Below are 43,710 nucleotides of genomic sequence, written 5' to 3'. Positions count from 1 at the left end.
GAGAGTGATTGCTTCTTGGCGCAACAAATGGCCGCTTTTGTCGGCGTATTTCCGTTATCCTGAAGCGATACGCAAACCGATTTACACCACCAATGCGGTGGAAGCGGTACACCGTCAATTCCGCAAGCTGACCAAAACCAAAGGTGCGTTTCCCAATGAGGACAGTCTGCTGAAGCTTTTGTATGTCGGCATCAATAAGGCATCAGAAAAATGGACGATGCCCATACAGAATTGGGGGCAGGCGGTCAGCCAACTTTCCATTTATTTCGAGGGAAGACTCGATGATATAATCAAACTGTAGGATTTAACACTGACACAGAATTTTGAACGCCCTCAAAAGCAACACAAAAAAATTTTCTAAAGAATTTATTTATCTTATTAAATAACCAATACCACACTAATAATTTTTATACTATAATATTTAAAGTATGTTGCTGAAATACAAATATTCAACAAACACGCTCACTTTTTTCTGTATAACACCCACTTTGAGGGGAATTTTCCCATGAAATACTATTTATCTTTGATTGCCGCTGCTGCTTTAACATTGTCTGCTTGTTCACAACAAGCAGCTGCTCCGGCTGAAGCCGTTGCTTCTGCTGCCAGCCAAGTGGCTTCTGCCGTTTCCGGCGCTGCTTCTGAAGTTGCCTCCGCTGTTGCCGGTGCTGCTTCTGAAGTAACTGCAGCAGTTACACCTGCTGCCGAAGGCTGCGAAACCACTGTTGAAGCCAACGATCAATTAAAATACAACGTCAGTCAAATTGACGTCAGCAAAAAATGTACTCAATTTACCATTCATTTGAAAAACGTGGGTACACAACCCAAAACAGCCATGGGTCATAACGTTGTCATCACCAAAGCTGACGACATGAATGCTGTTGCCATGGAAGGCGTTACTTTGGGTCTGGACAAAGAATACCTGAACACCACTGACCCGCGCGTTGTGGCTTACAGCCCGATGATCGGCGGCGGCGAAGAAACTTCTGTTACTTTTGACACCAGCAAAATTGCCAATGGTTCATATGCTTTCTTCTGCACTTTCCCCGGACACAGTGGTACAATGAAAGGCGAAATCAGCTTAGTTGATTAATTTGTGCCTATCTGATCAATAAATTAAATCAATTTATTTTTCAGTTAATACACATATAAGCAAACGATGAAAGGCTGCCTGAAGTTCAGGCAGCCTTTTATTATTTGAATTATCTAAATGTATATAAATCTGAAAATAAAATACAGCTGAATTTTTTTTAAAATGCTTTAAAAAACCCTTTACAAGTTCTGAAAAACCATTATAATAGTCGCTTCTTCACCAGCCCAGGTGGCGAAATTGGTAGACGCAGGGGACTCAAAATCCCCCGCCGCAAGGTGTGTCGGTTCGAGTCCGACCCTGGGCACCAAAGCACATAAAAAAGACATGCTTCAGCATGTTTTTTTATGCCTAAAATTATCTAATATCGTAAACCAAGTATTTAATTATCAATAACTAATCTAAAAATCCTTGCCTTTTTCTTCGCTTCATTTATTTAAAATCATCTAATTAAAACGCATTGTCTATTTTTTACGATACATCACGGTATCCCTGAAAGCTATCCTGTCTTAAGCTTTAAAAACCTGCGTGCCCGCTTTTACCCATGCCCATCCATATTCTATGGAATTCAAAAAGTCAGGGTTGTATGTAGGCAGCCAAAGTATGGTTATAGCCAAACTACTTTCTTTTCATCACGCAGCAATCCGAAACAATCAAGCCCTTACGGCAGAAATCGAAACAAAAAATCATATCCATGTGAAAAAAGTAATCGTTTAGCTATAAAACTATTTGTACGGATATTAAAGACTTGTTATCACTGAAGAAGCCATTGAAAAATGGGTTTCATGGACAAAATTCAGCCCTTCTCAGCCCAAAGGCAAAGGGCTTTCGTAATATTCACCATTTCATTGCCATCATTTATATGGAAATCGACGGATTTGATTTGGTATAACCCACTTGAAATAATAATGAAGAGACAAAAATAAGCGTGTTTTAAACAAACACGCTTATTGTTTATTGACTGAATTTTATTTAACGCTCTTGCTTCATAATGCGCTGTTTTTCCCGCGCCCAATCTTTTTCTTTACTGCTTTGGCGTTTATCGTGCAGTTTCTTACCCTTTGCCAAACCCATATCAATTTTCACGTAGCCGCGGCTGTAGTGCAAATTCAACGGCACCAAGGTGTAGCCGCTGCGTTCGACTTTACCGATGAGTCTGTTGATTTCCGCCTGTTTCAGCAATAATTTGCGCTGGCGGACGGGATCGGGTTTGACGTGAGTAGATGCTGTCGGCAAGGCGGTGATGTGGCTGCCAACCAAATAAAATGCACCGCGTTTCCAGTGAATATAGCCTTCTTTCAGCTGTACGCGTCCGGCACGAATCGCCTTGACTTCCCAGCCGTCCAATACCAAACCGGCTTCAATTTGCTCTTCGATAAAATAATCGTGAAAGGCTTTTCTATTGTTGATAATGCTCATGCTTGTTTTTATGCTTTCAAAATAACAATGTGTATCAGCTCAACAGTAAAATCAGACACACAACCACCGCCGCAACCGCTGCCGCGGCAATAAAAGGCTTGATACCCGCAAATCGCAGCGGTTTAACCTGTCCTTGTAAATATTTATAACCGCTGAGCATGGGGTGAACCAAATTGTGTTTTTTAACAAACAGATAAAACAATACAGACGCAATATGCACAACGATTAACAACAGCAAAATATTAAAAAATTGCACGTGAAAATTGCGGAAAATACTGCCAACATGCTCGCTGACCAAGGCATTCAGGTAGCCTGAATTGGTGAATGTATTTTCATCGGCGGCGAATAAGCCCGTGATTACTTGAACCAAAAGAGCGGCAAGCAAAGCCAATACCGACAATGCGCCTAAAGGATTATGCCCGGGCTGTTCATTTTCATTGAACTGCCCTTTAATGTATCGGGAAATGGCAGACGGACCGCGTACAAATTGACAGAACCGAGCCGTGTCGCTGCCCCAAAACCCCCAGCAAATACGAAACACCACCAAAGCAATCACAAACAAACCCACGCGCAAGTGCCAAGCCAGCCATGAACCGCCCGCTTCTGCACTGTACCACATGAAGGCAATTGCCAAAACCAATGTCCAGTGAAATATTCGTGTCGGCACGTCCCAAACTTTTATTTTTTGCATAATTTTTATCCTTTTTGGTAATGTGTTGTGGCACAATAGATTGTTTGTTTCCACTAAATTTTTAATTATATCTGCGTATTATGACTATGTCTGCGTATTATACCGTAAACCCTGATGAGTTAAAGCGTTGGCAGCAGTACGCCAGGGCAAACTTTCCGTCTCTGTGCCAGCCGCGTCAAAAAGAAAGCCATAAAGGCAGTTTCGGCACACTAGGCATTATCGGCGGTTCAATGGGCATGAGCGGAGCGATTGTGCTGGCGGGCAGTGCCGCTTTAAAAACAGGCTGCGGTAAAGTGTGGCTGGGGTTTCATCAGGATACATTACCCCTACCCTTACTGCTCAACCAACCCGAATTGATGTTAAGCGTTGCCCGTGATTTATTGGCACGCAAAGACATTGATGTTTGGGCTGTTGGCTGCGGCTTGGGTGTCAGTGAAAGTTCGCGTTTGCTGCTGAATGATTTATTGCCCATTCATCAACCAATGGTTTTGGACGCGGATGCATTAAATCTATTGGCAAAACACGCAAATTTAGCCGAAAAAATCCGCAGCCGAAAAGCACCGACTGTTATCACCCCGCATCCGGGAGAAGCGGCGCGATTATTGGATTGCCATGTATTTGATGTACAAGCCAATCGGCAAAGTGCGGTGTTTGAATTATCCAAACAATACAATGCTTGTGTGGTGTTAAAAGGAAGCAGCAGTCTTATCGCTTCACATGCAGAATTCATTGCTTCTCACACAGGCGGTGTCGCAAGAAACACCAGCGGTAATCCGGGCTTGGCAACCGCAGGCAGCGGCGATGTATTAACCGGCATCATCGGCAGTTTATTGACACAAATGCTGAATACACCGATGAGAAATACCCATTTCAGCCCATCGTGGGAGCATTGGTCTAAAGAAAAGCTGAGCGGCGCATATTTTAAAGAAGTCGTGGCAAGTGTATGGCTGCACGGTTTGGCTGCCGATGTTCTGGTAATGAATGGTGTGGGACCGGTTGGTTTAACCGCCGGTGAAATTGCCGATGCCGCCCGCTGGCTGCGCAATCGTTTGGCTGAACAATAAAAAAGGTTGAGTGCACAGAGCATTCAACCTTTTTATTATTTTGTTTTCAGGCAGCCTTTATTGGTTTTTGGCGGCTTCACGTTTTAAAATCACGTATATTTCATCTTTCAAACGCAGCTTTCCACGTTTTAATTCTTCTAATTCTTCCAAACCACTGGTAACCGGGTTGTTTTCCAAACCGCTTATTTTGTCGTCTAATTCATTGTGTTCATTAAACAAACGAGCAAAATGTGCGTCTTCTTGTTTCAGTTTACTGATTAAATCTCGATATTCTGGGAACATGTGTTTTTCCTTGTTTTGGGTTACGGTTGAAATCAAGTTTGAGCGAACCGCCAAGCGGTTCATTGAATAAAATTGTGGTCGCATTATAGCCCAAGCCAGCGGCTGTGCCACTTTAACTTTACCGTTTTTAATGCACAAACAAAACAGATTGCCTGAGAAATTTAACGAAATCAAATAAATCAATGCATCAGGCAATGTGTTTCTATGCTGATATGGGCTTAAATGGGTATAATGCGCAGCTATCTATCTTAAAACACCACCAATTGGGACGATAAAAATGGGTTTTTTACAAGGCAAAAAAATTCTGATTACGGGCATGATTTCCGAGCGTTCAATTGCTTACGGCATTGCCAAAGCGTGCCGTGAACAAGGTGCGGAATTGGCGTTTACGTATGTGGTTGATAAACTCGAAGAACGTGTGCGTAAAATGGCAGCGGCATTGGGTTCGGAGCTGGTATTTCGCTGCGATGTTCAAAATGATGATGAAATCAATCAAACTTTCATTGATTTAGGTAAACATTGGGACGGCTTAGACGGCTTGGTACACGCCATTGCCTTTGCCCCCAAAGAAGCCTTAGACGGCGATTTTCTTGACAGCATCAACCGCGAAGCATTCCGCATTGCACACGAAGTGTCTGCCTACAGCCTGCCCGCGCTGGCAAAAGCCGCCCGCCCAATGATGCAAGGGCGTCATGCGTCAATTTTGGCATTAACTTATCTGGGTGCAGTGCGTGCTATTCCAAATTACAACGTCATGGGTATGGCAAAAGCCAGCTTGGAAGCCGGTATTCGTTTCACTGCCGCTGCTTTGGGTAAAGAAAGCATTCGCTGCAACGGTATTTCTGCCGGTCCCATTAAAACTTTGGCGGCTTCGGGCATTGGCAATTTCGGCAAATTACTGGCACACGTGGCTTCACAAAACCCGATTCGCCGCAATGTCAATATTGATGAAGTTGGTACAGCCGCAGCATTTTTACTGTCGGACTTGGCAAGCGGCATCACCGGTGAAATCACCTATGTAGACGGCGGTTACAGCATCAACGCTTTGGGCGTACCTGAAGACATGGCATAAATCCCGCACAACCATTATTTAAAACCACATTCACCACAGAAAGCATTTTCAGGCAGCCTGAATCATTCAGGCTGCCTGAAAACATCATAAATGGACGCACATTTTATTTGGCTGCTGGGCATCGGTTTTGCCGCCGGTGTCATGGATGCCGCTGTTGGCGGCGGCGGATTATTACAATTACCGGGTTTATTCAATGCCCTGCCTAACGGCACAACCGTTCCTCAAATTATGGGCATCAATAAATTTGCCTCCATTAACGGAACATTAATGGCAGCAGCAACCTATGTCCGCAAAATTACCGTGCCGTGGAAAATGCTGTTGCCGGCAGCGATACTGGCATTTGTGTTTTCATACATCGGCGCAAAATTAGTAACTTATATCCCCACCGCCACAATGAAACCCGCTATTTTGGTATTGCTGGTTGTTATGGTGATTTATACCTTTTTTAAAAAAGATTTGGGGCAAACTGTGCGCACCAGCCGTTTAGTGCGTAAAGAGTATTATCTGGGTTTACTGTTCGGCGCACTCATCGGCTTCTACGACGGCATTTTCGGACCGGGAACAGGCAGCCTGTTGGCGTTTGTCTTTGTCCGTTTTTTTGCCTTTGATTTTTTAACCGCCACGGCATCGGCAAAAGTGATTAATCTCACCACCAATTCAGCCGCTTTATTGTTTTTTATTCCTGCCGGATTCGTTGTGTGGCATTGGGCATTGCCCTTGGCGGTTGCCAATTTAGGCGGCGGTTTTTTGGGTGCTCATTTGGCAATGAGAGGCGGTGCACGCTGGCTGCGCTACGGCTTTATGGCATTGCTGTGTGTGTTAATCGGGCGGTTTGGCTGGGAAATATTAACAGCATAAACCCATTTAATTGAACATTCCGCCGACTATCATAAACAGCGAATGGTTGCGCCAATAAAGAAAAAATGTTTTTTTACAGGCTGCCTGAAAAATAAACGGCATTATTTTACCATTCAGCCATTTTTAAAATTGAATAACCGAGCCACGCATATCAATATTCCACGCAACGCGCAAATGGATATTTAAACCCCCACCCTGTTGCCGAACATTAATACCTTATCCGTTATTGCCCATACGCTTATTGTAAAATAACGCCTTGCATAACCCACAAACTCAATCACAGCAACTAAGCATATGAAACTACATCAACGCATCACCGCCGAAATTGAAGCAGCGTTTACCCAAGCCGGTTTATCAGAGCACCCAATTATCCTTCAACCCGCTAAAAACACCGATTTTGGTGATTTTCAAATCAACGGCGTTATGGGTGCGGCGAAGAAACTCAAACAAAACCCACGTGAATTGGCACAAAAAGTAGCAGACACATTGGTAAACAACGCCATTATTACGCATGCCGAAGTGGCGGGTCCCGGTTTTATTAATTTGCGCTTATCACCTGAATTTTTGGCACAGCAGCTTCAGGCAGCCTTAAATCCTGATTTGAGCATTCAAAAAACCGAATCACCGCAAACAGTGGTAATCGATTATTCCTCACCAAATCTTGCCAAAGAAATGCACGTTGGGCATTTGCGCTCCAGCATTATCGGCGACAGCCTTAACCGTGTTTTGTCGTTTTTGGGGCATCGGGTGATTGCACAAAACCATGTCGGCGATTGGGGAACACAATTTGGTATGCTGGTGGCGTATTTGGTGGCGCAGCAGCAAGCGGGTAATGCCGATTTGGCATTGGCTGATTTGGAAATATTTTACCGTCAAGCCAAAGTGCGTTTTGACGAAGATCCCGCCTTTGCCGACACCGCCCGCGATTATGTTGTGAAGCTTCAAAGCGGCGATGAAACTGTGCTGGCACTGTGGCGGCGATTTGTGTCCGCGTCTTTGCAACATGCTCAAGCTGTCTATGCTGAATTAGGCTTATTGCTTACTGAACAAGATGTTATGGGTGAATCTACCTACAACAACCAGCTTCAGGAAACCGTGGACGAATTGCAAGCCAAAGGTTTGGCAGTGGACGACGATGGCGCGAAAGTGGTGTTTTTAGATGAATTCAAAAACCAAGAGGGTGAACCAGCGGCGTTTATTGTGCAAAAAAAAGGCGGCGGCTTTTTGTATTCCAGCACCGATTTGGCATGTATCCGTTATCGTGTGAATCAACTCAAAGCAAACCGCCTGTTGTATGTGGTGGATGCGCGCCAAAGCCTGCATTTTGCTGAATTATTTACCGTTGCCCGCAAAGCAGACTGGCTGCCTGAAAACATTGCCGCCGAACACATTCCGTTTGGCACCATGATGGGCAAAGACGGCAAACCATTCAAAACCCGCAGCGGCGACACAGTAAAACTCGTGGATTTATTAAACGAGGCGATTGAACGAGCCGCCGCCTTGGTGCGCAGTAAAAATCCAAATCTACCCGAAACAGACGCGCAGCACATTGGTAAAGTTGTGGGTATCGGCGCAATAAAATACGCTGATTTGAGCAAAAACCGAACCAGCGATTATGTATTCGACTGGGAACAAATGTTGTCATTCGAAGGCAATACCGCCCCTTATTTGCAATACGCCTACACCCGAGTACAAAGCGTGTTTCGCAAAGCAGAGACGTGGGATACCAATGCCGCTATCGTTTTAACCGAACCATTGGAAAAACAACTCGCCTTAGAATTGCTCCGATTTGAAGATGTTTTGCAAAACGTGGCAGACACCGCGTATCCGCATTATTTGGCAACCTATTTATACCAAGTGGCAACCTTATTCAGCCGCTTCTATGAAGTCTGCCCAATATTAAAAGCCGATACACAAGCCAAAAACAGCCGTTTACAATTGGCAAAAATAGCGGCGGCAACTCTAAAACAAGGCTTGGCATTGCTGGGAATTGAAACTTTAGAAGTGATGTGATTCGATTAAAGACTCTGGGTTTGGGGCAATTTTAACAAAAGGAATAATATTTATGCCAACAGCAAAAACCATTCAATTATTATTGGAAGACGGTGATTTATCCGGTTTGATGACAATTGAAGACAGCGCGTGGGATGGTATTATGTTTGTCAGCCCCAGAGTCAGAGTAGAAACTTTATTGAGCCAAGAAGAAACCAAGCATTATGGTGTGTATTTTTTATTGTCGGAAGAACAGGTTTATATCGGACAAGCCAGTGAATTGAGTAAGCGTATTAAACAGCATAATGCGGAAAACGGCAAGGAATGGTGGGGCAAATGTTGTTTACTGACCACTAAAGACGATTCATTTAATCGCAGTGCAATTGATTATATTGAATACCAATTAATTGAAAAAGCGAAGTCGGTTACCACTTTACATATAGACAATAAAAAATCAGGCAACCCGCCTAAAGTGAGCCGTTTTGAAAAAACAAAATACGAAAACTATATTGACAACACCTTGCTGTTGCTCGATTTAATTGGTATTGAAGTGTTTAAATCAAAAAAGGCTAAATCCAAAACATCGGCTAAACCATCAAAATCTCCGTCAATAACTCATGAGCCAAGTGAAGAATATAAAAATACAGTTTTTTATATTAAAAGCAAAAAAACAGGTGCAGACGCTTCTGCTGTTTTTCACCCCAACGACAACAGCATGACCTTACAAAAAGGAAGCCGCATTGCAGATGAAACCAAAGCAGATTTTTGTTATCATCAATATGATTTTGAATTTGAAAATAGAATTTTAATGCGGGATTTGCATATATCCAGTCCGTCAATGGCAGTTCGAATCATCTCACAAACCCGTAACGGCTCTAATGGCTGGCAAACATGGAAAGATGAAAACGGAAAAACTTTAGATGAACGTTATCGCAAAGACAATGCAAAATAATAAACGGATACACAACGCATAAGCTGGCACGCCCACGGGGATTCGAACCCCGGTTGCCGCCGTGAAAGGGCAGTGTCCTAGGCCTCTAGACGATGGGCGCGTTTAGAAGAGCGCGAATTCTAAGCGGGTAAATTGTATTTGTCAATGCAGTGCTTAACTTATATGCAAGAACAACCGAATAATATTTTTGCTGCGCCCAAAGCTGCTCCCTGAAAAATAAGGCAATCCAACAGCAATTCAGAAAAAACGAAAAACCAATATGATAATCAAACATTTAACCAATATTTAAATGCTCAGAAATTCAAAAAATAAAAATTTGATAATGTGTAAACAACACGGTAACCTTACAACCATATGTTTGTATTTCAACTATTATTCAAAGAGCCGTCTGAACAAATCAGGCGGTTCTTACTATATTGCTGCACTGCAATCACACTCGTCTGACTTCAATCACACCTTTCACATCATTCAAACTCGTCATGACTCTGGGTAATTCATTGATTTGCTTAATTTCCAAAGTAAAACGCATCATGGCTTCCAAATCTTTGGATTGGGTTTGAACCGCAGTAACATTCAGCTTATTGCGTGATAATGCATCAGATACATCGCGTAGCAACCCGTTGCGGTCTTGTGCACGGATTTCCAAATCAATGGCAAAAACCTGGTTGTCTGCTTGCCCCGCCCAAGAAACATTCATCACTTTTTCCGGCGCTTGTTTTGCCGACTGCAAAAAAGAAGGGCATGAATGGCGATGCACTGAAATGCCGCGCTCTCGGGTAACAAAGCCAACAATATCATCACCCGGCGCAGGTTTGCAGCATTTGGCTAAAGTAGTGAACAACCCACCTTCACCATCCACCAAAATCCCGTTTTTACGCTCTTTGATTTTACTGCGTTTCACGATGGATTCGGCATTCACGGGCGCGGGCGGCGGCTCATTCAGCGTACCGGCTGCTTTTTGTATGGCGCGCGAAGATACTTCCCCTTGACCCAAGGCAGTGTATAAATCATCAATTTTTCCAAAACCCAAAATTTCGGTGAGCTTATGCAAATTGGGTTTTGGCTGAATTTTAAGCAATTGTTTTTCTAATAAATGCCTTCCGCTTTCACGCACTGACTCAACATTTTGCTGGCGAATGAACGAGCGGATTTTGCCGATGGCTTTATGGCTTTTCACCCAGCCGTCATGCAGCCAATTGACTGAAGGTGCACCCTCTTTTGCCGCAATAATTTCCACACGCTGACCATTTTCCAATGGTGTGGACAACGGCACAATTTGCCCGTCCACCTTTGCGCCTCGGCAGCGATTGCCCAAATCGCTGTGCAACGCATAGGCAAAATCAATCGGCGTTGAGCCAATGGGCAAAGCAAATACTTTACCGTGCGGCGTTAATACATAAATAGTATCGTTGAATAATTCAGTTTGAAACGCGCCTGCCAAATCTTCGCGTTCGGATTCCGCCATGTTTTCACGCCAATCCAAAAGCTGCCGCAGCCACGCAATTTTTTGTTCATATGCACTATTGCCTTTGCCGCCCTCTTTGTAACGCCAGTGTGCCGCCACACCGAATTCGGCAAAACGATGCATATCAAAAGTGCGGATTTGAATTTCCACCCCCTTGTCTTCCGGACCAATCACCACAGTATGCAAACTTCGGTAATCATTGGCTTTTGGGTGCGCAATATAATCGTCAAATTCCCCGGGAACAGGCTGCCACAAATTATGCACAATCCCGAGTGTCGCATAACAATCGGCAACCGTATCGACCAAAACACGCACAGCACGAATATCGTACAAGCCGTCGAAATCCACCTTTTTCTTCACCATTTTTCGGTAAATAGAGTAGATGTGTTTGGGTCTGCCCGCCACATCACAATGCACATTCAGCTTTGCCAATTCATTTTTTACTGTTTGCACAAAATGCTCAATGTACTCCAGCCGCTCCACCCGTTTTTCGTCCAGCAAACAAGCGATACGTTTGTACTCTTCAGGATTCTGGTGGCGAAAGCCCAAATCTTCCAACTGCCATTTGAGCTGCCACACACCCAAGCGATTTGCCAAAGGCGCAAAAATATCTAAAGTTTCTTTGGCAATACTGCGTTTCAACTCATCGTTGTGAACATGCCCCAAATACACCATGGTACGCGTGCGTAGTGCCAATTTAATCAGTACCACACGAATATCAGACACCATTGCCAGCAGCATTTGCCGCATGGCTTCGGCTTGTTGTTTCCGCTCTTCGGGTGTTGCCAAAGCATCAACTCTGGCAAATTCAGTCAGCCGCTGTACTTGATCCAGACCACGCACCAATTGCACAACATTTTCACCGCAATTTTCGGTAACCACCGTTTGCCAATCAGGCAAACACTTGGGTAAATGTACCAGCAATACAGCAGCAACCGCGTCCGGCAGCAAATCCATATCCGCAACAATTTTGGCAGCGGCAGACACATTGTGCCAAACCGGCTCGCCCACTTGTGTGCGTATTTCATCGGTATAGTATTGCCGTGCCAAACGACCGGCTGCCTGAAGCTGCTCATACGCTTGCTCAGTGGAATGTTCAATATAAGCATGAAGCCAAGCATCAAAATCCCTGTCTTCCGCCACTGTTGTCGGTGTATCTGTGATGTGTGCCATAATTGATAATGAATCCATTGTTTTATACTGCCAAGCAATCGCTCAATCACACCAAAACGCTTTTGCTTTTTCAGGCAGCCTGTTGCAGAAAGATTGATTTTTCATGCAGCACCCCGCGTTATTTGAACCATCTGTACACCCCCAACCAACTGCGTCCAAATCTGCCTGAAATAAGCATTTAATGCTATCATGCGCCAATATTTTTGTCTTATTCAAATTAACGATAACTTTATTACTCCGAACAGCCAAAGGCACTTTTTTTATGTTCACACATCCCGAAGTCATGGGCGTTGAGGCACTTGCTGCCAAAATCCGTAAAATCCCGCATTGGCCGCAAAACGGCATTCTGTTTCACGACATCACCCCAATATTACAAAGCCCGCGGCATTTTCGTCTGCTGGTGGATTTATTGGTGTACCGCTACATGGGGCAAGAAATTGATGTTGTGGCGGGCTTAGATGCGCGCGGCTTTATTATCGGCGCAGCATTGGCGTATCAATTAAATGTTGGTTTTGTGCCGATACGCAAAAAAGGTAAACTCCCGTTCACCACCGTTTCGGAAAGTTATGCTTTGGAATACGGCGAAGCCACCATCGAAATACACACTGATGCCGTTAAAAAAGGAGCGCGCGTATTGCTGGTGGACGATTTGGTGGCTACCGGCGGCACAATGCTGGCAGGCATCAAGCTCATTCAACGTTTGGGTGCAACGGTTTTGGAAGCCGCTGCCATTTTAGAATTCACCGATTTACCCGGCGGTGAGAATATCCGTAAAGAAGGCGTATCGTTGTTTACTCTGTATCAAAACGACGGCAGCATTCACAGCGATGCTTGATTGATGTATTTACGTTCAGATTACCAAAAATTTAACCACTCTTTGGGTATTACAGAAATGAATTTTATTTTTTAGGCTGCCTGAAAGCATTTTTGTCTCTTTTTCAATTCTCAAAACCGAAAATAGAATAGGTACAGTAATCCGCCTGCTGACGAGACAGAACGAGAAACAACATCTTACTGATTTTTTGCTCGCAGCAGCCTTATTAAAAAAATACCAAAAACCAGACACCATTTTTTGTATTCAAAATCACAACCCAATATCAAACACATCATGACACCCGCCATTCAACTCATTGTCGGCTTAGGAAATCCCGGAGCCGAATATGCCGACACCCGCCACAACGTCGGCTTCTGGTTTATTGATGCCATTGCACAATCACACAAAGCCGTTTGGCGCGAAGAAAAGAAATTTTTCGGTGATGTTTCACGAACGCGCATCAATGGCAGCGATATTTACCTGCTTAAACCCAATACCTACATGAACCATTCCGGCAGAGCAGTACAAGCCTTGTCATCATTTTATAAAATCCCGCCGCATGCCATACTGGCGGTACACGATGAATTGGACATTCCCTGCGGACGGATACGCTTCAAAAAAGGCGGCGGCAACGGCGGACACAACGGTTTAAAAGACATTCAAGCGCAATTGGGAACACCTGATTTTTGCCGTTTGCGTTTTGGCATTGACCACCCGGGAGAAAAGCACTTGGTCGTAAACTATGTTTTGAATGCACCGCGCCAAGAAGAGCGTGAACGCATCAATAAAGCCATCATCACCGCCCAAGAAACCTTACCTTTATTAATTACGGGCGATTTCGCCGCCGCACAGCAGCAATTGCACAGTGATAAAAACGAGTAAATTATTGCTCAAAACGGACGAATGCAAAAAAGAACTTGTATCATTAAAAACACAATTTTCCGTTACTTTGACGCAACCAACATTAAAGATTGCCTGTGGCTTCATTCAAACTCTCTGATGTATTACAGCGTTGGCGGCAAAAAATGCCCACACAAGAAGCCATTTTCGCTTCTCGCTGGCTCAAACCGTTAGCCCCTTGGTTTGATAAACCTGAATTCTGGCATTTAAACCGCCGTAAAGCGGCTTCCTCCGTTGCCATCGGCTTGTTTTGCGGTCTTCTGCCCGCACCCACGCAAATGATCAGTGCCTTATTGGCAGCTTATGCGCGGCGCACCAACTTGCCTCTGGCAGTGCTGACCACACTCTACACCAACCCATTTACTTTTTTCCCTTTGTATTACGTTGCCTACCACATCGGACATTGGCTTTTGTATCAACAGCAACCTGATACCGCCTTGATTTTTCCCGATTGGCACAGCACACATTATTGGCAAGATGTTTGGTTGTGGTTGTTGCAATTCGGTAAACCCTTGCTGGTGGGCGTACCCATTTTGGGCGCGATTTTCGCACTCATCGGCTATACCGTTGTCTGGTGGTCATGGCGTTGGTACACACTGTGGAAACAACGAACCCGTGCGCATTTATCCTGAATAATGATAAAAAAAATCCACATTCGGGTTTATAATGCGCTGCCCATACAAAAATTTTAAGCAGCAGTTTAAATCCGTATTTGAAGATTACCAACCAACATTTCTGACAACCATTTCTGAGGTCCCTGCCATGTCTTCTTCCCCCGATGACAACACGATAACAAACGAAACCGACAAAATAAGCAGAAATAAAACAGGCATGAGTTTAATTGCCAAGATTTTTTTAGGTTTATTGATTTTATTGTTTGTTGTGGCAACTGGTTTTGTAATCAGTGCATGGCTTGCCTTAAGCCGGGTTGATGATACATTGAAGGCCTCAGATACCAGCTCGGCAAGTACCACAGTGGAAACACTCAAACCCGCCGGTGCCAACCAAGCCATACCGGTTTACACACCCGATTCACAGAATGCGGCAGCAAGCGGTACTTACAACACAGCCAAACCAACAGGAAACACCTCGCCGTCCACACCGGCAGGTACGCCCGTTTTACCGACCAACACCAAGCAAAACGCAGCGGCAAAACCCAAAGAAATACTGGATAATTTATTTTAAAGCCATTCAAAATAAAATCGGTTTTACAGCAAAGGGCTGAACAGGCGCACGATGTTTTCAGGCAGCCGCCACCATTTGGCACGCGCCTGCCATGCTTTCAGCTCAACACAATGACAATCTTGTAGATATTTATTCTGCAATGCTTTGATTTCACGGGTTATATTAGCATCATAAATCGCCAAACTGATTTCCAAATTCAGATAAAAACTGCGCATATCCATATTAACCGTGCCGAATAAAGTATATTTTTCATCAATGGTTAACGTTTTGGCATGCAGCAATCCGCCGTGAAACAAGGCAATTTTTACACCGGCTTTCAACAGGCGCGGATAGTAAGCACGTGAAGCATATTTCACCAATACAGAATCCACTGCTTTTGGCACAATTAAAGTAACCGCCACCCCGCGCTGTGCCGCTGTGGTTAAAGCCAGCAGCAATGTATTATCCGGCACAAAATACGGCGTGGTAATGGTGATGCTGTGTGCAGCAGCATAAACAGCGCAAATAATCGCGGTGTAAACCGCATCACCTTGACCGGGTCCTGACGGAATCACTTGTGTTGTGATATTGGATTGGCTTGTTTCTGACGCACACGGCAGTTTCAGGGAGCTTTTACCGTATTCAGCCAGCCAAAGCTGCACTTTTTTAAAATTTTCCTCGGTTTCCACCGCCATATCCACCGCAAATACCGCTGCCAAAGCATCAACCACGCTGCCTTCACAACGCATCATCACATCAACCCACTGCCCAACATTTGCTTTTTGTTTAAAATAACGGGCATCCACCAAATTAAAACTGCCAATATAAGCCACGCTTTTATCAATCACCATGATTTTTCGGTGATTACGCAAATCGGCGCGCACAAACAAACTGCGCCACAAGCGCACGGGCAACGCCTCGGTTAAAGTAACTCCCGCCATGCGCAATCGGCTTATCCACGCACTGCGCCAAAAAGCAGCACTGCCAACGGCATCAGCCACAATACTGCACACCACCCCACGCTGAGCCGCCTGAACCACCGCTTCCAACAAATCCTGCACTGCGCCTTGTGCATCAATAATGTAAAACGCCAATAAACAACTGTGTTTGGCTGCCTGAATATCCTGCTTCATGGCAGCGAGAATGGTTTCATCGGTATCCAGCAACACCATACTGTTATCGGCAGTCGGCATCAATCCGGTTGTCCCTGCGGCTGCAACACTCATGCCGCGATAATTTTCATCAAGTTTTTGTTCGATTTGCTGACCGCTTAACAGCAATTGGCGGCTGAATTCGCGGAAAAACTGCGTCATTTCTTCTTGCCGGTTCAGCCGTGTTTTACTCAGCCGCGGCTCACCCACCAGCAAATAAGCAATCACCCCAATTAAAGGAAAACTGAACAACACCACCAGCCACGCCACACTCACGCCAATATCACGCTGCCGATACAACACACGAATCGCCAATGCCAACACCAAAACAAAATGGGCAGCCAGCAGCACTTCTCCCCAAGCAACAGAAAACAACATAGTTATTTTTCCCAATCGAACATCAACAAAATTACTTTTTTCAGTCGGCGCGAATCGCATCAACTGCCTGCTGCAAAGATTCCACACCAACAATATTCAATTTCGGAAAATCACTTTTTTGGCGCGGTAAATTGGCTTTCGGCACAATGGCATGAGTAAATCCCAGTTTCTCCGCCTCGCGCAATCGCTCCTGCCCGCGCGCCACAGGGCGCACTTCACCGGACAAACCAACTTCGCCGAATGCCACCATTTTTTCCGGCAAAGGACGGTTGCGATAGCTGGAAAGCATTGCCAGAATCACCGCCAAATCAGCGGCGGGTTCACTGATTTTCACACCGCCCACCGCGTTTAAAAACACATCTTGATCAAAGCAGGCAATACCGGCATGACGGTTTAACACTGCCAACAGCATCGCCAAGCGTTCCTGCGCCAAACCCACCGTCAGCCGTTTTGGGGTAAACCCGTGTGCATCGTCCACCAAGGCTTGAATTTCCACCAGCAGCGGGCGAGATCCCTCTTGTGTTACCAACACGCAAGAACCCGGCACATCATCGCGGTAGCTTGACAAAAAAATCGCCGACGGATTGGAAACGCCTTTCAAGCCGCGCTCGGTCATCGCAAACAAACCCAACTCATTTGCCGCACCAAAACGGTTTTTAATGGCACGTATCATGCGGTAGCTGGAATGCGTATCACCTTCAAAATACAACACCGTATCCACCATGTGTTCCAATACACGAGGCCCCGCGATTGATCCGTCTTTGGTAACATGCCCCACCAAAATAATGGCAATGCCCATTTGTTTTGCCATGCGCGTTAATTGCGCCGCACACTCACGCACCTGCGACACCGAACCGGGCGCAGAAGTGATGTTGTCGGAATACAGCGTTTGAATGGAATCAATCACCGCCACTTTGGGCTGGTGCTGACGCAAAGCGGCAATAATCGCTTCCAAGCGAATTTCTGCCAGCAATTGCACCCCTTCCGCATCGACGTCTAAGCGTTGTACCCGCAATGCCACCTGCTGCGCCGACTCTTCACCCGACACATACAATACACGCATGGTTTTTGCCATTTTCGCAGCAGCTTGCAGCAATAAAGTCGATTTGCCGATACCGGGGTCGCCGCCCAACAGAATCACCGCACCGTCCACCAAACCGCCGCCCAATACCCGATCCAGCTCGCTCATGCCCACCGCACTGCGCGGCACTTCAACGGCAGTAACCTGTGCCAAATTTTGTACCTTGCCTTCTTCCGCCGCCCATGATTGAAAACGCTGATTACTCGGCGGAGGCAATACGCTGGTTTCTTCCAAAGTATTCCATTCGCCGCAATGCGGACACCGTCCCTGCCATTTCGGCGATGTACCGCCGCAAGCAGTGCATTGGTATTGGTTTTTTGCTTTTGCCATAATATAGATGATTGGAGGCTGAAAATGGATTCGATTATAACAGGCTGCCTGAAAGCCGTTATAATGCGATACCTTATCCCTCATAAAGGACAACAAAATGAAACGCTTATTCACTGTGAGCTTGGTGTTGGCTTTGGCCGCCTGCGCGGGCACGACTCAGCCTTTGGCTGAAGGTAAAGCAAACCAAATTAATAATGTATGTATTGTTAAAAATCCCAAGGTAATGGTATCGGGTTTTACCGATGTGTTGCAGCAACGTTTACAGTATCACGGCATTGCTTCCACATTGGTGGATAATGCCGATACGGCTGCCTGTCCTTATCAATTAACCTATACCGCCCGCCGTACATGGAATGGTCAAATGCGTATGGCGCGTGCCGAATTAAGGCTTTGGGAAAACCAACAGCAAATCGCTTTTGCTGAATACAAAAATCTTTCCAGATCCAGCAATGGCATTAACGATACGGTTGCCGAAAAAATGAATCCGATTATTGATGCCTTGCTGAATAAGAAAAAACGCGTTGGCTTGTAAGCAATTGTTTCAATCGGCAATGGCTGCCAGCCAATCATAAAATCAAACCATTTACCGTAAACATCAGTCAGCATTGGTTTTACAGGTAGCCTGAAACAATATTCAATATTAACCAAATAAGGGGCGGTGGTTACCGCCCATTGCGGTAACCATTTTCAATCATTCAGAAAGACACAAACCATGGCGATCCAATGGTATCCCGGTCATATGCACAAAGCCAAAAAAGCCATTACAGAACGGCTGAAAAGCGTGGATATGGTGGTTGAGGTATTGGATGCCCGTTTACCCGCTTCTTCTGCCAGCCCATTGCTGGCACAATTGGCAAAAGGCAAACCAACCTTAAAAATACTCAATAAACAAGATTTGGCAGACCCTGAACGGACAGCTGTTTGGCTGACGGATTATCAATCCCGCCCCAATACCCGTGCCTTGGCGGTTGATGCCACCGACAAACACGTAACCCAAAAGTTAATTGCCGCTTGCCGAGAATTACTGCCCCACCGACGAGGGCTGGATAAGCCGTTGCGTGTAATGATTTGCGGCATTCCCAACGTGGGCAAGTCCACATTAATTAACGGTATGTTGGGCAAAAAAAGCGCGAAAACCGGCAATGAACCTGGCATCACCAAGTCGGAACAACGCCTGTTTTTAGCCGACGATTTTTGGCTCTACGACACCCCCGGCATGTTATGGCCGAAAATCATTGTTGAAGAGGCGGGCTATAATCTGGCAGCAAGCGGCGCCGTTGGGCGCAATGCTTTGGACGAAGAAACCGTGGCATTGGCTTTACTTGATTATTTGCGCCGTCATTATTTACCTTTATTGCAAGCACGTTATCAAGCCGATTTAAGCAGCAGCCCGCATTGGCTTGACAGCGATTGGCTGGAGTGTGCCGGCAAAAAGCGCGGCGCATTGTTAAGCGGCGGACGCGTGGATTACCAAAAAGCAGCGGAGCGTGTATTAACCGATTTTCGCGATGGCTTAATCGGCCGCATCACTTTGGAAACACCCAATCAATGGGCTGTTTGGCTGAAACAAGCACAGCAGCGCGAAGCCGCACTCAAAGCCGAACGCCAAGCACGCCAAGCCTTGCGCAAAGGTCAAGTTTCATGAATATGACCGCACCGCATTCACCGCCTTGCGCCGAAGCCCTGATTGAAGCCGCACTGCTTACCCAAGCGGAAGCATTGAATGATAAACAATTGCGTCAATTATGCGAGCCGCCCTTATCACAAGACAAACTGATTGATGTTTTGGCAGCATTGCAGCAGCGTTGGCAAAACCGCGCCTTACAACTCACACAAACGGCAAACGGCTGGCGTTTTCAGGCAGCCCCTGCCGCATTTGAACAGCTGGGCAATTTGGCGGAGCAGCGCATTCCGCGTTATTCACGCGCCGTTATGGAAACTTTAGCGATTATCGCCTACCGCCAGCCGGTTACCCGCAGCGACATCGAAGCCATTCGCGGTGTGTCGGTTTCCACACAGGTGATGCAAACCTTACAAGATCGCGGCTGGATTGAAATCGTTGGGCGGCGCGATGTCTTAGGCCGCCCTGGTTTGTGGGGAACAACGCAGACGTTTTTAAGTGATTTTCAATTAAACCATTTAAACCAACTGCCGCCGCTGACGGAATTAGGTGAATTGGTGTTGCCGGAAGCATTGCCGCCCGTTGAATAAGCAATCAAATTAAGTGATGCCGCTACACCGACAATGCCATTTTTCGGCTGCCATATTGTGAACCGATATAAACGGCAACCAAAGTTAAACCACAGCCAAATACCATACGGTAAAAACATTCCCATAATGGTTGAGCCTCCAAACCCAACAATACAAAAATTGCACCACTAATCATCAGCAAATTCATATAAAAACTGCTGTTTTTTCGATAAAAATACCCAATCCTTTTTTGATCTAAAATTCCCGTAAAAAATTTTAAAATCTTTAAATATGATATTTATACTTAAATAAAATTAAATAAATACAATGTATTATACAAAATACCTATCCATACCCTTTCTACTGATAGTAGAATACCCAAAGTAAACTTTTCGTTTTTCATTAATTTTTTAAGCCCACCCTGCCGTCATTGTGCCGCAGAAGAATTCGTTTTCAACGAATTGGAGTCAAAGCATGAATAAAACCAAACCCTTAACCAAACGCCAACAGCGTGATGGCGTTGCCAAAAAACCGCGCCCAACAACGGCAAAGTCCACGGTTAAATCCAATACCAAACCGAATACAACGCATTCAGGCAGCCTGAAAAACACCAAAACTGCCAATACAACCGTTGCCGCACCCAAACAACGGGTCAGCCGTGCCAAAAAATTGGCAGTACGCAGCCCCAGTCAAGCCATTCAAGAACGTTCCCGAGATTTAAAAAAACAACGTTTCGATACCGATTCTTTGCCTCCCGAACGTTTGCAAAAAGCACTGGCGGCTTCCGGCGCAGGCTCTCGCCGTGAAATGGAAGAATGGATTGCGCAAGGACGCGTTCGCGTCAATGGCAAAACAGCACAGCTGGGCGACAAAATCAGCCCGCAAGATGAAGTAACCATAAACGGGCAAGCCATTAAAATCAAATGGCCGGATCGTTTGCCGCGCATCGTGCTGTATTACAAACAAGAAGGCGAGATTGTCAGCCGAGACGATCCGCAAGGCCGTGTCAGTGTATTTGACCGCTTGCCGCAAGCAGACAGCAGCCGTTGGGTCAGTATCGGCCGTTTGGACATCAATACCAGCGGCTTACTGATTTTGACCACTTCAGGCGATTTGGTAAACCGCTTCGCTCACCCCAGTTTTGAAGTGGAGCGTGAATACGCCGTGCGCGTATTGGGCAGTTTGAGTGATGAACAAAAACAGCTGTTATTGCAAGGTGTTATGCTGGAAGATGGTTTGGCAAAAGCAGATTCTTTGCGTGAAGAAGGCGGAGAAGGCGTAAACCGCTGGTACAACGTGATGATTAAAGAAGGGCGAAACCGCGAGATACGCCGCTTGTTTGAAAGTCAAGGATTGACTGTCAGCCGTTTGGTGCGCGTGCGTTTTGGCCCTATTGCCCTGCCCAACCGCCTGAAACGCGGACAATACTATGAGTTGAATCAATTTGAGGTTGCCAACATCATGCGCTGGGCAGATTTACCCGTACCCGGCAGCCGCCGCCGTTAAAGGCTGCCTGAATACTTGCCAAAGGCTGCCTGAATGCCTGCGGCAGAATTTATCTGAAAGGAATAATATCATGAATATCAAAACATACTGCCTGTTGGCTGTTTTGTTGGGTCTGTCTGCGTGCATGTATTATCCGTACTCAGAACGTTCTGCCGTCGTTTACCCCGATTATTCAGTAAACATCAGCGGCGGCAGCGGCAATGGCTATTGGCAAACGGATACCTATTATCCAACGTATATCCGCCCTGTCCGCCCGAATCGCCCGATTATCGTCCGCCCGCGCCCTGGCAATCACCACAACTTCCACCGCCCAAACCGTCCTAATATTGACCGTCCTAATATTGACCGTCCTAATATTGACCGTCCTAATATTGACCGTCCCAATATCGACCGTCCCAACATTGACCGTCCCAATATCGACCGTCCCAATATTGACCGTCCCAATATTGACCGTCCCAATATTGACCGTCCTAATATGAATACCAGACCCGGCAACAACCGCCCCTACTTCAAACAACCCAATCAACCGCCGCGCTTTTCTGCACCGAGACAGCCGCGCCGCAAATAAACCATCATAATAAATTAGATAAATTATCATGAATCTACGCACCCTGATTTTTTTGGCAATCATTGGCTTTTTGCTGTGGGATAAATTTGGCGACCAAATCAAAAGCCACCCAAAAGTCAATCAAACCATCAATGCCGTATTGCCCGATAAAACCGCAGCAAACACATCAAACAGCAGCAACAACGCTATTTATCAAGCCTTTACTCAACAGCGCAGCAATGTGCAAGTCTTGGGTAAAGGGCTTGTCAGCAAAACCCTGCCCGACGACAACAAAGGCTCACGCCATCAACGTTTCATTGTCAAATTAGACAACCAACAAACCGTCTTGATTGCCCACAACATTGACCTTGCGCCGCGTTTACCCAATCTGAAAAAAGGCGATGAAGTGGCATTTTTCGGTGAATACGAATACAGCCCGCAAGGCGGTGTGATTCATTGGACGCATCACGACCCCAATAACAGACACGAAGGCGGCTGGCTGGAATTTCGCGGACAGCGTTATCAATGATTTATAATGCGCCGCTTGGCAGTACCGTTTTAAATTAAAAATGGAACAATTAAACCCGTCCATGCTCACCGATACGGAAAAAAACGCGATACGCGAACATTATCAAACCATTGCCGGCAACTTGCCGAATTTCCGCCCGCGTACGGCACAGCGGCAAATGCTGGCGGCTGTGGCGAATGCGTTCTCACGCAGTAAAAATCGTCAAGAAGGTGAAGAAACTGTCGTACGCGACGGTGAGAGCATTGCCGTGATTGAAGGTCCCACAGGTGTGGGCAAAAGTTTGGCGTATTTGCTTGCCGGCGGCATCATGGCACAAACACGCGGCAAAAAATTGGTGGTCAGCAGTGCCACCGTTGCGCTGCAAGAACAGCTGGTGGGGCGTGATTTACCGTTTGTGGTACAACACAGCGGTTTACAGCTGAGCTTTGCACTGGCAAAAGGACGCGGGCGTTATTTGTGTCCTTACAAACTGTATCAGCTAACCCAAAGCCATGCCCAAGAAAGTTTAGCCGGTTTTGAAACACCGAGTGTACTGTGGGAAAGCAAGCCCAAACCCAACGAATTGGCACTGCTGCGCGATTTGGCAGACGCGTTTCATGAACGCCGTTTTAACGGCGACCGCGACACTTGGCAAGAAGCCATTGATGACACCGTGTGGTTTAAAATCACCAATGATCGGCACGGCTGCCTGAAAACCGCCTGTCCCAATCGCATAGAATGTCCGTTTTTTCTGGCACGGGAAACTTTGGAAAATGTTGATGTGGTGGTTGCCAATCACGATTTATTACTGGCAGACATCGGCATGGGCGGCGGCGTGATTTTACCTGCGCCAGCCAATGCGTTTTACTGCATTGACGAAGCACATCATCTGCCCAAAAAAGCCTTGAGCCAATTTGCCGCTGAACACAGTCTGAATCAAGCCTTATGGTTCAGCGAACGCATTGCTACCGTTACCAATAAAATTGCCGCCGTTACCGACAAAACCGAATTGGCAAATTTAGCCGATGAAGCCGCCTCATCGCTGTTGGAAAGTCTGCAAGAATGGCTGTTTTACTTGGCAGACACACCGGAACTGTCTGCACACGCCGATACCAATGAATCAACTTGGCTGTGGCAAGACGGCACTGTTCCCGAAAATTTAGCGGCATTGGTAAACAACACCCTGTTATCCGCACGTGCTTTACTGAAAAATCTCAACGGCTTAAATGATGCTTTATCCGCCGCACGGCGCGACAAAGGACAAGACAACCTGCTTCTTGACCGCCTTACCACCGAATTGGGATTAATGCTGGCACGTGCAGAGCAAGTTGAAGCGGTGTGGTCATTATTCGCCACCACCACTGCCGAAGATGAAGCACCGCTGGCAAAATGGGTTACACGCAAAACAACCGATAAGCCCGATTACATATTTCACGCATCGCCGGTGAGTGCCGCCGCATCTCTTGTTAATGGTTTGTGGCGGCAAGCCGCCGGAGCCGTATTAACCTCAGCGACATTACGCTCTTTGGGTAATTTTGATTTATTGCTCCGTCAAACCGGTTTATGCCTACTGCCTGAAACCGAAACATTGACGCTGGAAAGCCCGTTTGATTTTTCCAAACAGGGTGAATTGTATATTCCGCCGTTAATTGCCAGCCCAAAAGATGCCGCAGCGCACACCGCCGAAGTGGCACAATGGCTGCCTCAGTTAATTCATGCCGATGAAGCCATTGGCACATTGGTGCTGTTTTCCTCACGCAAACAAATGCAAGAGGTGGCACTCAAGCTGCCTGAAAGCCACTTGCCGCTGTTGCTGATACAAGGCGATTTACCCAAAAACCGCTTATTGACCCAACACCGCGAAGCCATTGCCGCCGGCCGTGCCAGTATTATTTTTGGTTTAGACAGCTTTGCCGAAGGGCTGGATTTGCCCGGTGATGCTTGTGTACAAGTTATTATTGCCAAACTGCCGTTTGCCATGCCCGATAACCCCATTGAAAAAACCCAAAGCCGCTGGATTGAGCAGCGCGGCGGCAACCCTTTTATCGAAATCACCGTTCCCGAAGCCAGCATCAAATTGGTGCAAGCCGTTGGCCGCTTAATCCGCACCGAATCGGATTACGGGCGCATCACCATTTTAGACAAACGCATTCTCACCGCCCGTTACGGCAAACAAATGCTTGCCTGTTTGCCCGCGTTTCGGCGCATTGGCTAACCCATATTTATTTGATTCAGCAAACCCTCCATGACAACAAACCACACCACACTCTCTATTTTACCGCCCGCCATGCTGGGTATTCTGGGCGGCGGACAATTGGGACGCATGTTCACCATTGCCGCCAAAACCTTGGGCTACCGCGTTACCGTACTGGACCCCGATCCAAACGCTCCTGCCGCAGAATTTGCCGACACCCATTTGTGTGCGCCGTTTGACGATGCCACGGCTTTGACGCAATTGGCAAAATGTGCCGCTGTTACCACCGAATTTGAAAATGTCAGTGCTGATGCCATGCGGCAGCTGGCATTGACAACACGGGTATCGCCCTCGGGAGATTGTGTTGCCATTGCGCAAGATCGTGAACAGGAAAAAGCATGGATACGCAAAGCAGGTTTACCCACCGCGCCTTATCGGGTAATTCGCTGCCTTGCCGACATCAATGATGATTGCACCGCTTTACTGCCGGGTATTTTGAAAACCGCCACTTTGGGCTATGACGGGAAAGGGCAAGCGCAAATCAATAGCCTGCCTGAATTAACCGAAGCCTTCACCAAAATGGGCTCAGTGCGCTGTGTATTGGAACAAAAGCTGGATTTGCACACTGAAATTTCGGTGGTGGTGTGCCGTTTAAACAGCGACAACATCGCGTGTTTTCCTTGCGCCGAAAATCAACACGAATGCGGCATTTTGGCTTATTCCACTGTCCCTGCGCGGCTGCCTGAAAACCTGCAGCAACAAGCACAGCAGCTGGCTTGCCGCTTGGCAGACACACTGGATTATGTGGGCGTGTTGGCAGTGGAAATGTTTGTTGTCGGCAAAGACGAAAATTTGGTTATCAACGAAATTGCACCGCGCCCGCACAATTCAGGGCATTACACCTTAGACGCTTGCAGCACCGACCAATTCCAGCAACAAGTACGGTTAATGTGCGGCTTGCCGCCCGCCGACACCCATTTATTATCGCCCTGCTGCATGGCAAATATTTTGGGTGATCTTTGGTATGAGAACAACGAACCCAATTGGCAAATTCTCTTGCAGCCAACAAATGTTTATTTGCATTTATACGGCAAAAAAACCGCGCGCGCAGGACGAAAAATGGGGCATTACACGGTATTGTCCGATAATGCCGGCTCGGCATATACATCAGCCAAAGAACTGCATCGCAAACTGGCTGAAAAACCGGAAAAACCAATCTGATTTTTCAACACACTATTGATGATGCAGTGTCATTCGCCAACATCAACACAATACACAACAATACAGGCTGCCTGAATGGTTTTTCAGGCAGCCTGTATTTATTGAACCACGATTGGTCAATGGCAAGACAGATGCTTACAACACATACCTCGCCAAATCTTCACTCTCGGCAATGTCTTGTAAACGCTCATTGACATATGCTGCATCAATGACTGTTTCACCCGCAGTGCTGTTAAATGATACATCTTCCAACAGTTTTTCCATAACCGTATGCAAACGGCGCGCACCGATATTTTCAGTCTTCTCGTTCACCCGATAGGCAATTTCTGCCAAGCGGGCAATGCCGTCGTCAGTGAAAGTCAGCTGCATATCATCAGTTGCCAGCAAGGCTTGGTATTGGCGGGTAAGGTTGGCATCTGTGCCGGTAAGAATGGCTTTAAAATCCTCTACATTTAAATTATCCAACTCCACACGAATCGGGAAACGCCCTTGTAACTCGGGAATCAAATCACTGGGTTTGCTCAAATGAAACGCGCCTGAGGCAATAAATAAAATATGATCGGTTTTAATCATGCCGTATTTGGTTTGAATGGTCGTCCCTTCCACCAAGGGCAGTAAATCGCGCTGCACACCTTGACGCGACACATCGCCGCCGCGCCGATCACTGTCGGCAGCGATTTTGTCGATTTCGTCCAAAAACACAATACCATTCTGCTCCACAGCGTCCACGGCTTGTTCTCGCAATTCGTCTTCATTCACGAGTTTTGCCGCTTCTTCGTCCACCAGCATCTTCATGGCAACGGAAATTTTCATTTTTTGGGTTTTGGTTTTGTGTTTGCCCATACCCGCAAGCATTTCCTGCAATTGCCCTGTGAACTCTTCCATGCCCGGCGGACCCATAATGGATAAGGAAGCGGAATGTGCGGCAACAATGTCAATATCAATTTCTTTTTCGTCTAACTCGCCTTTGCGCAACATTTGCCGAAATTTTTGGCGAGTATGACCATCTTCCGCAGGTTCTGCTGATTCTCCGGAAAAACCCACTTGGCGAGGCGGCGGCAGCAAAGCGTCCAATACACGATTTTCTGCCGCGTCTTGCGCACGGGCACGGTTTTTGGCGATTGCTTCTTGGCGTATATTTTTCAGGGCAATTTCAATCAAATCACGCACAATGCTGTCCACATCGCGCCCGACATAACCCACTTCCGTGAATTTAGTGGCTTCGATTTTGATAAACGGGGCATTTGCCAAACGTGCCAAACGGCGAGCGATTTCGGTTTTACCCACGCCGGTTGGTCCGATCATTAAAATATTTTTGGGTACAATTTCACTGCGTAGCGGCTCTGCAACACGGCTTCTGCGATAGCGATTGCGCAATGCCACAGCAACAGCGCGCTTGGCTTTGTTTTGCCCGATGATGTTTTTATCTAATTCATGCACAATTTCGTGCGGTGTCATAATGGCTGTAGTCATGAATGCGGTTTCTTTCACGAAAATTCTGGAAGGGTAAGCATACCGTAACAGGCTGTCTGAAAAGCCATGCTTATTCGTGCTTCAGGGTTTCAATGGTGTGGTTTTGGTTGGTGTAAATACAAATATCTCCGGCAATTTCTAAAGATTTTTTCACCACAATTTCAGGCGGCAATTCGGTATTTTCTACCAAGGCACGCGCTGCTGATTGTGCAAACGCACCGCCCGAACCAATCGCGGCAATGCCGTGTTCCGGTTCTAATACGTCGCCATTGCCGGTAATAACCAACGTATTGTGTTTGTCGGCAACAATCAGCATGGCTTCCAAGCGGCGCAAAGCGCGATCAGTGCGCCATTCTTTTGCCAATTCAATGGCAGACAGCATCAGTTTGCCTTGATGTTTTTGTAACTTGCTTTCAAACAATTCAATCAAGGTAAACGCATCGGCAGTGCCGCCGGCAAAACCTGCCAGCACTTTATTGTTGTAGAGTTTCCGCACTTTACGCGCACTGCCCTTGATGACAGTATTACCCAAAGTTACTTGACCATCGCCGCCAATCGCCACATCATCACCGCGGCGCACGGAGACAATGGTAGTGCCGTCAAATTGTTGCATCGGTTTCGTCCTTTCAGGTTTTTGCGTATGGTCTGCCAGATAAGGGCGTTGTTGGTGATTTCAAGAAGAACGTTCCGCTGCTCCCAAACAAAACCGACAACAGCGGCATCTATTCTCTGAAAAATAAACTTGACATAAAAAACACACTCTGTATAATGAGCAGTTCTTCAGACGCGGGGTAGAGCAGCATGGTAGCTCGTCGGGCTCATAACCCGAAGGTCGTAGGTTCAAATCCTGCCCCCGCAACCAATTCAGTGTTTTAAGGCATTTGTATCAGTCCTTAAAAATAAGAATCGCAAAGTTATTACTAACTTGCGGTTTTTTTCGTCCTTTGTTTTCTCTGTTTATACCGTAGAAGCCGAAGATAATGAGTTGTTGGTTTTTTCTTCGTACACTCATTTTGATTTTCTTATTTTCTTAACTGTAAGAATTTCCAGCGTTGTTTACCGTATTTATAGGAAAATACTGTCATGAACATCTACAAAAAACCCGTTTACTGCCGCATCAGCGTCAAGAAACAGGGCGGCTTTGCACAAAAAAATGTGTACATTTCTGATTTGGCGGCTGCCCATTGCGTCAGCAGCCCCACTCTGTATCAAGTCTTGAAAGAAAGCGTTTAAAGTATTTGCGCCCAAAAACAGTATCAACTCCTGCTTTAAACAAGCATATTACGGCATGAAATGTTTGGCAATTGCCACCATACAGCGGTTTACACTGTTCCCTGTGTTGCCGCTTCATGCGGATTGATACGCGCCTCGTCTTCCTGCCCCAAATCCACAAGCCGCCGCAAACGGGTGATGTAGGCATTAACATCTAAGCCTTGCCCGTAACGCTGTGCCTGCCAAATGGTTTCTGCCAATGCCTCCATCATCTCATGTTCAGCGGCAACCCAATCATCATTGTGCTTGGCACACAATTGCCGATGAATATCGGCAATACCGAAAGGTTGATCAATGGCGGCTTGTTCTTGTATCGATAAATGCAGCGACATATGCAAGAATGGATTGGTTTCACCTGCTTCCGGTGTCCATGTGTGATCCAAATAACGTTCCCAATGTGCCAAATAAGTATGGTATTCGGGGTGCGCCTGAATAATGCGCAAGGCTTTTTGCTGTAAGGCATCTAAAGTTTGCGGCTGCGGGCGTTGCTGCCAGACTTGTGCGAAAAATCGGCGAACATCGGTGGTGTTTACATCATACATAAAAAAACAGAATACGAATAAAAGAAGATTAACCAAAGTATGCCACAGTCAAGCAGCAATGTCGCATACGCTGTTAAAAACGGGTCTGTAAAGCGGCTTCAAATCTATTTTTTGATGCACACGTAAACAATGGGTTATTTCGTATTTTTCAATAACGCACCCTTACTCTTTCAGGCAGCCTGAGACAGTAAAGGTGCACATCTTTGCCATAACAAAGCATTAAAAACTGATTTGATAACGCATTTGTTTACGGTTTTATGCTTTCCCACAATACTCAAGCCATCAATTCAACAAAAAAAGAGTAAAACCGTTTCGTTCATTTGCTTGAACGCAGGTTTTACTCTTTAGTTTTAATCAAATCAATGATTGGTTTTTACTTAGCCGCTGAATTGGTGCTAAACCATTTGGTATAAATTTGGTCATAAGTACCGTCTGCTTTCACAGCGGCGATGCCTTCATTCAGTTTTTTCAGAAGATCATCGGGGCGGTCTTTCTTCACAGCGAAACCATAAGATTCTTTTTCAAAGCTCGGATCAACCAAGGTATTTAATTTAACATCGGGATTGTTATTTACGAAATTTTGAACCACACCGTTATCGCCAACGGAAGCATCAACACCGCCTGCCATGAGTTCTTGCAATGCCAGCGGCATGGATTCAAAGCGTTTGATGTTTGTGCTGTCTTTGCCAAACAAATCCTGCACCACCAAATCCCCTGTTGTGCCGTTTTGTACGGATACGGGGCGGCCTTTTAAATCGGCAAATGATTTGATGCTGCTGCCTTTGTCGCCGGTAACAATCATTTGAGTGGCTTCAAAATACGGATCGGAGAAATCCATTTGCTGCTTGCGTTCATCGGTGATGGTAACACTGGAAGAAATAATGTCTGCATCGCCCTTGCCCAGTGTGGCGAAAATACCTTCCCACGGCGTATTGTTAAATTGCACTTTAATGCCCGCTTTTTCCGCAACGGCACTCAGCAAATCATGTGAAAAACCGGTTACCTGACCATTTTCTTCAAATTCAAACGGCGCATAAGTGGCATCTGTTGCCACCATATAAACTTTACCGCTGTCAACCGCCGCAACAGAAGCTGTGCCTTCTGCGCTTGCTGCTGGCGCACTGCTTTCACCCGAACACGCGCTCAAGGCAAATACTGCTGCCAATGCAGCCAAAGAGGTGGTTAATTTAGTGCTTAACATAATCATAAATCCTTTTTTGGTTGATTTGTTTTCTTGGTTTGCCCATATCGTGATGGTTTCATTGTAAAAGCAAGGCGTGTTTCAAACATCGCAGTATCGCTGATACCACAAGGTAAAAACGCTGTGATTTTAAAAATCAGCCGCCATATACAGAGCAGGATTTGGAACTTGGGCTGTCTATCATACACGTATCGGCAAAAAAATAAGTACAGAATTTTTGATGTTTTTGCCTGTTTTCAGGCAGCTTTTTACTAAAAAACGAGCCGCCCGCTTTTTCAGACAGCCCGTTTCTGTGTATTCAGCAACAGCGTGAACCTTTTCCGCCGGAACGCCGATTGTGGCAATAATCCAAAAACTGACGTTGGCTCATCACCGGTGCATTCGCATTGTGGCGGCGTTGCCATTTAACATAATGATCATAATCCGCAACGCCTACCATTAAACTGCCTGTTTGCCGCAGTAAGGTCCATATACGAAGCAGCCGCTTTCCAAAGCCGTTATCAGTCATGAACTCAGCCATGAACATTGCCTTTACTGATAACGGGAACGTTGTCATCGCGGTAAACAGGCGGCGTTTCCTTGGCAGTAACAAAACCGGTTTTCCAAGCCTTAAAACCAACCTTAGCACCAAATACCGCCACGGTTAATACCACGAACAAGAACAACACAGTTAAACCACTGTTTACATAATCATTCAGCACGATTTGGTTCATCTGTTCAACGGTTTTGGCAGGTGCCAAAATCTCATTGTTGGCAATGGCATCGCTGTATTTTTGCGCGTGCGACAAGAAGCCGATAGCGGGTTTGCTGTGGAAGATTTTTTGCAAACCGGCGGTGGTGGTAACAATCAGCAAGCCCAAAGCGGGCAGCAACGCAACCCACACATAACGCTCGCGTTTCATTTTCATCAAAATCACCGCCACCACAATCAAGGCAACACCTGCCAGCATTTGGTTGCCGATGCCGAACAAAGGCCACAACGAATTAATGCCGCCCAGCGGGTCAGTTACACCCACATACAGGAAATAGCCCCACAGCGTAACCGCCAAGAATGTGCCGATTAAATTGGCAGGCAGCGATTCGGTATTGGCAAACGGTTTAATAAAAATACCCACCAAGTCCTGAATCATAAAACGGCATACGCGTGTACCCGCATCAACAGCAGTTAAGATAAACAATGCTTCAAACAGCAAAGCAAAGTGATACCAAAACGCCATCATTGCTTTGCCGCCGATAAATTGGTGCATGATGTGCGCCATGCCCACGGCTAAAGTCGGTGCACCGCCGGCGCGAGAAAGAATGGTGTTTTCACCCACATCTGCCGCCATTTGGGTAATCGCATCGGGTGTAACGGCAAAGCCCATTTGGGTAATCACTTCTGCCGCGTGTGCCGGATCAGTGCTTAACAGCGCCGTTGGGCTATTCATGGCGAAATAAATACCGGGGTCAAGTGTGGCAGCGGCGGCAAGTGCCATAATCGCCACAAAACTTTCCATCAGCATACCGCCGTAACCAATAATAGGCACGTTGGTTTCGTTGGCAATCATTTTCGGCGTAGTGCCTGAAGAAATCAGTGCATGGAAACCCGATACGGCACCGCAAGCAATGGTGATGAATAAAAACGGAAATAAATCGCCCGCAAACACAGGACCTGTACCGTCCACAAATTTGGTCAGTGCAGGCATTTGCAAGGCAGGTCCCACCACCAAAATACCCACAGCCAAGGCAACAATCGTGCCGATTTTCAGGAAAGTAGATAAATAATCACGCGGCGTTAACAACAGCCACACAGGCAATACTGCCGCCACAAAACCGTAAATAATCAACGCCCAAGTTAATTGTACGCCGGTTAAGGTGAACATCGGTGCAAGGTCGCTTTGTGCCACTTTGCCGCCGAAATGAATCGCCAGCATCAGCAGGATAAAGCCGACAACGGAAATCTCGCCGATTTTACCCGGACGGATATAACGTGTGTAAATGCCCATAAACAAAGCGATGGGAATGGTCATGGCAATGGTGAATGTTCCCCACGGGCTGTTGGTTAAGGCTTTCACAACAATCAGTGCCAGCACCGCCAAGATAATCACCATAATCATCAAGATGCCGATGGAAGCAATCAAACCCGGAATATTACCCATTTCTTGCTTGATAATATCGCCTAAAGATTTACCGTCACGGCGCATTGACACAAACAACACCATCATGTCTTGCACCGCACCGGCAAACACCACGCCGAAGATAATCCACAATGTACCGGGCAGATAGCCCATTTGCGCCGCCAACACCGGACCCACCAAAGGACCGGCACCCGCAATCGCCGCAAAATGATGCCCAAATAACACACCTTTGTGGGTGGGAACATAATCCAAGCCATCGTGATGACGTTCGGCAGGTGTCATTCTGCGTGCGTCCAGCTGCATCACATTTTTAGCGATATACAAGCTGTAGAAACGGTAGGCAATGGCATAAACCGATACGGCTGCGGTTACCATCCACACCGCATTCACGGTTTCGCCTCGGCTGAGTGCCAGCGTTGTAAACGATGCCACTCCCAACAACACGACCAGACCCCATAAGAGCCAGGTTTTGATGAACTTCATAAGTATTCTCCACTATCTCCGAAACAAATTCCGAAACAAACGACACCAATACCATGCAATGTATGATGTATTTTTGCCGTTAAAAAAGCCTTTACATTATGTTTTTAAATGTAAAGGCTGATATTATGGAATTTTCAGGCAGCAACGTCAATTCTGCTGTTTTGAATCAAGCAGGTTGTTTGAAAAACAATGGGTAACTTTGCAGCAAACTACAGCAATCCCAAGTTAATATCGCTTAAAACTGCTGCCGGGGCTGCCGCCTGAGTAATCGGACGCCCGATCACCAAGTAATGGCTGCCTGAAGCCAATGCGGCTTTGGGTGTCATGATGCGCCGCTGATCGTCTTGAGTATTGTCTGTGTTTAGCCGAATACCCGGCGTTACCAAAACAAAATCATCGCCCAAGCGGCTTTTCAAAAGTTCTGCCTCCTGCGCAGAAGAGACAACACCGTTTAAGCCGGATTGCTGCGCCAATGATGCCAAGCGCAAAACCTGTTCTTCTATGCTGCACGATACGCCAACCTCAGCCAAATCCTGCTGCGCCATGCTGGTTAAAACAGTAACACCGATAAGCAAAGGCGGGCTGCTGAAATGAGCCACGGCATCAGCCGCCGCTTCCATCATGCGTTTGCCACCCGAAGCGTGCATATCCACCATCCACACACCCATTTGCGCCGCCGCTTTACAGGCAGCCGCCACAGTATTCGGAATATCATGGAATTTTAAATCCAAAAATAATTTAAATCCTTGATTAATTAGCGATTCAGCCAAACTTCTGCCGCTTGCGGTAAATAATTCTTTCCCGATTTTTAATTGGCATAACTCCGGGCGAAGCTGCCTGACAAAATTCAGCGTGGTTGATGCGTTATCAAAATCCAAAGCCACAATCACGGGGGTGGCGGGAGCGTGAACACGAAAATCAGTTATAAGCGGATTCATTATGATTTGATATAAAAAATAAGGTGATTAAATTTCGATGCGGTTTGGTGTAAATGTTTCCCATTTATTACACGCAGGGCAATGCCAGAAAAAAACTTGTGATTTAAAGTGGCAATGACGGCAGCGATACATAACCGTTTTTTGCATTTGCCGCCCAATCACACCGCGCATCATGTCCACATCAGTGCGCCACATTGGATTCAGCTCGGAAATTTGTAAATTCAGCAAGCGGTAAACGCCCTGCAAATCCGGTTTACGGCGTATCAACTCAATAACGGTTTGGTTGGCTTGCTGCTCACCATTGAGCAATAAAGATTTTTCGTATATGACATGAAGCAAATCCAAATTCGGAAAAGTTTGCATATAACCCAGCAATACCGATAACCCTTCTTGCGGTTTTCCCAAAGCATCATAAGCATCATACAATCGCTCCCCCGCCATGCTTAAATACTCGTGATTTTGTTTTTCAATCGCGGAGTAAGCAGCAATGGCTGCCTGAAAATTCTGCTGCTTTTGCTCAACATCGCCCAAAATCAAATTGGCACGGGTGCATTTTCGGTTTATCCGTAAGGCTTCCAGAGTAAAAGAGTGGGCTTTATCATACTCGGAATGATACAAAGCCGCCTGTGCTAATTCACAATAAAATTGAGCAATTTCAAATTGATAACCTTGATTGCCACTGCCTAATTGCTGTGCTGAAACAATTGCTTTTTGCCAATCTCGGTCTTGTTGGTAAATACTCAGCAATATTTTTTTCGCGGGCTTTGCCATGCCGGTTTGCTGCAAATCCAGAAAAATCTTTTCGGCTCTGTCCACCAAGCCGGCTGCCTGAAAGTCTTGCCCCAGCTCAAACAAAACAGTTTCACGCCGAGCCGATACGGTATCCGGTGAATCCAACAAAGATTGATGCAAGGCAATGGCTTTATTGTGTTCACCTCGGGTACGATACAGCTTACCCAAGGTTAAATGCAGTTCATATGTGCTTTGTTTGGCATCACTTTGCTGCGCCACAACATCAGACAAAGCGCGGGCGGCACTGCCGCTGTCGCGTTCAACCAAAGCATCAAGGCTTTTGTAAAAACCTTCCGGCACTGATTTTGCCTGTTTCAATACGGCACGCATATCCACCCGAGCAGCAAACCAACCCATAGCAAAAAACACCGGCAGCAGCAAAACAGGAGCAAGCCACAGCCAAAAAATTGATTCACCCACCGATTACCCCTCGGTTTGATTAACGGCAGCAACAGGCACGGTTGAAATTGCCGTATCGGATTGATTGGCGGCAGTATTTGACAATTCTTTGCTTTGTTTTTTTGCTTCTCGCTTTAAACGGTTTACCTCACCGCGTAAGGACAATAATCTGCCAAACATGGAAAAAACACCCACAACCGCACCCAATACAAAAAAGATGAGCATCAAAACAATCAAAGGCAATTCAAAGCCTTGATCGGGCAGATAGTGAAACGCCGTGTTTTGAGTATTGCTTACTGCCAGTAAAATAAAAGCAATTAAAATAAGCAGCTTAATTAAAGTGTAGATAATTTTCATCGTCAGCATTCCGAGTAAATTGAACGTATTGATTCTGCCAAAGATCGGCTACCCTTATTTCAGGCAGCTTATGTCGGCAATTTCTTTGTATTATATTCATATAATTTTATAGCCTGATGTATTTATATAAAAATTTATTTACAGAGGCTCTAAAAGTAATCGCCATAGGCCAAAGAATAGCCATAAAACCTAAAAAAACATAATAATTTCCGATATTTCTTGCCACAGTCATAAGCAATATATTGATCATTATTCTCCAAGAAAACAGAGCTGCAAACACCCCAAAAATTAAACAGGCTATATTCACATCTACAATAACACCTAAATCTGTAAATACGATGAAATAATGGATAACCAAACTTAGATACACATAGACTGTTTTCGTTATTTTTATATTTTCAGAATAATCGCTTACAAAAGTACATACGATACTTCCCCTCCTGAAGAAGAAATCGTCAATTATCCAAAATAAAAACAAACCATAGCCTATCTTGGTGTACACATCCATTGCTGTCATACTATTTCTCACATGTTAGTATAACCTTGCCCAGCATCACTGACACTTAATAATGATATGGCGTTAAAAGCCCTTGAAGAAGCAGAAAGCGAAAGTGTAAACGATTTACGCCGATTGCGGTATGGTTCGCAGCATCGCTCTTGCGCGGCATAAAGTTCTGATACATGAACGATAACCGCCGAATTGATGTCATCTGCCAAAAAACGAGGCAGTAACATGTGTTTCAAGTTTCATTTTTGAGAAATGAAAACAACGACTCTGATGACTCATCATCAAAATCGCCGCCAAGTTATGTGCCTTACTTTTAGACAAACAACATCAACTGCCACGCGGTGTTTCTTGTCCGCCGATTAAAGCAGTAAAATCATTGCGTGATTTGCTGCTGAATTTTTTTTGTCAGCGTTGTGAAAAGTATCGCGTAAGATTTATCAATCATTTCACGTAAGACATCATCGGCTATAGAACCATCAAGATAGACTGAATTCCAATGAACCTTATTCATGTAGTAGCCGGGTACAATATCCTTAAATTGCTTACGAAGAAAATCGCCGTCTGTAGGCATCAATTTCAGCGTTATTATTGGTCTGCCTGTATTGTCGTTGCCCAGCAAAGCAAACATTTTCCCGCCCACCAAATACCTTACCGCGTTCCACGCTTCTTTATATTCTTTCACCGAGCCTTGTTTTGCTAAACAGTACTCATCAAGCCAAGGATAATTCATTGTTTCGCTTTCACAAAATCAATTGAACTTGCCATATTTTACACGCATAACCCACTACAAATGATCTTGCACCGTTTCTTTATCTGCCATAATAAACAATACTTTGCCGGCAAATCTACAATAATAAAGAATCAAGGCTGCCTGAAAAACCACCGGCTTTCAGGCAGCCTGTTATCCAATCAAGATTTTCATGGATTTCATACGATTGATGCGTTTATTTTCAGCCAGCCCAATTTAAGCAACTCTTCCCTGTTTTCGCTGAATAATGCTGACTAAACTACGATTTTTGCCCTTTAACAATCTGTAAACCTGCGCTGACCAAGCCGCCGATATCGGCAATATTAGCAGGCATAATCAAGGTATTGCCTTCTTTTGCCAGTTTACCGAATGCTTCCACATATTGTTCTGCCACTTTCAAATTAACCGCTTCACTGCCGCCTGGCATACGAACCGCTTCAGCCACCACCCGAATGGCTTCGGCAGATGCTTGCGCCACCAAGCGCAGGGCTTCGGCTTCCCCTTGGGCGCGGTTAATTTGTGCTACTTTTTCACCGTTGGATTCATTAATCGCCGCTTGCGCCTCACCCTCTGATTTTTGAATATCAGCCTCACGCTGCCCCGATGCCAAGTTAATTTGCTCTTGCCGCAAACCCTCTGATTGAGCAATGCGGGCACGCTTTTCACGTTCAGCGGTGATTTGTGCCTGCATGGAACGCAAAATCTCTTGCGGCGGGACCAAGTCTTTGATCTCATAACGCAATACTTTCACCCCCCACGATACCGCCGCTTCATCTAAAGCAGCCACCACCGTGCGGTTGATGTCATCACGCTCTTCAAAGGTTTTATCCAATTCCATGCGCCCAATCACTGAACGCAAAGTGGTTTGTGCCAATTGAGTAATCGCCACCACATAATTACTGGAGCCATACGACGCCAGTGATGGATCGGTTACCTGAAAATAAATAATGCCGTCCACGGTCAGCTGGGTATTGTCGCGAGTGATGCACACTTGGCTGGGCACATCCATCGGAATTTCTTTAAGTGTGTGTTTATAGGCAATTCTGTCCATAAGCGGCACAATAAAACGCAAACCCGGTGTCAGCGTTTTATTGTATTTACCAAAACGTTCCACCACATACGCCTCTTGCTGCGGCACTATCTTATATGCCATAAAACCAAATACACCTATGGCAACAAAAATCAACAACATCAATTCCATTTTAATTACTCCCGATTAAGTGATTATTCAGGCAGCCGCGCCAGTAACAAGCAACTGCCCTCTTTGCCGACAATCTGCACATAAGTCCCTGCCGATACAACACCCTGAATGCGTCCTTGCCATTGTGTCCCGCGATAGCGCACCTGCCACAAATCACCGTTGATTGCCTTTTCCAGCAACACAGTTTGTCCCAAATCAGGGTCATCAGCAGACACTTGCCGCTGCCGTTTACGCCATTGTGCAGACCAACGGCGCACCAGCACAATACCCAGCACCGAAAACAAAGAAGCAATTAATAAATTCACTGCTAACGAAGTACCGAACAACCATTCAGCCAGTCCGGCACTGAGCAAAGACGCGCTCACCACCAACAAATAAAACGTACCAACAAACATTTCAGCCACAAATACCAACACCGCTGCAATTGCCCAATACATAATCTGTTTCCTCCAACAAAACACACCAACCACACCCGTAATGTAACACATTCAAAAGATTTACCTTACACCTGGTAAAAAAATTTTGACGCAATGCTATAATTTTTATATTTTAACGTCCTTACGCGCTCACTTCATGAATATTTTTCAGGCAGCCGTACAACAACGAAGAAAGCAATCCCTATTCTCATTTGTTTCCCGATGAAGCCGCCCTGCCGGCAAAAGCAAAAAAGCAAATAGGAATACGGATTAACCAAACAACAAACCCACTACCTGCACCATTTTTCGGAGATTACCCCATGACCAAACTTTATGACCGCACATTAGAAAAAGAAAACTGCGGCTTTGGCTTAATTGCCAATATCGGCGGCGAACCCAGCCACAAAGTGGTGCGCACCGCCATTTTGGGTTTATCGCGCATGCAGCACCGCGGCGCGATTTTGTCCGACGGCAAAACCGGCGATGGCTGCGGCTTGTTAATGCAAATGCCGAAAACTTTTTTTCAGGCAATTGCGGAAGAAGCCGGCATCAATTTGGCAAAAAATTTCGCCGTAGGCATGATTTTTCTGCCGCAAGACGATGCGCTGATGCAAGAATATGTCAGCATCATTGAGGAAGAATTGACGCGTGAAACCTTGCACATAGCGTGGTGGCGCGAAGTACCGACCAATCCGGCGATATTGGGTGAAATCGCCTTGGCAGACATGCCGCACATTCGCCAAGTATTTGTGAATGCACCCAGCGGCTGGCTGCCGCGCGATTTGGAACGCCGCTTATTTATGACCCGCCGCCGCATCGAAAAACGCATCAATCACCGTGATTTCTATATTTGCAGCCTGTCCAATCAAACCACCATTTACAAAGGTTTGTGCATGCCCAAAGACCTGCCCAAGTTTTATTCGGATTTAGCAGATCTGCGCATGCAATCCGCCATTTGTTTATTCCACCAACGGTTTTCCACCAACACCTTACCGCGCTGGCAACTGGCGCAACCGTTTCGCTATTTGGCACACAACGGTGAAATCAACACCATTTCCGGCAATCGCGGCTGGGCGCGGGCGCGGGGTTACAAATACCGCACACCATTGATTCCCGATTTGCAAGATGCCGCGCCGTTTGTTAATGAAACCGGCTCAGACTCCAGCTCATTGGACAATATGCTGGAAGTGTTTGTCAGCGGCGGCATGGATATTTTTCGCGCCATGCGCCTGCTTGTACCGCCGGCATGGCAAAACAACCCCGATATGGACGCAGACTTGCGCGCTTTCTACGATTTCAACTCCATGCACATGGAGCCATGGGACGGACCGGCGGGCATCGTGCTGAGCGACGGGCGTTACGCCGCCTGCAATCTGGATCGCAACGGTTTGCGCCCTGCGCGTTACGTCATCACCCAAGATCATTTAATCACCATTGCTTCCGAAGTTGGTATTTGGGATTACGCGCCCGATGAAGTGCTGGAAAAAGGACGTGTCGGTCCGGGCGAATTATTGGTTATTGACACCCGCGAAGGCAAGATTTTGCACTCCGATACCATCAGCCAAGAATTAAAAGCACGCCACCCCTACCGTGAATGGCTTAACAAAAACGTTTTGCCGCTGATTCCGTTTGAGCAATTGCCCGACGATCAAGTAGGCGAAGCCAGTTTTTCATCTGATGATTTGGCAGTATTCCAAAAACAATTCGGCTACAACCAAGAGGAAATGGAAAGCGTATTGCGCATATTGGGCGAAAACGGTCAGGAAGCCGTTGGTTCTATGGGCGACGATACCCCATTTGCCGTGCTGTCTGAACGCCCGCGTTTGGTATATGACTATTTCCGCCAATATTTTGCGCAAGTAACCAATCCACCGATCGACCCCCTGCGCGAAGCACATGTAATGAGCCTCACCACCAGTATCGGCCGTGAAATGAGCGTGTTCTTTGAAGCCGAAGGCATGTCGCACCGCGTGAATTTTAAATCACCGGTATTGCTCTATTCTGATATGGTGCAATTGATGAAATTGCCGCAGGAACACTATAAACACCGCCATCTGGAAGCCATTTACCACCCCAATGAAAGCTCCCTGAAAGAAGCCATTACCAAATTGGCAGACGAAGCAGAAGCCGCCGTGCGCAGCGGCGCAGTATTGCTGGTGGTGTCCGACCGCAAAATCGGGCGCGATTTGATTCAAATCCCCGCCCCTTTGTCCGTTGGTGCCATTCACCAGCGTTTGGTGGAAACCAACTTGCGCTTGGACGCCAACATCATCATCGAAACCGCCTCCGCCCGCGATCCGCATCACTTTGCGGTATTAATCGGCTTGGGTGCAACCGCCGTGTATCCGTATTTGGCGTATGAAAGTTTAGCGCACATGGTAAACATTGGCGCGATTACCAAGCCCCTGCGTGTGGTAACCACCAATTTCCGCAACGGCATCAACAAAGGCTTATACAAAATCATTTCTAAAATGGGCATCTCCACCATTTCTTCTTATCGCGGCGCACGCCTGTTTGAAGCGGTAGGCTTTGGTGATGAAGTTATGGATTTGTGTTTCAAAGGCATGGTCAGCCGCATTAAAGGCGCAAATTTCGCTGAATTGGCAAACGATTTGCACCAATTTCATAAAGCGGCATGGCAAAAAAGCAAACCCCTAGATGCGGGCGGCTTCCTGAAACATAAGCCGCAAGGCGAATACCACGCCTACAACCCCGAAGTGGTGAATACCCTTCAGGCAGCCGTTAATTCAGGCGATTACAGCAAATACCGCCTGTATGCCAATGCGGTAAACACCCGCCCAATCACCGCTCTGCGCGATTTACTGCGTTTGAAAACCGAAAACCGCCAAGCCATTGCATTATCTGAAGTAGAAGCTGCCGATAAATTATTTCCGCGCTTTGACAGCGCCGCCATGTCCATCGGCGCGCTCAGCCCTGAAGCGCACGAATCTTTGGCAATTGCCATGAACCGCTTGGGCGGTTATTCCAATTCCGGCGAGGGCGGCGAAGATCCGAAACGTTACGGCACAGAAAAAGTATCCCGAATCAAACAAGTGGCATCAGGGCGTTTTGGGGTAACACCTGCCTATTTGATGAGTGCAGATGTCATTCAAATTAAAGTAGCACAAGGTGCGAAACCGGGTGAAGGCGGGCAATTACCCGGCGACAAAGTTACCCCGTATATTGCCCAGCTGCGTTTTTCCGTTCCCGGTGCTACCCTGATTTCACCGCCGCCGCACCACGATATTTATTCCATCGAAGACTTGGCGCAATTAATCTTTGACTTAAAACAAATCAATCCGCGCGCACTGATTTCAGTGAAACTGGTTTCCCTGCCCGGTGTCGGCACGATTGCCACTGGCGTAACCAAAGCGTATGCCGATTTAATCACCATCTCCGGTTACGACGGCGGCACCGGTGCCAGCCCGCTTACCAGCGTCAAATATGCCGGCAGCCCGTGGGAACTGGGCTTGGCAGAAGCACAGCAAGCCTTGGTGGAAAACAACCTGCGCCATAAAGTTCGCCTACAAGTGGACGGCGGTTTAAAAACAGGTTTGGATATCATTAAAGCCGCGATTTTGGGCGCGGAAAGTTTTGGCTTCGGCACAGGTCCTATGGTGGCATTGGGCTGCCGCTATCTGCGAATTTGCCATTTAAACAATTGCGCCACCGGCGTTGCCACCCAAGACGATACCCTACGCAGCAAACACTTCCACGGGCTGCCTGAAAAAGTGATGAATTACTTCAAATTCATCGCCGAAGACGTGCGTGAAATCATGGCTTCCTTAGGCGTATCCCAGCTCACCGACTTAATCGGACGCACCGATTTATTGGAAGTGGTGCAAGGCAAAACACCCAAACATGCCGCTTTGGATTTAAGCCGCCTGCTGTATGCACCGAAAGTACCTGCCGGCGGTGCACGCCATTGCACCCAGAACAACCCCCCGTTTGACAAAGGCCGCTTAAATCAAGCCATTATCAGCGAAGCGGCAGCAGCCGTAGAAAACGGCGGCAATATTGATTTGAGTTTTGACATTAACAATACCGACCGCTCTGTCGGCGCAGCATTGTCGGGCTTAATTGCCGCCAAATACGGCAACCGCGGCAACCCGAAACAGCACTTCGATATTCGCCTCACCGGCACATCAGGGCAAAGTCTCGGCGTGTGGCTGGCAAACGGCGTGAATCTCTATCTTACCGGTGATGCCAACGACTACGTCGGCAAAGGCATGGCGGGCGGGAAAATCGTCATTCGCCCGCACGGCGGCACAGCATTTAAACCCGAGAACGCCACCATTGCCGGCAATACCTGCCTCTACGGCGCAACCGGCGGCAAGCTCTTCGCTTCAGGCAAAGTTGGGGAACGTTTTGCCGTGCGCAATTCCGGCGCAACCACCGTGGTAGAAGGCATCGGCGACAACGGCTGTGAATACATGACCGGCGGCGTGGTGTGCATCTTAGGCAAAACCGGCGTGAACTTCGGTGCGGGCATGACCGGCGGCTTTGCCTATGTATTGGACGCAGACGGCGGCTTCAAAAAACGCATTAACCCCGAACTTGTCGAAGGGTTAAACATCACTGACCTGCCCATGCACCAAGAACATTTACGCGGACTGATTGCCGAACACGTTGAAAATACCCGCAGCCCGTTGGGCGAGCGTATTTTAAGTGATTGGGATAACTACGTTGACCGCTTTATACTGGTCAAATCCAAAGCCAATGATGTCAATGCCCTGCTGGGACACAAACGCCGCACCGTAACCGAACTGCGCGCAGTAACCCAATAAATAATATCGCAATAGAACGGTGATGATTTTCAGGCAGCCTTTTTACAGGCTACCTGAAATATTTTACCCCACAGTAAAACCGATTAGGTGTAAGAATTACCCGCGTTATTTACACTTTTCATCAAAATAAAAATATTTCTCTAGTACCTCGTATGGTGTCGCCCCGTTAAGTGATTTATGGGGCTTCACCGTATTGTAGTAGTTGATGAAGCGATTTAGCTCCAGCTTTCGATGCTCACTGTCCTGAAAGCGTGTTTTATCGTGCCACATCTGCATCAACGTCCTGATAACCCGCTCTGCCTTACCATTGGTCTGTGGGCGGGCAACTCGGGTAAATTTTTGATTGATGCGATGTTCTGTACAGACAATTTTGAAAGCATGTTCCGGCGTTCCCTTGTATTCTGTCCCGTTATCCGAGTATACGCAATCAATCTGAT

At 46.5% G+C, this 43,710-nt stretch carries 42 protein-coding genes and 3 tRNA genes; 22 read left to right on the top strand and 23 right to left on the bottom strand.

Annotated features, from left to right (window positions below; all coding sequences use genetic code 11):
• The 3 genes from Q384_RS03460 to Q384_RS03450 form a co-directional block, all read left to right on the top strand.
• Positions 1–301, top strand: a 301-nt coding sequence (locus Q384_RS03460) for a transposase (protein ID WP_169740829.1), incomplete at its 5' end; no start/stop codon positions are given.
• Positions 302–505: 204 nt separating this feature from the next.
• Entirely contained in the window at positions 506–1,090 is a 585-nt protein-coding gene (azu, locus tag Q384_RS03455; RefSeq protein WP_037585972.1) for an azurin, read from the top strand.
• Between the two features lie 222 nt (positions 1,091–1,312).
• Positions 1,313–1,397, top strand: a tRNA-Leu gene (locus tag Q384_RS03450).
• A 662-nt stretch (positions 1,398–2,059) separates the two neighbouring features.
• Here Q384_RS03450 and smpB read toward each other — a convergent pair.
• Both smpB and Q384_RS03440 read right to left on the bottom strand, forming a co-directional pair.
• A complete protein-coding gene (gene smpB, locus Q384_RS03445; protein WP_037585971.1) occupies positions 2,060–2,506 on the bottom strand; it encodes an SsrA-binding protein SmpB in 447 nt (148 codons plus the stop codon).
• A 34-nt stretch (positions 2,507–2,540) separates the two neighbouring features.
• On the bottom strand, positions 2,541–3,200 hold the full coding sequence (locus tag Q384_RS03440) for a cytochrome b/b6 domain-containing protein (RefSeq protein ID WP_037585993.1): 660 nt from the start codon (positions 3,198–3,200) through the stop codon (positions 2,541–2,543).
• An 83-nt stretch (positions 3,201–3,283) separates the two neighbouring features.
• Here Q384_RS03440 and Q384_RS03435 point away from each other — a divergent pair, with 83 nt between their 5' ends.
• A complete protein-coding gene (locus Q384_RS03435; protein WP_156956426.1) occupies positions 3,284–4,261 on the top strand; it encodes an NAD(P)H-hydrate dehydratase in 978 nt (325 codons plus the stop codon).
• A 57-nt stretch (positions 4,262–4,318) separates the two neighbouring features.
• Here Q384_RS03435 and Q384_RS03430 read toward each other — a convergent pair whose 3' ends face one another.
• Positions 4,319–4,543, bottom strand: a complete 225-nt coding sequence (locus tag Q384_RS03430) for an HP1242/YdcH family protein (RefSeq protein WP_037585992.1) — start codon at positions 4,541–4,543, stop codon at positions 4,319–4,321.
• 277 nt (positions 4,544–4,820) lie between these two features.
• Here Q384_RS03430 and fabI point away from each other — a divergent pair, with 277 nt between their 5' ends.
• The 4 genes from fabI to Q384_RS12580 all read left to right on the top strand — a co-directional run bounded on the left by fabI (position 4,821) and on the right by Q384_RS12580 (position 9,417).
• Positions 4,821–5,615 (top strand): enoyl-ACP reductase FabI, encoded by a 795-nt coding sequence (fabI, locus tag Q384_RS03425; RefSeq protein WP_037585968.1) that lies wholly within the window; start codon positions 4,821–4,823, stop codon positions 5,613–5,615.
• 90 nt (positions 5,616–5,705) lie between these two features.
• Positions 5,706–6,473, top strand: a complete 768-nt coding sequence (locus tag Q384_RS03420; protein ID WP_037585967.1) for a sulfite exporter TauE/SafE family protein — start codon at positions 5,706–5,708, stop codon at positions 6,471–6,473.
• A gap of 294 nt (positions 6,474–6,767) precedes the next feature.
• A complete protein-coding gene (gene argS / locus Q384_RS03415; RefSeq protein WP_037585966.1) occupies positions 6,768–8,486 on the top strand; it encodes an arginine--tRNA ligase in 1,719 nt (572 codons plus the stop codon).
• A gap of 52 nt (positions 8,487–8,538) precedes the next feature.
• Positions 8,539–9,417: a GIY-YIG nuclease family protein gene (locus tag Q384_RS12580; RefSeq protein ID WP_051940373.1), complete on the top strand. Its 879-nt coding sequence runs from the start codon at positions 8,539–8,541 to the stop codon at positions 9,415–9,417.
• Between the two features lie 24 nt (positions 9,418–9,441).
• Here the strand turns inward: Q384_RS12580 and Q384_RS03405 are convergent.
• Positions 9,442–9,517, bottom strand: a tRNA-Glu gene (locus Q384_RS03405).
• Positions 9,518–9,847: 330 nt separating this feature from the next.
• Positions 9,848–12,073 carry a RelA/SpoT family protein gene (locus tag Q384_RS03400; RefSeq protein ID WP_245608499.1) on the bottom strand — a complete coding sequence of 742 codons (2,226 nt, stop codon included), beginning with the start codon at positions 12,071–12,073 and terminating at the stop codon, positions 9,848–9,850.
• A 244-nt stretch (positions 12,074–12,317) separates the two neighbouring features.
• Here Q384_RS03400 and Q384_RS03395 point away from each other — a divergent pair, with 244 nt between their 5' ends.
• From Q384_RS03395 to Q384_RS03380, 4 genes are all read left to right on the top strand, one after another.
• Complete coding sequence (locus Q384_RS03395) at positions 12,318–12,890, top strand: adenine phosphoribosyltransferase (protein ID WP_037585989.1); 573 nt, start codon at positions 12,318–12,320, stop codon at positions 12,888–12,890.
• A 273-nt stretch (positions 12,891–13,163) separates the two neighbouring features.
• On the top strand, positions 13,164–13,751 hold the full coding sequence (gene pth / locus Q384_RS03390; protein ID WP_037585965.1) for an aminoacyl-tRNA hydrolase: 588 nt from the start codon (positions 13,164–13,166) through the stop codon (positions 13,749–13,751).
• Between the two features lie 95 nt (positions 13,752–13,846).
• Positions 13,847–14,401 (top strand): DUF2062 domain-containing protein, encoded by a 555-nt coding sequence (locus Q384_RS03385; protein ID WP_245608498.1) that lies wholly within the window; start codon positions 13,847–13,849, stop codon positions 14,399–14,401.
• Positions 14,402–14,531: 130 nt separating this feature from the next.
• The gene (locus Q384_RS03380) at positions 14,532–14,954 is read left to right on the top strand and encodes a hypothetical protein (RefSeq protein WP_156956423.1); all 423 of its coding nucleotides are present in this window, start codon (positions 14,532–14,534) and stop codon (positions 14,952–14,954) included.
• Between the two features lie 23 nt (positions 14,955–14,977).
• Here Q384_RS03380 and cls read toward each other — a convergent pair whose 3' ends face one another.
• Both cls and radA read right to left on the bottom strand, forming a co-directional pair.
• Positions 14,978–16,462 (bottom strand): cardiolipin synthase, encoded by a 1,485-nt coding sequence (gene cls / locus Q384_RS03375; RefSeq protein WP_037585987.1) that lies wholly within the window; start codon positions 16,460–16,462, stop codon positions 14,978–14,980.
• 40 nt (positions 16,463–16,502) lie between these two features.
• Entirely contained in the window at positions 16,503–17,873 is a 1,371-nt protein-coding gene (gene radA, locus Q384_RS03370) for a DNA repair protein RadA (RefSeq protein ID WP_037585961.1), read from the bottom strand.
• Positions 17,874–17,970: 97 nt separating this feature from the next.
• Here radA and Q384_RS12575 point away from each other — a divergent pair, with 97 nt between their 5' ends.
• The 3 genes from Q384_RS12575 to scpB all read left to right on the top strand — a co-directional run bounded on the left by Q384_RS12575 (position 17,971) and on the right by scpB (position 20,084).
• Positions 17,971–18,405: an Sbal_3080 family lipoprotein gene (locus Q384_RS12575; protein ID WP_051940371.1), complete on the top strand. Its 435-nt coding sequence runs from the start codon at positions 17,971–17,973 to the stop codon at positions 18,403–18,405.
• 180 nt (positions 18,406–18,585) lie between these two features.
• The gene (ylqF, locus tag Q384_RS03360) at positions 18,586–19,518 is read left to right on the top strand and encodes a ribosome biogenesis GTPase YlqF (RefSeq protein WP_037585960.1); all 933 of its coding nucleotides are present in this window, start codon (positions 18,586–18,588) and stop codon (positions 19,516–19,518) included.
• Between the two features lie 2 nt (positions 19,519–19,520).
• Complete coding sequence (gene scpB, locus Q384_RS03355; RefSeq protein ID WP_037585984.1) at positions 19,521–20,084, top strand: SMC-Scp complex subunit ScpB; 564 nt, start codon at positions 19,521–19,523, stop codon at positions 20,082–20,084.
• A 22-nt stretch (positions 20,085–20,106) separates the two neighbouring features.
• Here scpB and Q384_RS13160 read toward each other — a convergent pair whose 3' ends face one another.
• Entirely contained in the window at positions 20,107–20,271 is a 165-nt protein-coding gene (locus tag Q384_RS13160; RefSeq protein ID WP_156956422.1) for a hypothetical protein, read from the bottom strand.
• 266 nt (positions 20,272–20,537) lie between these two features.
• On the opposite strand from Q384_RS13160, the gene Q384_RS03350 reads away from it, so the two are divergent.
• Complete coding sequence (locus tag Q384_RS03350) at positions 20,538–21,569, top strand: pseudouridine synthase (RefSeq protein WP_037585959.1); 1,032 nt, start codon at positions 20,538–20,540, stop codon at positions 21,567–21,569.
• Positions 21,570–21,741: 172 nt separating this feature from the next.
• Here the strand turns inward: Q384_RS03350 and Q384_RS14475 are convergent, their stop codons facing one another.
• A complete protein-coding gene (locus Q384_RS14475) occupies positions 21,742–22,167 on the bottom strand; it encodes a pentapeptide repeat-containing protein (RefSeq protein WP_169740828.1) in 426 nt (141 codons plus the stop codon).
• Between Q384_RS14475 and Q384_RS03340 the strand changes: the two genes are divergently transcribed.
• The 3 genes from Q384_RS03340 (at position 22,166) to Q384_RS03330 (ending at position 26,039) form a co-directional block, all read left to right on the top strand.
• Positions 22,166–22,645 (top strand): DUF3465 domain-containing protein, encoded by a 480-nt coding sequence (locus Q384_RS03340; protein WP_037585957.1) that lies wholly within the window; start codon positions 22,166–22,168, stop codon positions 22,643–22,645. The genes Q384_RS14475 and Q384_RS03340 overlap by 2 nt on opposite strands.
• 61 nt (positions 22,646–22,706) lie before the next feature.
• Positions 22,707–24,839 (top strand): ATP-dependent DNA helicase DinG, encoded by a 2,133-nt coding sequence (gene dinG / locus Q384_RS03335; RefSeq protein ID WP_037585983.1) that lies wholly within the window; start codon positions 22,707–22,709, stop codon positions 24,837–24,839.
• 30 nt (positions 24,840–24,869) lie between these two features.
• Positions 24,870–26,039 carry a 5-(carboxyamino)imidazole ribonucleotide synthase gene (locus tag Q384_RS03330; protein WP_037585956.1) on the top strand — a complete coding sequence of 390 codons (1,170 nt, stop codon included), beginning with the start codon at positions 24,870–24,872 and terminating at the stop codon, positions 26,037–26,039.
• A 135-nt stretch (positions 26,040–26,174) separates the two neighbouring features.
• On the opposite strand, the gene hslU is transcribed toward Q384_RS03330, so the two are convergent.
• Positions 26,175–27,512: an ATP-dependent protease ATPase subunit HslU gene (hslU, locus tag Q384_RS03325; RefSeq protein WP_037585954.1), complete on the bottom strand. Its 1,338-nt coding sequence runs from the start codon at positions 27,510–27,512 to the stop codon at positions 26,175–26,177.
• 70 nt (positions 27,513–27,582) lie between these two features.
• Positions 27,583–28,125 carry an ATP-dependent protease subunit HslV gene (hslV, locus tag Q384_RS03320; protein ID WP_037585953.1) on the bottom strand — a complete coding sequence of 181 codons (543 nt, stop codon included), beginning with the start codon at positions 28,123–28,125 and terminating at the stop codon, positions 27,583–27,585.
• Positions 28,126–28,297: 172 nt separating this feature from the next.
• Between hslV and Q384_RS03315 the strand changes: the two genes are divergently transcribed.
• Both Q384_RS03315 and Q384_RS13150 read left to right on the top strand, forming a co-directional pair.
• A tRNA-Met gene (locus tag Q384_RS03315) sits at positions 28,298–28,374 on the top strand.
• A 221-nt stretch (positions 28,375–28,595) separates the two neighbouring features.
• Positions 28,596–28,745 (top strand): hypothetical protein, encoded by a 150-nt coding sequence (locus Q384_RS13150; protein ID WP_156956420.1) that lies wholly within the window; start codon positions 28,596–28,598, stop codon positions 28,743–28,745.
• Between the two features lie 89 nt (positions 28,746–28,834).
• Here Q384_RS13150 and Q384_RS03310 read toward each other — a convergent pair whose 3' ends face one another.
• From Q384_RS03310 to Q384_RS03260, 11 genes are all read right to left on the bottom strand, one after another.
• Positions 28,835–29,326, bottom strand: coding sequence for a DUF1841 family protein (locus tag Q384_RS03310; RefSeq protein ID WP_037585952.1), 492 nt, complete (start codon positions 29,324–29,326; stop codon positions 28,835–28,837).
• 373 nt (positions 29,327–29,699) lie between these two features.
• The gene (locus Q384_RS03305; protein ID WP_037585982.1) at positions 29,700–30,527 is read right to left on the bottom strand and encodes a basic amino acid ABC transporter substrate-binding protein; all 828 of its coding nucleotides are present in this window, start codon (positions 30,525–30,527) and stop codon (positions 29,700–29,702) included.
• Between the two features lie 298 nt (positions 30,528–30,825).
• Positions 30,826–31,047, bottom strand: a complete 222-nt coding sequence (locus Q384_RS03300; RefSeq protein ID WP_425423470.1) for a YbdD/YjiX family protein — start codon at positions 31,045–31,047, stop codon at positions 30,826–30,828.
• Positions 31,040–33,127, bottom strand: coding sequence for a carbon starvation CstA family protein (locus Q384_RS03295; RefSeq protein WP_037585951.1), 2,088 nt, complete (start codon positions 33,125–33,127; stop codon positions 31,040–31,042). Before Q384_RS03295 ends, Q384_RS03300 begins: the two co-directional genes overlap by 8 nt.
• Before the next feature lie 209 nt (positions 33,128–33,336).
• Positions 33,337–34,065, bottom strand: a complete 729-nt coding sequence (gene pyrF / locus Q384_RS03290; protein ID WP_037585950.1) for an orotidine-5'-phosphate decarboxylase — start codon at positions 34,063–34,065, stop codon at positions 33,337–33,339.
• A 27-nt stretch (positions 34,066–34,092) separates the two neighbouring features.
• Positions 34,093–35,277 (bottom strand): lipopolysaccharide assembly protein LapB, encoded by a 1,185-nt coding sequence (gene lapB, locus Q384_RS03285; protein WP_037585949.1) that lies wholly within the window; start codon positions 35,275–35,277, stop codon positions 34,093–34,095.
• Positions 35,278–35,280: 3 nt separating this feature from the next.
• Positions 35,281–35,613, bottom strand: a complete 333-nt coding sequence (locus Q384_RS03280) for a LapA family protein (RefSeq protein ID WP_084224376.1) — start codon at positions 35,611–35,613, stop codon at positions 35,281–35,283.
• Between the two features lie 106 nt (positions 35,614–35,719).
• Positions 35,720–36,130, bottom strand: a complete 411-nt coding sequence (locus Q384_RS03275; RefSeq protein WP_156956419.1) for a hypothetical protein — start codon at positions 36,128–36,130, stop codon at positions 35,720–35,722.
• A gap of 364 nt (positions 36,131–36,494) precedes the next feature.
• Complete coding sequence (locus Q384_RS03270; protein ID WP_037585947.1) at positions 36,495–36,851, bottom strand: MmcQ/YjbR family DNA-binding protein; 357 nt, start codon at positions 36,849–36,851, stop codon at positions 36,495–36,497.
• A gap of 277 nt (positions 36,852–37,128) precedes the next feature.
• On the bottom strand, positions 37,129–38,070 hold the full coding sequence (locus Q384_RS03265; protein WP_037585946.1) for an SPFH domain-containing protein: 942 nt from the start codon (positions 38,068–38,070) through the stop codon (positions 37,129–37,131).
• A 23-nt stretch (positions 38,071–38,093) separates the two neighbouring features.
• A complete protein-coding gene (locus Q384_RS03260; RefSeq protein ID WP_037585944.1) occupies positions 38,094–38,507 on the bottom strand; it encodes an NfeD family protein in 414 nt (137 codons plus the stop codon).
• Between the two features lie 299 nt (positions 38,508–38,806).
• On the opposite strand from Q384_RS03260, the gene gltB reads away from it, so the two are divergent.
• Positions 38,807–43,273: a glutamate synthase large subunit gene (gene gltB / locus Q384_RS03255; RefSeq protein ID WP_037585943.1), complete on the top strand. Its 4,467-nt coding sequence runs from the start codon at positions 38,807–38,809 to the stop codon at positions 43,271–43,273.
• A 105-nt stretch (positions 43,274–43,378) separates the two neighbouring features.
• Here gltB and Q384_RS03250 read toward each other — a convergent pair.
• A partial coding sequence (locus Q384_RS03250) for an integrase core domain-containing protein (RefSeq protein WP_037585942.1) occupies positions 43,379–43,710 on the bottom strand: 332 nt, incomplete at its 5' end.

This window comes from Stenoxybacter acetivorans DSM 19021, assembly GCF_000745895.1.
Lineage (GTDB): Bacteria > Pseudomonadota > Gammaproteobacteria > Burkholderiales > Neisseriaceae > Stenoxybacter > Stenoxybacter acetivorans.
This window is presented reverse-complemented; position numbering and strand designations above follow the sequence as displayed.

Bases quoted from the DNA above. Each gene is read 5' to 3' on its own strand.
- hslU (WP_037585954.1), bottom strand. From the start codon at position 27,512: ATGACTACAGCCATTATGACACCGCACGAAATTGTGCATGAATTAGAT.
- Q384_RS13150 (WP_156956420.1), top strand. From the start codon at position 28,596: ATGAACATCTACAAAAAACCCGTTTACTGCCGCATCAGCGTCAAGAAA.
- scpB (WP_037585984.1), top strand. From the start codon at position 19,521: ATGACCGCACCGCATTCACCGCCTTGCGCCGAAGCCCTGATTGAAGCC.
- ylqF (WP_037585960.1), top strand. From the start codon at position 18,586: ATGGCGATCCAATGGTATCCCGGTCATATGCACAAAGCCAAAAAAGCC.
- Q384_RS03310 (WP_037585952.1), bottom strand. From the start codon at position 29,326: ATGTATGATGTAAACACCACCGATGTTCGCCGATTTTTCGCACAAGTC.
- Q384_RS13160 (WP_156956422.1), bottom strand. From the start codon at position 20,271: ATGAATTTGCTGATGATTAGTGGTGCAATTTTTGTATTGTTGGGTTTG.
- Q384_RS03265 (WP_037585946.1), bottom strand. From the start codon at position 38,070: ATGGAATTGATGTTGTTGATTTTTGTTGCCATAGGTGTATTTGGTTTT.
- gltB (WP_037585943.1), top strand. From the start codon at position 38,807: ATGACCAAACTTTATGACCGCACATTAGAAAAAGAAAACTGCGGCTTT.
- Q384_RS03330 (WP_037585956.1), top strand. From the start codon at position 24,870: ATGACAACAAACCACACCACACTCTCTATTTTACCGCCCGCCATGCTG.
- Q384_RS03305 (WP_037585982.1), bottom strand. From the start codon at position 30,527: ATGTTAAGCACTAAATTAACCACCTCTTTGGCTGCATTGGCAGCAGTA.
- radA (WP_037585961.1), bottom strand. From the start codon at position 17,873: ATGGCAAAAGCAAAAAACCAATACCAATGCACTGCTTGCGGCGGTACA.
- Q384_RS03340 (WP_037585957.1), top strand. From the start codon at position 22,166: ATGAATCTACGCACCCTGATTTTTTTGGCAATCATTGGCTTTTTGCTG.
- Q384_RS03270 (WP_037585947.1), bottom strand. From the start codon at position 36,851: ATGAATTATCCTTGGCTTGATGAGTACTGTTTAGCAAAACAAGGCTCG.
- dinG (WP_037585983.1), top strand. From the start codon at position 22,707: ATGCTCACCGATACGGAAAAAAACGCGATACGCGAACATTATCAAACC.
- pth (WP_037585965.1), top strand. From the start codon at position 13,164: ATGACACCCGCCATTCAACTCATTGTCGGCTTAGGAAATCCCGGAGCC.
- Q384_RS03260 (WP_037585944.1), bottom strand. From the start codon at position 38,507: ATGTATTGGGCAATTGCAGCGGTGTTGGTATTTGTGGCTGAAATGTTT.
- Q384_RS03295 (WP_037585951.1), bottom strand. From the start codon at position 33,127: ATGAAGTTCATCAAAACCTGGCTCTTATGGGGTCTGGTCGTGTTGTTG.
- Q384_RS03420 (WP_037585967.1), top strand. From the start codon at position 5,706: ATGGACGCACATTTTATTTGGCTGCTGGGCATCGGTTTTGCCGCCGGT.
- Q384_RS03280 (WP_084224376.1), bottom strand. From the start codon at position 35,613: ATGAAAATTATCTACACTTTAATTAAGCTGCTTATTTTAATTGCTTTT.
- Q384_RS03400 (WP_245608499.1), bottom strand. From the start codon at position 12,073: ATGGATTCATTATCAATTATGGCACACATCACAGATACACCGACAACA.
- cls (WP_037585987.1), bottom strand. From the start codon at position 16,462: ATGTTGTTTTCTGTTGCTTGGGGAGAAGTGCTGCTGGCTGCCCATTTT.
- Q384_RS03300 (WP_425423470.1), bottom strand. From the start codon at position 31,047: ATGGCTGAGTTCATGACTGATAACGGCTTTGGAAAGCGGCTGCTTCGT.
- Q384_RS03380 (WP_156956423.1), top strand. From the start codon at position 14,532: ATGTCTTCTTCCCCCGATGACAACACGATAACAAACGAAACCGACAAA.
- Q384_RS03430 (WP_037585992.1), bottom strand. From the start codon at position 4,543: ATGTTCCCAGAATATCGAGATTTAATCAGTAAACTGAAACAAGAAGAC.
- pyrF (WP_037585950.1), bottom strand. From the start codon at position 34,065: ATGAATCCGCTTATAACTGATTTTCGTGTTCACGCTCCCGCCACCCCC.
- Q384_RS03275 (WP_156956419.1), bottom strand. From the start codon at position 36,130: ATGACAGCAATGGATGTGTACACCAAGATAGGCTATGGTTTGTTTTTA.
- fabI (WP_037585968.1), top strand. From the start codon at position 4,821: ATGGGTTTTTTACAAGGCAAAAAAATTCTGATTACGGGCATGATTTCC.
- hslV (WP_037585953.1), bottom strand. From the start codon at position 28,125: ATGCAACAATTTGACGGCACTACCATTGTCTCCGTGCGCCGCGGTGAT.
- azu (WP_037585972.1), top strand. From the start codon at position 506: ATGAAATACTATTTATCTTTGATTGCCGCTGCTGCTTTAACATTGTCT.
- Q384_RS03350 (WP_037585959.1), top strand. From the start codon at position 20,538: ATGAATAAAACCAAACCCTTAACCAAACGCCAACAGCGTGATGGCGTT.
- Q384_RS14475 (WP_169740828.1), bottom strand. From the start codon at position 22,167: ATGATAATTTATCTAATTTATTATGATGGTTTATTTGCGGCGCGGCTG.
- smpB (WP_037585971.1), bottom strand. From the start codon at position 2,506: ATGAGCATTATCAACAATAGAAAAGCCTTTCACGATTATTTTATCGAA.
- Q384_RS03395 (WP_037585989.1), top strand. From the start codon at position 12,318: ATGTTCACACATCCCGAAGTCATGGGCGTTGAGGCACTTGCTGCCAAA.
- Q384_RS12575 (WP_051940371.1), top strand. From the start codon at position 17,971: ATGAAACGCTTATTCACTGTGAGCTTGGTGTTGGCTTTGGCCGCCTGC.
- argS (WP_037585966.1), top strand. From the start codon at position 6,768: ATGAAACTACATCAACGCATCACCGCCGAAATTGAAGCAGCGTTTACC.
- Q384_RS12580 (WP_051940373.1), top strand. From the start codon at position 8,539: ATGCCAACAGCAAAAACCATTCAATTATTATTGGAAGACGGTGATTTA.
- Q384_RS03435 (WP_156956426.1), top strand. From the start codon at position 3,284: ATGTCTGCGTATTATACCGTAAACCCTGATGAGTTAAAGCGTTGGCAG.